57 protein-coding genes and 2 tRNA genes (2 of these 59 running past the window's edge) are annotated in these 56,230 nt (G+C 58.8%); 34 read left to right on the top strand and 25 right to left on the bottom strand.

The annotated features are described in order from the left end of the window. Positions 1-1,678, top strand: partial view of a phospho-sugar mutase gene (locus PH256_RS02495; RefSeq protein ID WP_087183282.1) — the 3' portion only. Its footprint begins 35 nt before the window's first position; the window shows 1,678 of its 1,713 coding nt (coding positions 36-1,713); the start codon falls outside the window, past its left edge; the stop codon is at positions 1,676-1,678. Positions 1,679-1,768: 90 nt separating this feature from the next. Here the strand turns inward: PH256_RS02495 and asnB (PH256_RS02490) are convergent, their stop codons facing one another. Together asnB (PH256_RS02490) and PH256_RS02485 are read right to left on the bottom strand one after the other, a co-directional pair. Then, the gene (asnB, locus tag PH256_RS02490; RefSeq protein ID WP_270912852.1) at positions 1,769-3,622 is read right to left on the bottom strand and encodes an asparagine synthase (glutamine-hydrolyzing); all 1,854 of its coding nucleotides are present in this window, start codon (positions 3,620-3,622) and stop codon (positions 1,769-1,771) included. A 21-nt stretch (positions 3,623-3,643) separates the two neighbouring features. Beyond that, the gene (locus PH256_RS02485; RefSeq protein ID WP_087183284.1) at positions 3,644-4,864 is read right to left on the bottom strand and encodes a carboxylate--amine ligase; all 1,221 of its coding nucleotides are present in this window, start codon (positions 4,862-4,864) and stop codon (positions 3,644-3,646) included. A 187-nt stretch (positions 4,865-5,051) separates the two neighbouring features. Between PH256_RS02485 and asnB (PH256_RS02480) the strand changes: the two genes are divergently transcribed. The 9 genes from asnB (PH256_RS02480) (at position 5,052) to PH256_RS02440 (ending at position 15,799) form a co-directional block, all read left to right on the top strand. Then, positions 5,052-6,884 (top strand): asparagine synthase (glutamine-hydrolyzing), encoded by a 1,833-nt coding sequence (gene asnB / locus PH256_RS02480; RefSeq protein ID WP_270912851.1) that lies wholly within the window; start codon positions 5,052-5,054, stop codon positions 6,882-6,884. Positions 6,885-7,014: 130 nt separating this feature from the next. Continuing rightward, entirely contained in the window at positions 7,015-8,493 is a 1,479-nt protein-coding gene (locus PH256_RS02475) for a UDP-N-acetylmuramoyl-L-alanyl-D-glutamate--2,6-diaminopimelate ligase (RefSeq protein ID WP_270912850.1), read from the top strand. A 91-nt stretch (positions 8,494-8,584) separates the two neighbouring features. After that, positions 8,585-10,342, top strand: a complete 1,758-nt coding sequence (locus tag PH256_RS02470; RefSeq protein ID WP_270912849.1) for an Hsp70 family protein — start codon at positions 8,585-8,587, stop codon at positions 10,340-10,342. Next, complete coding sequence (locus PH256_RS02465; RefSeq protein ID WP_270912848.1) at positions 10,339-11,307, top strand: hypothetical protein; 969 nt, start codon at positions 10,339-10,341, stop codon at positions 11,305-11,307. The genes PH256_RS02470 and PH256_RS02465 overlap by 4 nt, the downstream gene beginning before the upstream one ends. A gap of 95 nt (positions 11,308-11,402) precedes the next feature. Continuing rightward, complete coding sequence (locus tag PH256_RS02460; RefSeq protein ID WP_270912847.1) at positions 11,403-12,764, top strand: peptidoglycan D,D-transpeptidase FtsI family protein; 1,362 nt, start codon at positions 11,403-11,405, stop codon at positions 12,762-12,764. Beyond that, a complete protein-coding gene (locus PH256_RS02455; RefSeq protein ID WP_255396667.1) occupies positions 12,761-12,895 on the top strand; it encodes a hypothetical protein in 135 nt (44 codons plus the stop codon). The genes PH256_RS02460 and PH256_RS02455 overlap by 4 nt, the downstream gene beginning before the upstream one ends. Then, positions 12,892-14,400: a recombinase family protein gene (locus tag PH256_RS02450; protein WP_270912845.1), complete on the top strand. Its 1,509-nt coding sequence runs from the start codon at positions 12,892-12,894 to the stop codon at positions 14,398-14,400. The genes PH256_RS02455 and PH256_RS02450 overlap by 4 nt, the downstream gene beginning before the upstream one ends. A 107-nt stretch (positions 14,401-14,507) precedes the next feature. Further along, complete coding sequence (locus PH256_RS02445; protein WP_270912843.1) at positions 14,508-15,203, top strand: hypothetical protein; 696 nt, start codon at positions 14,508-14,510, stop codon at positions 15,201-15,203. Beyond that, positions 15,200-15,799 (top strand): hypothetical protein, encoded by a 600-nt coding sequence (locus tag PH256_RS02440; RefSeq protein ID WP_270912842.1) that lies wholly within the window; start codon positions 15,200-15,202, stop codon positions 15,797-15,799. Before PH256_RS02445 ends, PH256_RS02440 begins: the two co-directional genes overlap by 4 nt. 129 nt (positions 15,800-15,928) lie before the next feature. Here the strand turns inward: PH256_RS02440 and PH256_RS02435 are convergent, their stop codons facing one another. Further along, the gene (locus tag PH256_RS02435) at positions 15,929-16,276 is read right to left on the bottom strand and encodes a helix-turn-helix domain-containing protein (RefSeq protein ID WP_087183292.1); all 348 of its coding nucleotides are present in this window, start codon (positions 16,274-16,276) and stop codon (positions 15,929-15,931) included. A 172-nt stretch (positions 16,277-16,448) separates the two neighbouring features. Between PH256_RS02435 and PH256_RS02430 the strand changes: the two genes are divergently transcribed. The 15 genes from PH256_RS02430 to PH256_RS02360 all read left to right on the top strand — a co-directional run bounded on the left by PH256_RS02430 (position 16,449) and on the right by PH256_RS02360 (position 30,863). After that, entirely contained in the window at positions 16,449-17,450 is a 1,002-nt protein-coding gene (locus PH256_RS02430; protein WP_270912841.1) for a helix-turn-helix transcriptional regulator, read from the top strand. Between the two features lie 59 nt (positions 17,451-17,509). Further along, the gene (locus tag PH256_RS02425; RefSeq protein WP_270912840.1) at positions 17,510-18,250 is read left to right on the top strand and encodes a copper homeostasis protein CutC; all 741 of its coding nucleotides are present in this window, start codon (positions 17,510-17,512) and stop codon (positions 18,248-18,250) included. Between the two features lie 263 nt (positions 18,251-18,513). Then, positions 18,514-19,347 (top strand): PRD domain-containing protein, encoded by an 834-nt coding sequence (locus PH256_RS02420; RefSeq protein WP_087183295.1) that lies wholly within the window; start codon positions 18,514-18,516, stop codon positions 19,345-19,347. 81 nt (positions 19,348-19,428) lie between these two features. Beyond that, positions 19,429-19,923, top strand: coding sequence for a PTS sugar transporter subunit IIA (locus tag PH256_RS02415; protein ID WP_270912839.1), 495 nt, complete (start codon positions 19,429-19,431; stop codon positions 19,921-19,923). A 21-nt stretch (positions 19,924-19,944) separates the two neighbouring features. Next, positions 19,945-21,558 (top strand): phosphoenolpyruvate--protein phosphotransferase, encoded by a 1,614-nt coding sequence (gene ptsP / locus PH256_RS02410; RefSeq protein ID WP_270912838.1) that lies wholly within the window; start codon positions 19,945-19,947, stop codon positions 21,556-21,558. A 4-nt stretch (positions 21,559-21,562) separates the two neighbouring features. Further along, positions 21,563-21,820, top strand: a complete 258-nt coding sequence (locus PH256_RS02405) for an HPr family phosphocarrier protein (RefSeq protein WP_270912837.1) — start codon at positions 21,563-21,565, stop codon at positions 21,818-21,820. 106 nt (positions 21,821-21,926) lie between these two features. Beyond that, positions 21,927-23,369 (top strand): N-acetylglucosamine-specific PTS transporter subunit IIBC, encoded by a 1,443-nt coding sequence (gene nagE, locus PH256_RS02400; RefSeq protein ID WP_087183298.1) that lies wholly within the window; start codon positions 21,927-21,929, stop codon positions 23,367-23,369. A gap of 256 nt (positions 23,370-23,625) precedes the next feature. Further along, on the top strand, positions 23,626-23,832 hold the full coding sequence (locus PH256_RS02395; protein ID WP_270912836.1) for a 4Fe-4S binding protein: 207 nt from the start codon (positions 23,626-23,628) through the stop codon (positions 23,830-23,832). Further along, complete coding sequence (locus PH256_RS02390) at positions 23,829-24,479, top strand: 4Fe-4S binding protein (RefSeq protein ID WP_270912835.1); 651 nt, start codon at positions 23,829-23,831, stop codon at positions 24,477-24,479. Before PH256_RS02395 ends, PH256_RS02390 begins: the two co-directional genes overlap by 4 nt. 3 nt (positions 24,480-24,482) lie before the next feature. Further along, entirely contained in the window at positions 24,483-24,776 is a 294-nt protein-coding gene (locus PH256_RS02385) for an ArsR/SmtB family transcription factor (protein ID WP_087183300.1), read from the top strand. Between the two features lie 88 nt (positions 24,777-24,864). After that, positions 24,865-25,803 (top strand): penicillin-binding transpeptidase domain-containing protein, encoded by a 939-nt coding sequence (locus PH256_RS02380; protein ID WP_270912833.1) that lies wholly within the window; start codon positions 24,865-24,867, stop codon positions 25,801-25,803. A gap of 154 nt (positions 25,804-25,957) precedes the next feature. Then, positions 25,958-27,052, top strand: coding sequence for an FtsW/RodA/SpoVE family cell cycle protein (locus PH256_RS02375; protein WP_270912915.1), 1,095 nt, complete (start codon positions 25,958-25,960; stop codon positions 27,050-27,052). A gap of 111 nt (positions 27,053-27,163) precedes the next feature. Continuing rightward, positions 27,164-28,441 (top strand): UDP-N-acetylglucosamine 1-carboxyvinyltransferase, encoded by a 1,278-nt coding sequence (locus PH256_RS02370; protein WP_270912832.1) that lies wholly within the window; start codon positions 27,164-27,166, stop codon positions 28,439-28,441. A gap of 190 nt (positions 28,442-28,631) precedes the next feature. Further along, the gene (gene ftsZ / locus PH256_RS02365; protein WP_087183303.1) at positions 28,632-29,795 is read left to right on the top strand and encodes a cell division protein FtsZ; all 1,164 of its coding nucleotides are present in this window, start codon (positions 28,632-28,634) and stop codon (positions 29,793-29,795) included. A gap of 84 nt (positions 29,796-29,879) precedes the next feature. Then, the gene (locus PH256_RS02360; RefSeq protein ID WP_270912831.1) at positions 29,880-30,863 is read left to right on the top strand and encodes a hypothetical protein; all 984 of its coding nucleotides are present in this window, start codon (positions 29,880-29,882) and stop codon (positions 30,861-30,863) included. 77 nt (positions 30,864-30,940) lie between these two features. Here PH256_RS02360 and PH256_RS02355 read toward each other — a convergent pair whose 3' ends face one another. The 3 genes from PH256_RS02355 to PH256_RS02345 form a co-directional block, all read right to left on the bottom strand. After that, positions 30,941-31,519: a hydrolase gene (locus PH256_RS02355; protein ID WP_270912829.1), complete on the bottom strand. Its 579-nt coding sequence runs from the start codon at positions 31,517-31,519 to the stop codon at positions 30,941-30,943. Continuing rightward, positions 31,519-31,740 carry a YdbC family protein gene (locus PH256_RS02350; RefSeq protein WP_058967105.1) on the bottom strand — a complete coding sequence of 74 codons (222 nt, stop codon included), beginning with the start codon at positions 31,738-31,740 and terminating at the stop codon, positions 31,519-31,521. Before PH256_RS02350 ends, PH256_RS02355 begins: the two co-directional genes overlap by 1 nt. A gap of 141 nt (positions 31,741-31,881) precedes the next feature. Beyond that, a complete protein-coding gene (locus PH256_RS02345; RefSeq protein ID WP_270912828.1) occupies positions 31,882-32,112 on the bottom strand; it encodes a hypothetical protein in 231 nt (76 codons plus the stop codon). A 161-nt stretch (positions 32,113-32,273) separates the two neighbouring features. Here PH256_RS02345 and PH256_RS02340 point away from each other — a divergent pair, with 161 nt between their 5' ends. Genes PH256_RS02340 through PH256_RS02325 form a run of 4 tightly spaced genes read left to right on the top strand, consistent with a single transcriptional unit; the run spans position 32,274 to position 36,703 of the window. Further along, entirely contained in the window at positions 32,274-35,000 is a 2,727-nt protein-coding gene (locus tag PH256_RS02340; protein WP_270912827.1) for a molybdopterin-dependent oxidoreductase, read from the top strand. After that, positions 34,984-35,667, top strand: a complete 684-nt coding sequence (locus PH256_RS02335) for a cysteine hydrolase family protein (protein ID WP_270912826.1) — start codon at positions 34,984-34,986, stop codon at positions 35,665-35,667. Before PH256_RS02340 ends, PH256_RS02335 begins: the two co-directional genes overlap by 17 nt. After that, entirely contained in the window at positions 35,660-36,313 is a 654-nt protein-coding gene (locus PH256_RS02330; RefSeq protein ID WP_270912825.1) for a DUF3267 domain-containing protein, read from the top strand. The genes PH256_RS02335 and PH256_RS02330 overlap by 8 nt, the downstream gene beginning before the upstream one ends. 21 nt (positions 36,314-36,334) lie before the next feature. After that, entirely contained in the window at positions 36,335-36,703 is a 369-nt protein-coding gene (locus PH256_RS02325; RefSeq protein ID WP_270912824.1) for a nuclear transport factor 2 family protein, read from the top strand. 94 nt (positions 36,704-36,797) lie between these two features. Here the strand turns inward: PH256_RS02325 and PH256_RS02320 are convergent, their stop codons facing one another. From PH256_RS02320 to PH256_RS02290, 7 genes are all read right to left on the bottom strand, one after another. Next, positions 36,798-38,456, bottom strand: a complete 1,659-nt coding sequence (locus PH256_RS02320) for a recombinase family protein (protein ID WP_270912823.1) — start codon at positions 38,454-38,456, stop codon at positions 36,798-36,800. A 77-nt stretch (positions 38,457-38,533) separates the two neighbouring features. After that, positions 38,534-38,836 carry a hypothetical protein gene (locus PH256_RS02315; protein WP_270912822.1) on the bottom strand — a complete coding sequence of 101 codons (303 nt, stop codon included), beginning with the start codon at positions 38,834-38,836 and terminating at the stop codon, positions 38,534-38,536. A gap of 26 nt (positions 38,837-38,862) precedes the next feature. Then, complete coding sequence (gene mobQ, locus PH256_RS02310) at positions 38,863-40,338, bottom strand: MobQ family relaxase (RefSeq protein ID WP_270912914.1); 1,476 nt, start codon at positions 40,336-40,338, stop codon at positions 38,863-38,865. 3 nt (positions 40,339-40,341) lie between these two features. Further along, positions 40,342-40,659, bottom strand: a complete 318-nt coding sequence (locus PH256_RS02305; protein WP_270912821.1) for a DUF3847 domain-containing protein — start codon at positions 40,657-40,659, stop codon at positions 40,342-40,344. 297 nt (positions 40,660-40,956) lie between these two features. Continuing rightward, on the bottom strand, positions 40,957-42,219 hold the full coding sequence (locus PH256_RS02300) for a UvrD-helicase domain-containing protein (protein WP_270912820.1): 1,263 nt from the start codon (positions 42,217-42,219) through the stop codon (positions 40,957-40,959). Between the two features lie 90 nt (positions 42,220-42,309). After that, entirely contained in the window at positions 42,310-43,926 is a 1,617-nt protein-coding gene (locus tag PH256_RS02295) for a recombinase family protein (RefSeq protein ID WP_270912819.1), read from the bottom strand. Between the two features lie 104 nt (positions 43,927-44,030). After that, positions 44,031-44,222 (bottom strand): hypothetical protein, encoded by a 192-nt coding sequence (locus PH256_RS02290; protein ID WP_270912818.1) that lies wholly within the window; start codon positions 44,220-44,222, stop codon positions 44,031-44,033. 158 nt (positions 44,223-44,380) lie between these two features. Here PH256_RS02290 and PH256_RS02285 point away from each other — a divergent pair, with 158 nt between their 5' ends. Continuing rightward, positions 44,381-44,671 (top strand): hypothetical protein, encoded by a 291-nt coding sequence (locus PH256_RS02285; RefSeq protein WP_270912817.1) that lies wholly within the window; start codon positions 44,381-44,383, stop codon positions 44,669-44,671. A gap of 216 nt (positions 44,672-44,887) precedes the next feature. Here PH256_RS02285 and PH256_RS02280 read toward each other — a convergent pair whose 3' ends face one another. The 6 genes from PH256_RS02280 to PH256_RS02255 form a co-directional block, all read right to left on the bottom strand. After that, positions 44,888-45,679 (bottom strand): class I SAM-dependent methyltransferase, encoded by a 792-nt coding sequence (locus PH256_RS02280; protein WP_270912816.1) that lies wholly within the window; start codon positions 45,677-45,679, stop codon positions 44,888-44,890. A gap of 6 nt (positions 45,680-45,685) precedes the next feature. Next, positions 45,686-46,339 carry an ABC-2 transporter permease gene (locus tag PH256_RS02275; RefSeq protein ID WP_270912815.1) on the bottom strand — a complete coding sequence of 218 codons (654 nt, stop codon included), beginning with the start codon at positions 46,337-46,339 and terminating at the stop codon, positions 45,686-45,688. Further along, positions 46,336-47,055, bottom strand: a complete 720-nt coding sequence (locus PH256_RS02270) for an ABC transporter ATP-binding protein (RefSeq protein WP_270912814.1) — start codon at positions 47,053-47,055, stop codon at positions 46,336-46,338. The genes PH256_RS02275 and PH256_RS02270 overlap by 4 nt, the downstream gene beginning before the upstream one ends. Then, positions 47,056-47,232: an AbrB/MazE/SpoVT family DNA-binding domain-containing protein gene (locus PH256_RS02265; protein ID WP_442866644.1), complete on the bottom strand. Its 177-nt coding sequence runs from the start codon at positions 47,230-47,232 to the stop codon at positions 47,056-47,058. A gap of 678 nt (positions 47,233-47,910) precedes the next feature. Next, the gene (locus PH256_RS02260) at positions 47,911-49,098 is read right to left on the bottom strand and encodes a UvrD-helicase domain-containing protein (protein WP_270912813.1); all 1,188 of its coding nucleotides are present in this window, start codon (positions 49,096-49,098) and stop codon (positions 47,911-47,913) included. A gap of 88 nt (positions 49,099-49,186) precedes the next feature. Then, positions 49,187-49,363, bottom strand: a complete 177-nt coding sequence (locus tag PH256_RS02255; RefSeq protein WP_270912913.1) for an LLM class flavin-dependent oxidoreductase — start codon at positions 49,361-49,363, stop codon at positions 49,187-49,189. Positions 49,364-50,031: 668 nt separating this feature from the next. Between PH256_RS02255 and PH256_RS02250 the strand changes: the two genes are divergently transcribed. Continuing rightward, on the top strand, positions 50,032-50,874 hold the full coding sequence (locus PH256_RS02250) for a helix-turn-helix domain-containing protein (protein WP_270912812.1): 843 nt from the start codon (positions 50,032-50,034) through the stop codon (positions 50,872-50,874). A gap of 161 nt (positions 50,875-51,035) precedes the next feature. Here the strand turns inward: PH256_RS02250 and PH256_RS02245 are convergent, their stop codons facing one another. The 3 genes from PH256_RS02245 to PH256_RS02235 are packed head-to-tail and all read right to left on the bottom strand — an operon-like array spanning position 51,036 to position 53,080. Then, positions 51,036-52,079, bottom strand: coding sequence for a zinc-dependent alcohol dehydrogenase (locus PH256_RS02245; RefSeq protein ID WP_270912811.1), 1,044 nt, complete (start codon positions 52,077-52,079; stop codon positions 51,036-51,038). After that, positions 52,076-52,678, bottom strand: a complete 603-nt coding sequence (locus PH256_RS02240; protein ID WP_270912810.1) for a TetR/AcrR family transcriptional regulator — start codon at positions 52,676-52,678, stop codon at positions 52,076-52,078. The genes PH256_RS02245 and PH256_RS02240 overlap by 4 nt, the downstream gene beginning before the upstream one ends. A 48-nt stretch (positions 52,679-52,726) precedes the next feature. Then, the gene (locus PH256_RS02235) at positions 52,727-53,080 is read right to left on the bottom strand and encodes a dihydropteridine reductase (RefSeq protein ID WP_087183313.1); all 354 of its coding nucleotides are present in this window, start codon (positions 53,078-53,080) and stop codon (positions 52,727-52,729) included. A 174-nt stretch (positions 53,081-53,254) separates the two neighbouring features. On the opposite strand from PH256_RS02235, the gene PH256_RS02230 reads away from it, so the two are divergent. The 3 genes from PH256_RS02230 (at position 53,255) to PH256_RS02220 (ending at position 55,369) form a co-directional block, all read left to right on the top strand. Next, a complete protein-coding gene (locus tag PH256_RS02230) occupies positions 53,255-54,226 on the top strand; it encodes a helix-turn-helix transcriptional regulator (protein WP_270912809.1) in 972 nt (323 codons plus the stop codon). 138 nt (positions 54,227-54,364) lie between these two features. Next, positions 54,365-54,904 carry a hypothetical protein gene (locus PH256_RS02225; RefSeq protein WP_270912808.1) on the top strand — a complete coding sequence of 180 codons (540 nt, stop codon included), beginning with the start codon at positions 54,365-54,367 and terminating at the stop codon, positions 54,902-54,904. 48 nt (positions 54,905-54,952) lie between these two features. Then, entirely contained in the window at positions 54,953-55,369 is a 417-nt protein-coding gene (locus tag PH256_RS02220) for a tetratricopeptide repeat protein (RefSeq protein ID WP_270912807.1), read from the top strand. Between the two features lie 47 nt (positions 55,370-55,416). Here the strand turns inward: PH256_RS02220 and PH256_RS02215 are convergent. From PH256_RS02215 to PH256_RS02205, 3 genes are all read right to left on the bottom strand, one after another. Beyond that, positions 55,417-55,492: transfer RNA gene (locus PH256_RS02215), tRNA-Pro, on the bottom strand. A 40-nt stretch (positions 55,493-55,532) separates the two neighbouring features. After that, positions 55,533-55,606: transfer RNA gene (locus tag PH256_RS02210), tRNA-Gln, on the bottom strand. A 156-nt stretch (positions 55,607-55,762) separates the two neighbouring features. Further along, positions 55,763-56,230, bottom strand: the 3' portion of a protein-coding gene (locus PH256_RS02205; RefSeq protein ID WP_270912806.1) for an NAD(P)/FAD-dependent oxidoreductase. Its footprint extends 384 nt past the window's final position; the window shows 468 of its 852 coding nt (coding positions 385-852); its start codon lies off the right edge, out of view — the gene reads right to left on this strand; it ends in the stop codon at positions 55,763-55,765.

Below are 56,230 nucleotides of genomic sequence, written 5' to 3'. Positions count from 1 at the left end.
CGATCTGGACGATCCGGATCTGAAGCCCGAGCTGGAAAGCGTAAAGGATGACGACGAGGCCATCAAGGACCGGTTCGCCGTGTCGCTGAAGTTCGGTACCGCTGGTCTGCGCGGCGTGATCGGCGCTGGCACCAACCGGATGAACGTGTATGTGGTCCGTCAGGCCACCCAGGGCCTGGCCAACTGGGTCAAGACCCAGGGCGGCACCCAGACCGTAGCCATCAGCTACGACAGCCGCATCAAGAGCGATGTGTTTGCCAAGGCTGCCGCCGAAGTGCTGGCCGCCAACGGCGTGAAGGTACGCATCTACAAGGCATTGATGCCTGTTCCCGCACTCAGCTTTGCCACCCGTTATTATAACTGCAACGCGGGCATCATGGTCACCGCCAGCCACAACCCCGCCAAATACAACGGCTACAAGGCCTATGGCCCGGACGGCTGCCAGATGACCGACGAGGCCGCCGACGTGGTCTACGCCGAGATCCAGAAGACCGACGTGCTCAGCGGCGCCAAGACCATGTCCTTTGAGGAAGGCATGGCTGCCGGTCTGATCGAGTATGTGGGCGAGGATTGCTACGAGGCCCTGTACCAGGCCATCGAGAGCCGCAGCGTGCGTCCCGGCCTGTGCAAGACTGCCGGCCTGAAGCTGGTCTACAGCCCGCTGAACGGCAGCGGTCTGGTTCCCGTAACCCGCGTTCTGGGCGACATCGGCATCACCGATATCACCATCGTACCCGAGCAGAAGGACCCGGACGGCAACTTCCCCACCTGCCCCTATCCCAACCCGGAGATCTTCGAGGCTCTGCGTCTGGGTCTGGAGCTGGCCGAGAAGTCCGGCGCGGACCTGATGCTGGCCACCGACCCGGATGCCGACCGCGTGGGCATCGCTGTGCGCTGCAAGGACGGCAGCTATGAGCTGCTGAGCGGCAACGAAGTGGGCGTGCTGCTGCTGGACTACATCTGCAAAGCCCGCATCGAGAACGGCACCATGCCCAAGGACCCCGTCATGGTCAAGAGCATCGTGTCCACCCCGCTGGCGGACGTGGTTGCCGCTCACTACGGTGTGGAGTGCCGCAACGTGCTCACCGGCTTCAAGTGGATCGGCGATCAGATCGCCCGTCTGGAGGCCGCCGGTCAGGTGGAGCGCTTCATCTTCGGCTTCGAGGAGAGCTACGGCTACCTGGCAGGCAGCTACGTGCGGGATAAGGACGCCGTCATCGGCAGCATGCTGATCTGCGAGATGGCCGCCTACTACCGCAGCATCGGCTCCTCCATCAAGGAAGAGCTGGACCGCATCTACGCGGAATACGGCCGCTACCTGAACAAGGTGGACAGCTACGAGTTCCCGGGCCTGTCCGGTATGGACAAGATGGCCGGCATCATGCAGAAGCTGCGTCAGGAGCCTCCCACGGAGTTCGCAGGCTACAAGGTGGTCACCGTTTCCGACTACCAGGCCCGCACCCGCACCGAGCTGGCCACCGGCAAGACCGAGGCCATCGACCTGCCCGCCGCCAACGTGCTGATCTATGCCCTGGAAGGCGGCGCCACCGTGGTGGTTCGTCCCTCCGGCACCGAGCCCAAGATCAAGACCTACTTCACCACTCTGGGCAAGAATGTGGAAGAGGCCCAGGCCCAGAAGGATGCCCTGGCCGCCGCCCTCAAGCCCATCCTGGCCTGAGTGAAACAGCAGCCGTGCACGGCTAGTAAAACAACATAGAAAAATCCCCGGGGAGCTCCCCGGGGATTTTTTGTTTGATGGAAAGAAAAATCAGCGCAGCACGAAGAACTGCTCGTACCACAGGATGAAGCTGTAGAAGCTCCAGATCTGGGTCATGCCGCCGTTCTTGCCGCTCTTGTGCTCGTCCAGCAGGCGCAGCAGCTCGGGCACGTTGAAGAACTTTTCGGCAACCTCGCCCTCAAACTTCTCCCGCACCATCTGGTAGTACTTGTCCTGCCGCAGCCAGTCGTTCAGCGGCACCGGGAAGCCCAGCTTCTTGCGCTTGGCCACGCTCTCCGGCAGCTGCTTGAGGGCTGCACGGCGCAGCGCGATTTTGGTCTCAGTCTTGCTGGACCGGTACCGGGCGGGGATGGAGAGCGCCAGCTCCAGCATCTCCTTGTCCAGGAAAGGCACCCGCAGCTCCAGGCTGTTGGCCATGCTCATCCGGTCCGCCTTCAGCAGGATGTCATAAAGCATCCAGGTGTGGATGTCCACCCACTGCAGCTGGGTGGGCTCGTCCAGACCGGCCGAGGCGTCAAAGTAAGGCTTGAAGAACTCCTCGGGGGTCTTCTTGTGGTACTGCTTTTTCAGGTACTTGTCCCGCTCGGCGGGGGTGGCGAACACGTAATTAGCCCGCATGCACCGCTGCCAGGGCTCCTTGGCGCCACGCATCAGGAAGTTTTTGCCCTTGAAGTCCGGCAGAACACCGGCCAGCGCACCCGCGGCCTTGCGCACAAAGCGGGGAGTCTTGTGCTCGTACTCCTCAAAGTGATGGGCCGCGCAGTACAGCGGATAGCCGCCGAACAGCTCGTCGGCGCCCTCGCCGGACAGCACCACCTTCACATAACGGGCGGCGTTTTTGGTCAGGAAATACAGCGGCACCTCGCTGGGGTTGGGCATGGGCTCATCCAGATACCACTGGATGGTCTTGTTGGCCTCGAAAAACTCGTCGGCGCTCACCTTGTTGGCGATGCTGGGCACACCGATCTCCTTGCTGAAGGCCTGGGCGTAGGGCAGCTCGGAGTACTTTTCCTCCTCATAGCCCACGCTGAAGCTCTTCACCTTGGGGGTGCCCTTGGACACCTCGTTCACCACGAAGCTGGAATCCACGCCGGAGGACAAAAAGCAGCCCACCTCAACGTCGGCAATCTGGTGCACCTTCACGCTCTCGGCGAAGGTTTCGGTAATGGCCTTTTCCCAGTCCTCCAGGCTCTTGGTTTCGTCCACATGGTAGCGGATGTCATAGTACCGCTCCACCTTCAGCTCGCCCTTCTTCCAGGTGAACATGTGGGCGCCGGGCAGCTTGTATACGCCCTTGAACATGGTCTCCTCGTTGGGGATGTATTCGATGGACAGGTACTCGGGCAGGCGCTCCTCGTTCGGCTCCTTTTTGAAGCCGGGGTGGGGCAGAAAGCCCTTGATCTCGCTGCCGAAGATGAAGTGGCCGCCCTCGTTGTAATAGTAATAGGGCTTGATGCCGAAGATATCACGCGCGCCGAACAGGGTTTCGTTTGCCTTGTCCCACAGGATAAAGGCGAACATACCCCGCAGCTTTGCGGGCAGGCCGCTGCCCCATTCCTCATAGCCGTGGATCAGCACCTCGGTGTCGGAATGGGTGGCGAAGGTGTGCCCGGCGGCTTCCAGCTGGGCGCGCAGCTCCATGAAGTTGTAGATCTCGCCGTTGAACACGATGACGATGCTGCCGTCCTCGTTGAACATGGGCTGGCTGCCGCCCTCCAGGTCGATGATGGACAGCCGCCGGTGCCCCAGAGCCACCTGCTCGTCCACATAGAAGCCCTCGCCGTCCGGCCCGCGGTGGGCGATCAGATCCGCCATCTGCTTGATGGTCTTTTTTGCCTCTTCGGCGTTATGCTTTGCACTGGCAAAGCCCACAAATCCGCACATAGTGCCTCCCTTTCCGCCCGGTCAGTCCCGCAGGCTCTTGTTGCCGAAATAGCGCTTGTATTTGCGGTAGTTGTTCAGCTGGTTCTTGGCATACCAGATGGCCCGCTTGAGGGTGAAGTCCTCCTTGCAGAACAGCTGGTGGGTCACCTTGCCCTCCTTCATCAGCTTGCGTACCTCAGCCAGCAGCTCCTGGTCCTTCAGGTACTTCTTGATGATGCCGGCGGGGGCGATCATCCACAGATGACGGGTGTCGGCGATGGTCAGGCCCTGGGGCTTGTTCTCCACCACGTCCTCCACCAGCCACTTGGCTAGGTTGTAGCCGCTGGCGGTCACAAAGAAGCTGGACCGGCCCTGGCGGGGGTTCATCTCGAACAGCTTGTACTGGCCGTCGCGGGAATCGTATTTCATGTCGAAGTTGGAGAAGCCTTCCCAGCCCACGTCCTCCAGGAAGGCCTTCATCCGGCCCATCAGCTCCTCATCCTTGATGGACATAATGGCTGCATAGTTGCCGATGCCCTCAGGGGTCTGCTCCTCCAGCAGGGGGCGGCCCAGCGCCATCAGGTGGACCTTGTGGTCCCGGCCGGAATAGCAGTTCAGCACCCGCATGCAGTTGTCGTCGCCGGGGATGTATTCCTGCAGCACCAGGTTGTCCTGGTAACTGGAGGAATAGATGGCGGCGCAGATGGCCTCGTACTCCTCCCGGTTGTAGGCCACGAAGACCTTTTTCTTGTGGGGGAAGCGGCAGTTCCAGTAGGCCACACTGTTGCTGGCCTTGATGATGCAGGGGAACTCGAAGGGAATCTCCACGGTCTTCCAGTTCTGATTGGTGCAGCCGAAGGTCTTGGGATAGGCAAGGCCGTGGGCCTCGCAGGCCTGGTAGAAATACTCCTTGGTGTCCAGCTGCTCCACCAGCTCGGGGGTGGGGCAGGCAAATTTGTAAAGCCCCTCCAGGGCGGCGCGGTTGCGGGCCATCAGGCCGGTGTAGTTGTCGCCGCAGCTCACCAGCACCAGGGTGCGGCCGGTGTGGGCGGCGGCGAAGGCCTGCAGAGTCTTCACGAAGACTGCGTCGTCCTCCAGATTGGGCTCGACCACGGCCATCTGCACCAGTTTGGAGTTGGCGGTGGCAGCCAGCGCCCCCTTGCCGATGGCAAGGCTGGTCACGCCGTATTCCATATAAAAGCTGCGGGCCATGCCGTAAACGTTGGCGTCACTGCCCAGCAGCACGGGAAGGATCTGTTCCATAGGTTTTGTTTCACCTGAACTTTCCAAATTATTGGCTTATTTTGTATTGCTCATAAGCCCTTCTATTTTACTTCTTTTCTTTATGAATTGTCAAACAAAAGCAAAGCTTTTAAACCGTTCCCTAATGTAGTATAATAAGAAAATAATTGGGCTACTCTGCCCATATGAGGGAAAGGACTATCACATCATGTGTGGAATTGTTGGCTTTACCGGCATGCGTGCCGGGCGTGAAGCGATTTTGAAAGCAATGACCGACGCCATCGCCCACCGCGGGCCGGACGGCGAGGGCAGTTATTTCGGCAGCGGGGTGGCGCTGGGCCACCGGCGGCTGTCCATCATCGACCTGGCGGGCGGCGCCCAGCCCATGTTCAACGAGGATAAAAACCTGGCCGTGGTGTTCAACGGCGAGATCTACAACTTCATGGAGCTGCGCACTAAGCTGGTGGAGGCGGGCCACACCTTCTCCACCGACCATTCGGACACCGAGGTCCTGCTCCACGGCTACGAGGAGTGGGGCGAGGGTATGCTGGCCCAGCTGCGAGGTATGTTCTCCTTTGCCATCTGGAACGAGGCCGAGCAGACCCTGTTCTGCGCCCGGGACCACTTCGGCATCAAGCCCTTCTACTACTATCTCACCGACGAGGGCGAGCTGCTCTTCGGCAGCGAGATCAAGAGCTTTCTGGCCCATCCCGGCTTCAAAAAGGAGCTGAACAAGAGCCAGCTGGAGCTGTATCTCAGTTATCAGTATTCCCCGGGGGAGGACACCTTCTTTAAAGGCGTGAAAAAGCTGCTGCCCGCCCACAGTCTGCTGTGGAAGGCGGGCGAGGTGACCGTGAAGCGCTACTGGGAGCCCCGCTTTGAGCCCGAAGAGGGCAAGAGCCTGTCCGACTGGGAGAGCCGTGTGGAGGAGGTCATGCGCCAGAGCGTTGCCGCCCACAAGATCAGCGACGTGGAGGTTGGTTCCTTCCTGTCCTCCGGTGTGGACTCCAGCTACATGGCTTACCTTGCCCATGTGGACAAGACCTTCACCGTGGGCTTTGCCAACAAGCAGTACGACGAGACCGACTACGCCGCCGAGTTCAGCAAGTTCATGGGCGTGAAGAACTACGCCTACCGCATCGAGCCGGAGGAGTATTGGGAGAACCTGCCCCGCATCCAGTACCACATGGACGAGCCTCTGGCGGATGCCGCCAGCGTGGCCCTCTACTTCGTGAACCGGGAGGCTGCCAAACAGGTGAAGGTCTGCCTGTCCGGCGAGGGCGCGGACGAGTTCTTCGGCGGTTATAACATTTATAAGGAGCCCTTCACCGTCTCCTGGTACGATCACATCCCCCTGCCCATCCGGCGGGCCATCGGCGCGGTGGCGGAGCAGCTGCCCCCGGTGCACGGCGTGAATTTCCTGGTGCGGCGTTCCCGCCCGCTGGAGGAGCGCTACATCGGCAACACCAACCTGATGGGCGAGCGGCGCAAAAAACAGCTGCTGAAACACTATACTGGCAGCAAAAAGCCGACTGATCTTTCCAGAATATATTTTAAAAAGACCGCCGGGCAGGACCCGGTGACCCGGATGCAGTACACCGACCTGCACCTGTGGATGGTGGGGGACATCCTTTTGAAGGCGGACAAGATGAGCATGGCCAACAGCCTGGAGCTGCGGGTGCCTTTCCTGGACAAGGAGGTCTTCGAGGTGGCGCGGCACATCCCGGTGGAGTGTCGGGCGGACGCGGACCACACCAAGATGGCTCTGCGGGGCGCGGCGGCCCGGAGCATTCCGGAAAAGACCGCCGACAAGAAAAAGCTGGGCTTCCCGGTGCCGGTGCGTGCCTGGCTGCGGGAGGAAAAGTACGCAGCCATCGTGCGGGAAAAATTCCAGAGCGAATCCGCTGAAAAGTTTTTCAACACCCGTGAGCTGACCAAAATGCTGGACCAGCACATGAGCGAAAAGCGGGACAACTGGCGCCAGATCTGGTGCGTGTTCATGTTCCTGACCTGGTACGAGGAATACTTTGTGAAGCGCTGAGCCTCACACCGCCCCGGCGAAAAGCGGCAAGGCCGCGCCGCCGGGCGCATACATAAAAAGCAGGGGCCTGCCCGAGGTGGGCACGCCCGCTGCACATTGATCCCAAATCAAGCAGAGGGGGCATTTGACCATGAAATTACAAGAACTGCTCAATGGGCTGGACTACACGCTGGTGCAGGGCAGCCTGGACACCGAAGTGGTGGACATCGCCTACGATTCCCGCAAGGTACAGCCCGGCTGGGCCTTTGTGTGTATTGTGGGCACCAACCGGGACAGCCACGACTACGCCATGGATGTGGCGGAGCAGGGCGCTTCGGTGCTGGTGATCGAGCACAAGCTGGACGAGGTGCCCCAGGGCGTGACGGTGGTGCAGGTGGAAAGCAGCCGCCGGGCGCTGGCGCTGCTCTCCTGCAACTACTTCGGCCGGCCCGCCGAAAAGCTGATCACCATCGGCGTGACCGGCACCAAGGGCAAGACCACCACCGCCCACATGATCCATTCCGTGATGAACGCGGGTGGCCACAAGTGCGGCATCATCGGTACCAACGGCGTGGCCTACCCGGGCGTGAACCGGGCGCTGGTCAACACCACCCCGGAAAGCTACGAGCTGCAGAAGATGTTCAGCGAGATGCTGGCCGCCGGATGCGACAGCGTGGTGATGGAGGTCTCCAGCCAGGGCCTGATGATGGACCGGGTCACCGGCATCCATTTCAAGGTGGGCGTATTCACCAACCTGTACCCGGACCACATCGGCGGCCCCGGCGAGCACGCCAGCTTTGAGGAATACCGGGCCTGGAAGGGCCAGCTGTTCCGCCGGTGTGACGTGGGCGTGGTGAATGTGGACGACAAGAACTGCAGCACCCTGCTGGCGGGTCATACCTGCAAGCTGGTCACCTACGGCATGCACCACGAGGCCGACTTCCGGGCCAGCGAGCTGCACCTGCTGCGGGCAGAGAACTTCCTGGGCATCCGGTTCCATGTGTCCGGCCGGGAGGACATGGACGTGAAGGTGAACATGCCCGGCGAGTTCAGCGTTTACAACAGCCTGGCCGCCATCGCGGTGGGCCGTGTGCTGGGCGTTGCCCACGACGCCATCCACGACGGACTGATGAACATCTCGGTCAAGGGCCGGGTGGAGCTGGTGCCGGTGAGCAAGGACTTCACCGTGCTCATCGACTTTGCCCACAACGAGGCCGGTGCCGAGAGCCTGCTCACCACCCTGCGGGCCTATGAGCCGGGGCGGCTGGTGGTGCTGTTCGGCTGCGGCGGCGACCGCAGCCGTCTGCGCCGCTACGGCATGGGCGAGGTGGCCAGCCGCAAGGCGGACTTCCTGATCCTCACCGAGGACAACAACCGCTTTGAATCGGTGGACCAGATCATCAAGGACATCAAGATTGGCATCGCCCAGGGCAACCCGGATGTGCCCTATGTGGAGATTCCGGACCGTCTGGACGCGCTGCACTACGCGCTGGACCACGCTCAGAAGGGCGACCTGATCGCGGTGATCGGCAAGGGCCACGAGACCTACCGGGACCGGATGGGCAAAAAGACTCCCTTCCTGGAGCGGGAGCTGATTCTGGAATACGCAGCTCAGATCGGGCTGAAATGACCCCTGCCGCCCGGACGGGCGGCCACGCCGGGGCGGCTTTGCCAACAAGCAGCCCCGGCCATTCTATCGAAAGAAGGCAGGAAAACGACCTATGGCCATTCTTGGCATTGACCTTGGAACCACCAACAGTCTGGCCGCCGTCTGGAAGGACGGCCGCAGCCAGCTGATCCCCAACGCCTACGGCGAGACTCTGACCCCCAGCGCGGTGAGCATCGATGAGGACGGCACCGTGCTGGTGGGTGCGCCCGCCCGGGAGCGGCTGGTCAGCCACCCGGAGCGCAGCGCCACCGCGTTCAAGCGCAGCATGGGCACCGACCGGGTGTTCACCCTGGCCGGGCGGGAATACAGCCCGGAGGAGCTGTCCGCTCTGGTGCTGCGCCAGCTCAAGCAGGACGCCGAGGCTTTTCTGGGCGAGCCGGTCACCGAAGCGGTGGTCAGCGTGCCCGCCTACTTCAACCATGCCCAGCGCGCCGCCACCAAGCGGGCGGGCCAGCTGGCCGGCCTCACCGTGGACCGGCTCATCAACGAGCCCAGCGCCGCTGCCCTGGCCTGCTACGACCCGGAAAAGGGCGACGCGGCCTTTCTGGTCTATGACTTCGGCGGCGGTACGCTGGACGTCTCGGTGGTGGACTGCTTTGAAAACGTGGTGAACATTCTGGCTGTCAGCGGCGACAACGCCCTGGGCGGCAACGACTTCGACGCAGCCATCGCCCATATGTACTGCCAGAAAAACGGCATCGACTACCAGGCGCTGCAGCCCCGCCAGCGGGCCATTCTGCTGCGGCAGGCCGAGCAGTGCAAGCAGACCCTGACTCAGTCTCCCGTGGCCATGATGGTGCTGGAGCTGGAGGGCCTGAAGGGCTCCATGGCCCTCACCGGCCAGATGCTCATTCAGCAGGCCCAGACCCTGTTCAGCCGCATGCGCACTCCGCTGCTGCGGGCGCTGAAGGACAGCGGCCTTTCCCCCAGCGAGCTGCAGGCGGTGGTGCCGGTGGGCGGCAGCTGCAAGATGCCGGTGGTACGCCAGTACTTAAACCACCTGCTGGGCCAGAAGCTGGCCAATCCCGGCAGCCCGGATACCGTGGTGGCTCTGGGCGCGGGCATGTACGCCGCCATGAAGGAGCGCCGCACCGAGTTGAAGGAGCTGGTCCTTACCGACATCTGCCCCTTCACCCTGGGCGTGGGCGTGTACAATCCGGCGGATGAGGACAACCTGCTCATGAGCCCAATCATCGAGCGCAACAGCGCCCTGCCCACCAGCAAGGTGGAGCGGTACTACACCACCAGCGACGGCCAGACCCGGCTGCGCATCCAGGTGTTCCAGGGCGAGGAGATGTACTGCCGCGAGAACCAGAAGCTGGGCGAGCTGGACCTGCCGGTGCCCGCCGCACCCGCCGGAAAAGAGGGCGCGGACGTGCGCTTTACCTACGACATCAACGGCATTCTGGAGGTGGAGGCCACCACCCTGACCACCGGCCGGACCATCAGCACCGTGCTGGTGGGGCAGGGCAGCGGCCTGACCGAGGAGCAGGCCCGCCGCCGTCTGAAGGAGCTGAAGGGGCTGAAGATCCATCCCCGGGACCAGCAGGAGAACCGCCTGCTGCTGGCCAAGGGCGAGCGGTTGTGGCAGGAGGCCCTGGGCGAGGAGCGTCAGATCATCGGCCAGGCGGTGCAGCTGTTCGGCGAGGCGCTGGCCAGCCAGGAAAACGGACGCATCCTGCGGGCCCGGGCCCGCATCAAGGACCTGCTGGACCGGCTGGAGGCCGGCCTCTCGCTGGAGGGGCTGGATTTTTCCGGCTTTGACGATCCGGACGATGATTCGGATGAGGATGAGGACGAAACGCTATGAGCATCTGGGAGGTTTTGGGCATTGCGCCCACCACCGATAAGGCGGCTATCCGGCACGCCTACGCGCAGAAAACACGCACCTGCCACCCGGAAGAGGACCCGGAGGGCTTTGATGCGCTGCACAAGGCCTTCACCGCTGCCATGCGGGCCGCCCGCCAGGGCGTGAGCATGGCGGTGATGGAGCAGGAGAGTCCGGCCGCGCCTGCGGCGCCCGCCGTTTCCTTGCAGCAGAACAGCGCCGAGGCCCGCCGCGCTGCCGCCAAGGCTGCCCGTGCCGCCCGCCGTGCTGCCGAGCAGCAGGCGGTGGAGCAGTATGCCAGCCGGGCCCAGCGCCGGGCAGGCAAGATCATCCAGCTTGGCCAGGGTGAGCAGGAGGAGGGCCAGCAGTTCGACTTCGCGGCGGTGGATGCCGCCCCGGTGCAGGCTGCGCCGGAGCAGAAGGCCGAGCCGGACCGTCCCCTCACCTATGAGGAGCAGGCCTGGCGCAACGGCCCTGCCCCCGCTCCTCAGCCGCCGGAGCAGCCAAAGCCGCTGGAGCGGCAGCCCATCTACCAGCAGCAGTCGCCCGAATACCGGCCGACGAAGGCCTCCTCCAGGCCGCAGCGCGGCAGAGGCTGGCGTGTGGCTTCGCTGGTTCTGGTGGTGGGGATTCTGCTCCAGCTGGTGCGGGGCGGCTATGTGAGCGCCACCCTGCTGCTCATCGCGCTTTGCTGGTGCGGCATGCAGGGCGTGAGGGTGGACTGGACCCAGCTCCAGCCCGGCAGACGGATCACGGGCCTGTGGGCCGTGAGCGTGGTGCTGCTCCCTGTGTTCTGGTTTTTCGTTATGGCAATCGCCTGGGGCCTGCACGGTGCGCCGGATGCCACGCTGGACTACGCGGTGGGCGCCATCTTTTTAAGCATCCTGGCGGCCCCCTTCGGCCTTTGCTCCACTCTGGTGGCAAGGCAGCGGGCCAACCGCCGGTAAAAACACATCACAGCCCCCCTTCGGCTCATATAAATGAGCGAAGGGGGGCGATTTTTTTGCAGAAACAAACACCACAGGCCGCACAGGACCGGGGAATGAAGCTTCGCACCCGGCTGGCGGCCGGTTTTTTTGTGGCCGTGTGCTTTTCCACTCTGGTGGGCCGGCTCTGGTATTTGCAGATTCATGAATACGATTTCTATGCCCAGCGGGCCGCAGGCCAGCAACTGCGGGACAGCGTGGTTCCCGCGCCCAGGGGTGACATCCTGGACGTAAACGGAACCCCACTGGCGGTGTCCGCCAGCTGCTGGACCATCCGTGCAGTACCCCGGGAGATGGCGGACGGGGATGTGGCCGAAGCGGCCGCCACGCTGGCGCAGATTCTGGAGCTGGACGAGGCGGAGGTGCTGGAAAAGCTGAGCCAGCGCAAAAGCAACGACGCGCTGCTCAAGCGCCGGGTGGACCAGCAAACCGCCGACGCGGTGCGCGCTGCCTGCCTGGAAAACGACTGGCAGGGCATCCTGATTTTGCAGGACACCAAGCGCTGGTATCCGGAGGGGGATTTCGCCGCCAGCCTGCTGGGCTTTACCAATGTGGACAACGAGGGCGTGGCCGGGCTGGAGCTGGAGTACAACAGCTTGCTTACCGGGCAGGACGGCCGGGTGCTCAGCGCCAAGAACGCCTGGGGCTACGACATGCCCACCGACTACGACACCTATGTGGAACCGGTGCAGGGCAACAGCCTGAAGCTCACGGTGGATGTGAACATCCAGCATTATCTGGAAAACTACCTTTCCACAGCGGTGAAGGAATACAATGTTTCCGCCCGCGGGGTGGGCATCGTGATGGAGGTGGACACCGGCCGCATTCTGGCCATCTCCACAAAGCCCGACTACGACCCCAACGAGCCCCGGGTGATTCAGGACGAAACGGTGCGCGCCCAGGTGGATGCCCTCACCGGTGACGAGCGGGCCCAGGCCCTCACCCTGGCCCAGCAGACCCAATGGCGGAACAAGGCGGTGAGCGATCTGTACGAGCCGGGCTCGGTGTTCAAGCTCATCACCGCTGCCGCCGCGCTGGACGCGGGCGTGGTCACCACCAGCGACAGCTTCTTCTGCGGCGAGTCCTACGGGGTGGCGGGGGTGAGCTTTCACTGTGCCAACCGGAATCAGCACGGGCCCCAGAATCTGGCCCAGGCGCTGCAGAACAGCTGCAACCAAAGCTTTATTCAGATCGGCCAGCGGCTGGGAAAGGAGGCCTTCTGCGATTACTTCGCGGCCTTCGGTCTGCGGGAGGCCACCGGCATCGACCTGCCTGCCGAACCTGCCAAAAGCGAGTTTTACACCGCCGACCGGATGGGTCCGGCGAACGGTTTGACCAAAACGCCGCATGCCCGGTTTTTTCAAAGCATAGAATGGCTGCAAAGACAGCGAAGCCGGAAAGGAGGAGAGGCGGTATGAAGCGGCAGCCGGAGGCGGAGCTGATTTTTGAGGAAAACGGCCCGGCGCTGGAGGAGCTGGTCCGGCAGATCCTTTGCCGGAGCGCTGTGCTCTGGCAGGAGGAGTGGGAACAGGAGGAGGGAAAGCGATGAGCGAACCCATTGCCCTTTACCTGCGCCTGAGCGCGGCGGACGGCGAGGGCGGCGAGAGCGGGTCCATTGCCAACCAGCGGGCCTTTCTGCACCGGTGGGCCGCCGAGAACGGGTATCGGGTGGTGGCGGAATTCCAGGACGACGGTTACACCGGCACCGACTTTGACCGGCCGGGCTTCCAGCGACTGATGGCACAGCTGCAAAGCGGCCGCATCCGCTGCTTTGCCACCACCGACCTCTCCCGTCTTGGGCGCAACTGCGGTCAGGCGCTCACCCTGGTGGAGGAGACCTTTCAGCGGCTGGGGGTGCGCTACATTGCGGTGAACGACGGTTATGATACCCAGACCGCCAGCCGGGAAAGCCTGGACCCCAGCGTCTTCAAATTCCTGCTCAATGAGCTGTATGCCAAGGACTGCAGCGCTAAGGTGCTGCGGGCCAAGCGCACGCTGCAGAGGGAGGGCAAGTTTCTGGGCGGGCAGGCCCCTTACGGCTACCGCATCGATCCGGCGGACAAATACCACCTGCTGCCGGAGGAGGACACCGCCCCGGTGGTGCAGCGCATCTACCGGCTGTTTCTGGCCGGGGAAACGCTGGGGCGAATCGCCCGGCGGCTGGAGGATGAGGGCATTCCGCCCCCGGCGGCCCGGCGGGCGGGGCGGGAAGGGGGCCGGTGGAGCACCGCCACCCTGCGGCGCATCCTGACCCTGCCCACCTACCGGGGCGCGCTGACCCAGCATGTGACCGAGATGACCAGCTACAAGGTCCACACCCGGCGAGCCGTGCCGCCCGAACAGTGGGTGGTGTGTGAAAATGCCCACCCGCCCCTGGTGAGCGGGGAGGAGTTCCGGCAGGTGCAAAACCTGCTGGGCAGCCGGCGGTACGTAGGGCAAAAAGCGGAGCATCCGCTCAGTGGTCTTGTCTTCTGCGCCGGGTGTGGAGCGAGGATGTACCCCCACCGGGTGGGGCGCTATTGCTATTTCATCTGCGGTACATACGCCAGAGACCCGGCCCGCTGCACTGCCCACCGACTGCGGGAGGATTTACTGGAGCGGCTGGTGGCCGGTCAGCTGCGGACTTTGCTGCAAGCAGCGGCGGACCCGGCCCGGCTGGCAGCCTGTTTGCAGCATCAGCTGTGCCCCGACCGGCCGGACCCGGCCCGCCTGCAGGCCAGGATGGACCGGCTGGAGGTCCAGCGCCGCCAGGCCTATGCCGACCGGCTGGAGGGGCTGATCGGCGCGGGAGAGTATGCAGCGGCCGCCGCCCGGCTGCAAAGAAAAGAGGAGGAGCTGCGGCGCCGGTGGCAGACTGCGGGCCAGGCGCCGTCGGGGCCATCCTTGGACTGGCTGACCCGGCGGGTGGAGCGTCTGCTGGCGCTGGAGCAGCCGGACCGTCCACTGCTGGGCCAGCTGCTCCGGGGGATTTTTGTGGGGGAGAACGGCCGAGTGGAGCTGCGCCTGGCCTTTTCCGGCCCAAAAGGAGAAACAGAAAACAGCATCACTTTTTGAACGAAAAACAGAGACGAAATTTTTGAAAAAATGGAAGAATATGGACAGGGCCCTGTCCATCGCTGCCGCTATACTGGTACAGTGATCAAAACAAGGGGGGAAAGCCCATGTGTGATATTTGGACCGGGCAGCGAAACCGGCCGATGCGGCTGCTGACTGTGGGAATGGACGAGCGGGGAGAATGGATCGCCCGGAATGCCTGCGGTCAGGGTGAGGAAGACATTTTCAGCCTGGCACAGTCCGGTGCTGTTCGGGATGCCGGTGCGGAGCTGCTCTATCTCACTGCCGGGGCCGGAGAATATCAGAAGGTGGCTGCCCTGGCGGAGCGCGCACGCCGCCAGGGGGCGCTGGTGCTGTGGAATCCGGGCGGACTGAAAAATGCCCGGCTGCTGCCTGCCCGGGGCTGTGTGACCCTGCAGAGCGCATTGAAACCGGAAGAGGAGCTGAAGGCGCTGCAGGAGCTGTTCTGCACGCCAAGTCTGTCCACCACGCTGGACCGGAAGGCATTGATGCAGCGGCTTCGGGGAGCCTCCCGCGGGCGGCTGGCGATGACACAGGCCAGCGGCAGCGAAAAGAATCGAAGCATCGCCGCCGGTCTGGCCGCACAGGGCTGGCGGATGCCCCGGGAAGGAACGCTGGTGGTGAGCATCGGGGCCAGTGTGGATTGCAGGCTGGAAGAGGTGGTGGAACTATGGCATGGAACAGTAAAGCAGACCCGGGGTATGGAGGTGCTGTGGGGAAGTGCGTTCGGCCTGGAACAGCCGGACAGCCTGCGTCTGGTGCTTATGGCGGTGGAGCCGTGAGCCACACACCGCTCGGAGCGTTTGCCGCCTGGCTGGAGTGCACCGGTATGACCGGAGCGGAGAAGGAAGAATGTCTTCGCCTGGTCCGGCGGGGGTTCAGCCAACCGGCGGATCTGCTTCTGCTGGGTGGGCCGGGCGCGGAGGAGCGCTTGCTGCTGCGGGCTCTGGGAGTGCATCGGAATCGAAGCAGTGTGCCGCAGCAGCTGGGCAACTGGCGGCTGTGGCCCTGCCCGGCGGGCCGTGAACAGCGGGCATGCCTGGTTCGTTTTCTGCAAACCGGAGGCACATCCGGCCGAAAAAAGCTGGTGATTCTGTTTTCGGCTCCCGGCCGGGGCGGCAGGCTTCGGGCCCGGCGGGTCTGGCGCAGGGCCTGCGCGGAGGCGGAGCAGCCTTTGGAACAATTCCCGGCGCTGGCGGTGCAGGCCGGATGGGCGGGCAGGCCGAACCCGCGCCGGTTCCGCCATCAGGAAAACAGCGAATGGCGCTTGCAGCAGGCGGCGGTGGACTGCCTGGGACGGCAGGTCCCGGTGCTCACAGTGACCGCCGGCCGCGGCAGAGAGCAGCTGTGGTATCAGTTGGCGAAAAGCCTTGCCTGACAACAAAAACGCGCGGATGCATACCGCTGGGCTGCATCCGCGCGTTTTTTTCATGGTTTCGGTAAAATTACTCTGGAGTGGACACACGTTTGTCCATATAAAAGCGTAGCATATAGAAAACACCGGTGCTCAGGGGTCCAGAAGTTCCAGAGCATCGTCCACCAGGCGGGCTACTGCCTGAGCCTGACGGGGGCTGAGCTGCCGCATCCGGTCAGTCACATGCTGAATGGCGGCGGCACAGTCTGTTTCCTGGTCCGGCCCGGCCAGGAACAGCTCGGCCAGGCTGACGCCCAGCCCGCCGCAGACCCGAGCCAGGGTATATACGGTGGGGCAGCGCAGACCGCGCTCCACATGACCCAGGAAGGCAGGATTCATGCCGCATTCCAGCGCCAGCTTTTCCAGGCTCATGCCCCGTTCCGTGCGCAGCTGACGGATGCGCGCGCCCACCTGCTGTGCGATCGCTTTGCTTTCTGCCATGTCTCTCTCCCTTGTGTGTATGTTTTGATTGTGTTTTCTTTACTTTAGTGTATTTGAAAGCTGTGTTCAAATTAGTATTGATATTATGAACTATATTGAAAAGTATTAAGTCAGCGGGTATACTGAAAGAGCAAATAATAACAATTTTTGTTTTATCATAGGAGGGAATGGCGTGAACGATACCGGCGTGGCCCACAAACAGCACCGGCTTCTGAGCCTGCAGCAGGAGCTTTTAGCGGGGCGGGTGATCAATAAAAAGGAGTATGCCGCCAGTTTTGGGGTGACCGAAAAGAGTATCCAGCGGGATCTGGACGACCTGAAGGCCTTTTTCGCCGAAGGCCGTGACGGCCGGGAGGTGGTATACGATCCCCAGGTGAAGGGCTACCGGCTCACCCGGCAGGAGCCCACCAGCCTGACCAACAGTGAAGTGCTGGCCGTGTGCAAGATTCTGCTGGAGAGCCGCTCCATGGTCAAGGAGGAAATGTTCCCCATTCTGGATAAGCTCATCCAGGGCTGCACTCCCGCTGCGCAGCTGCAGCAGGTGGTGGCCCTGATCCAGAACGAGCGGTTTCACTATGTGGAGCCCCATCATGGCCGCCGGTTCATCGAATCGCTCTGGCAGCTGGGTACTGCCGTGAAAGAGCAGCGGGTACTGCGCTTCTGCTACAGCAAGATGGACGGCACTTCCTGCGAGCGGGTGGTGGAGCCGGTGGGCATTCTGTTCAGCGAATATTATTTTTATCTGGCGGCGTTTATCCGGGGCATCGACCGGCAGGAGCATTTCGATAATCCCCAGGATAAAAGCCCGACCATCTACCGGATCGACCGGATCAGCGGCCTGCAGGTGACCGACGAGCATTTCCGGGTGCCCTACAAGGACCGGTTCCAGGAGGGCGAGATGCGCAAGCGCATCCAGTTCATGTACGGCGGCAAGCTGGAAAAGGTGCGCTTTATTTACACCGGGCCCAATCTGGAGGCAGTGCTGGACCGGCTGCCCACCAGCCGGGTGGTCGGGCACGACAGCCGCGGCTACCCCATCGCGGAGGCGGAGGTGTTCAGCGGCAACGGGCTGGATATGTGGCTGAAAAGCCAGGGAGACTGGGTGGAGCTGGAAAAAAATGAAGCGGAGAATGCCGCTCCCGCTTGCCCTGATCCGGCGCATGGTGTACAATAACCCAAAATGGCCGTCCCGGAACCTGCCGGACCGGGGCCAAGCAAAAAGGAGTTACTACCATGGAACATCTGCTGGAGATTTGCGTGGATTCGCTGGAATCCGCCCTGGCCGCCCAGGCGGGCGGCGCCGACCGGCTGGAGCTGTGCGGCAATCTGATCATCGGGGGCACCAGCCCCTCCATCGCGCTGGTGCGCCAGGTCATGGACCAGGTGCACATTCCGGTGAACGTGCTGCTGCGGCCCCGCTTCGGGGATTTCTGCTTCACCCCCGCCGAACAGGAGGCTACCCTGTGGGAGATTGAGCAGTGCCGCGCCCTGGGCGTGAACGGCGTGGTGCTGGGGGCCCTGCTGCCGAACGGCGCGCTGGATAAGGATTTCCTGGCCCGCTGCTCGGCTGCTGCGGGCGGGCTGCACCGCACCCTGCACCGGGCCTTTGACGTCTGCCGGGACCCCTTCGAGGCACTGGAGGACGCGGTGGAGCTGGGCTTTGATACCATCCTCACCTCCGGCCAGCAGGCCAAGGCGGAGCAGGGCATTCCGCTGCTGGCTCAGCTGGTGGAGCGGGGCGATGGCCGGGTGAACATCCTGGCGGGCAGCGGCGTAAATCCCGGCAACATGGAGAAGCTGGCCGCCGCCGGCGTGCGCCAGTTCCATTTTTCTGCAAAAAAAGCGGTGGAAAGCCCCATGACCTTCCGTCGCCAGGGTGTGCCCATGGGCCTGCCTGTGGCGGACGAATATCTGCGGGAATACACCGATCCTGCCCTGGTGCGGCAGGCAAAAGAGCTGCTGGCAAACCTGTAAGGCCATAAATCAAACCAAATTTCAAGGCATGAATTGCACAAATTAGCGAAAAAATGTTTGTGTAAACAATAGAAAAGAATTCGATTCTCTGGAAAAATATTGACAGTCTGTGAACGGATTGGTAAGATTTAGCTGACAAGAACAGTGGGTTGTTACTGTACGGCAGGCAAGACCATATTCAAACGCATCTCTTCCGCAAACGCGGAGGAGGGTTTTGAATATGGTTTTTTTATTGCTTTGACCGGGGCGAGAGGAACGTGCGAATGAAGGTATTGAAATCCATCAACAATAACGTTGTGTCCTGCCTGGACGAAAATGGCCAGGAAGTGATCGCCATGGGCCGCGGGCTGGGGTTTTCTCTTCGCAGCGGCGATGAGCTGGATGAAGCCAAGGCGGAAAAGCTGTTCCGCATGCAGACGCCGGACGAAGCCCGCCGCCTGACCGATTTGTTTTCCACCCTGCCGCCCCAGCAGATCGAGCTGTGCAGCCGCATTGTGGACCGGGCCACCGAGGATCTGGGCCGCAGGCTCTGCCCCAGCGTCTATCTGACCCTCACCGACCACATCTGTTTTGCCATCGAGCGCCTGCGCCAGGGCACCGTGTTCCAGAACACGCTGCTGGCTGAGGTTCGAACCTTCTACCCGCGGGAGTATGCGCTGGGCAAATACGGCCTGGAGCTGCTCTGGCAGGAGCTGGGCATCCGTTTTCCGGATGACGAGGCCGCCAACATTGCGCTGCATCTGGTGAATGCGGAGTATGAGAACTCCATTCAGGATACCCTGCGCATCACCCAGACCCTGCACGATGTGCTCACCAGTCTGGCGGGCTGGCCCCGGCTGAACCTGGACCAGGAAAGCGGCTTTTACGACGAGTTCACCGTGCATCTGAAATTTCTGGTATTCCGGGCGTTTTCCGGCCAGGAGCAGACCCAGAGGGACCCGCAGTTTGTGGAGGCGGTGCGCCGGTGCTACCCGGAGGAATTCCACTGTGCCCAGCAGATCGTGGAAGGTCTGGGCCGGCGCAGCGGCACCAAGCTGCCCGCCGAGGAAGCGGCCTATCTGGCCGCCAGCCTGCACCGCACCTGCAGGAAAGTTTGAGCGCTGCGGCGCGTAACAATAATTAAGCTACCCCGAAGAAATTCGATTCTGTATAACATTTAGAAGGAAGGAACCATTATCATGGGCATTTTCGACAAACTGTTTGGCAAGAAATCCAGCGACATCACCCTGGGCGCGCCGGTGGCCGGCGAGGCCGTTCCCCTGAACCAGGTGAGCGACCCCACCTTCGGTGAGGAGATCCTGGGCAAGGGCGTTGCGGTGAAGCCCACCGGCAACCGTGTAGTCGCTCCCTGCGACGCCACTGTAGACCTGATGTTCGACACCGGCCACGCAGTGAGCCTGAAGGCAGACTGCGGCGCTGAGGTGCTGATCCACGTGGGTCTGGAGACCGTCTCCCTGAAGGGCGAGCATTTCACCACCCATGCCAAGACCGGCGACCACGTAACCGCAGGCCAGCTGCTGATCGAGTTCGACCGGGAGGCTGTGGCCGCTGCCGGTTTCGACACCATCACCCCGATGGTAATCTGCAACACCGCAGACTACAAGGAAGTGAATGCCCACACCGGCGCTGCCGTGAGCGAGGGCGACCCCATTCTGACCCTGGTCAAGGAATAATAAGAGAGGAGTACAAACGCAATGCGTGAGGGTACCGGTAGACCCGTATTTTCCGGCGTGGCCATCGGCCGTGCCTATGTGTACCGCCATCAGCAGGCGGAGCTGCCCGGCTCCTGCGGCGACGCCGCCACCGAGCAGAAGAAATTCGACGAGGCCCGCGAGACGGCCCGTGCTCAGCTGACCGAGCTGTTTGAAAAGACCAAGCGGGAGATCGGCGAGGAGCAGGCCATGATCCTGGACGTTCAGATGATGATGCTGGACGACCTGGATTATCTGGAGGGCGTGCAGGACATGATCGCCGGCGGCGCAAGCGCTGCCCAGGCGGCTCACGAGACCGGCGATGCCTTCAGCGCAGCCTTTGCCGCCATGGACGACGCCTACATGCAGGCCCGCTCGGTGGACGTGAAGGACATGGCCACCCGCCTGGTGAACATCCTGTGCGGCGGCAAGACCGGCTTCTCCATGGAGGAGCCCGGCATCCTGGTGGCCGAGGACCTGACCCCCAGCGAGACCGTGCAGCTGCCCAAGGATAAGATCCTGGCCTTTGTGACCCGCCAGGGCTCTTCCAACAGCCACACCGCCATTCTGGCCCGCATCATGAACATTCCCTCTCTGGTGCAGGCTCAGATCACTCTGGACGACGAGCTGGACGGCAAGATGATGATTGTGGACGGCTTCGAGGGCCGTTACTACATCGAGCCGGACGAGGCAACCCAGGCTGCCATGGAGAAAAAGCGGGATGAGGCCCAGGCCTACCGCCAGCAGCTGGAGGCCTATCGTGGCAAGCCCACCGTTTCCAAGAGCGGCCGCAAGCTGAAGCTGTTTGCCAACATCGGCAACCCGGACGACGTGAAGTACGTGCTGGAGGGCGACGCCGAGGGCGTGGGCCTGCTGCGCAGCGAGTTCCTCTATCTGGGCCGCGACAATTTCCCCACAGAGGAAGAGCTGTTTGAGGCCTACCGCAAGGTGGTGGAAAGCCTGCAGGGCCGCCCGGTGGTCATCCGCACTCTGGACATCGGCGCCGACAAGCAGGTGGACTACTTCGGCCTGGAGCACGAGGAAAACCCCGCCCTGGGCTACCGGGGCATCCGCATCTGCCTCACCCGGGAGGACATCTTCCGGCCGCAGCTGCGGGCCATCTACCGGGCCAGCGCCTTCGGCCCCGTGTGCATCATGTTCCCCATGATCATCTCGGTGGACGAGGTTCGCCGCATCAAGGCCTTCTGCGAGACCATCAAGGCCGAGCTGGCCGCCGAGGGCATCGCCTTCGGTGAGGTGGAGCTGGGCATTATGATCGAGACTCCCGCCGCCGCGGTGCTCAGCCGTGAGCTGGCCAAGGAGGTCCAGTTCTTCAGCGTGGGCACCAACGACCTGACCCAGTACACCCTGGCCATCGACCGGCAGAACGCCAAGCTGGATGAGTTCTACGATCCCCATCATCCTGCGGTGCTGACACTGCTGCGCATGATCGCCGAGAACGCTCATGCCGAGGGCATCTGGTGCGGTATCTGCGGCGAGCTGGGCGCGGATCTCTCCCTGACGGAAACCTTCCTGGAAATGGGCTACGACGAGCTGTCGGTATCGCCCGGCCGGGTTTTGGAATTGAGAAAGAAAGTTTGCGAAAGCGAGGTATAATCTGATGAAAGAAATCAAACATGTGATCGCCGATCCCCTGGGCCTGCATGCCCGTCCCGCCGGCCTGCTGGTGAAAGAGGCCGCCAAGAATGCCTGCAACGTGACCGTTGCGGTGAACGGCGCCTCCGTGGATGCCAAGCGCATCATGGGTGTGATGAAGCTGGCTGCCAAGCAGGGCATGGAGCTGACCCTGACCTTCGACGGCGCCGATGAGGAGGCTGCGGCTGCCTCCATGGCCGAGTTCCTGAAGGCCAACCTGTAAGTTTGGGCAAAGAGGGGCGGCTGTGGGCCGGCCGTCCCTGTGCTGATAATTCGGTGCCCCGGCGTTGCGGCCGGGCACCGGGATCTGTGTTAGGAGGATATTACTTATGATGCGATTTTTGCAACGCTTGGGCAAGTCTTTGATGCTGCCCGTTGCCTGCCTGCCGATCGGCGGTATCCTGATGGGTATTGGTTACTGGATCGATCCCTCCGGATGGGGCGCCAACAGCCTGCTGGCTCTGCTGCTCATTAAGGCTGGCGGCATCCTGATCGACAACATGGCCATTCTGTTCGCTCTGGGCGTAGCCATCGGCATGTCCAAGGATCAGGAAGGTACTTCCGCACTGGCTGCCATCATCTCCTGGCTGACCGTGCAGACCATGCTCGGCACCGGTGTGGTGCAGCTGATCCTGGGCGCTGACGCCACCGTTCCCGCGGCGTTCAGCAAGATCAACAACCAGTTCATCGGTATCCTGTGCGGCCTGATTGCTGCCGGATGCTACAACAAGTTCTACAAGACCAACATGCCCGACTTCCTGGGCTTCTTCGCGGGCCGTCGTTTCGTGCCCATCATGACCGTGCTCACCACTCTGGTGGTCTGCATCCCCCTGTACTTCGTATGGCCTGTTGTGTACGGCTTCCTGGTATGGGTTGGCGAGAGCGTTCTGGGCATGGGCGCTGTGGGCGCCGGCATCTACGGTTTCCTGAACCGTCTGCTGATCCCCATCGGCATGCACCACGCTCTGAACAGCGTGTTCTGGTTTGACGTTGCCGGCATCAACGATATCGGCAAGTTCTGGGGCACCATGGAAGGCGGCGTTCTGGGTCAGACCGGTATGTACCAGGCTGGCTTCTTCCCCGTCATGATGTTCGGTCTGCCCGGTGCTGCCCTGGCCATGTATCACACCGCCAAGGACAAGAAGAAGAAGGTTACCGCCGGCATCCTGCTGTCCGTTGCCCTGTGCTCCTTCCTGACTGGTGTTACCGAGCCCATGGAGTTCTCCTTCATGTTCCTGGCTCCCGCTCTGTACGTTGTTCACGCTCTGCTGACCGGTCTGTCTGTTGGCATCGTGGCCGCCCTGCCCATCCGTGCGGGCTTCAACTTCAGCGCCGGTTTTGTTGACTGGTTCCTGAGCTTCAAGGCTCCCTTCGCCATGAACTCCTGGCTGCTGATCCCCATCGGCCTGGTATTCTTCGTTCTGTACTACGTGATCTTCCGCGTGCTGATCACCAAGCTGGATCTGAAGACCCCCGGCCGTGAGGACGACGACACTGCCGCCGAGATGAACATCGAGCTGGGCAGCAGCAACTACGCTGCTATGGCCGCTGCCATCCTGGAAGGCGTTGGCGGCGCTGAGAACGTGACCAGCGTTGACAACTGCATCACCCGCCTGCGTCTGGAGGTCAAGGACCGCCTGCTGGTGGATGAGAAGAAGATCAAGGCTTCCGGCGCTGCGGGCGTGGTTCGCCCGGGCAAGACCAGCGTTCAGGTCATCATCGGACCCAAGGTCCAGTTCGTGGCTGACGAGTTCAAGAAACTGGTCAAGTAAGCATCAATTTTTTGAACTCGGGGCGTTTGAGCCGCGGCTGCCTGGGCCCACAAGGCAGGCCGCATCCGCCCGTCCCAACTTCATACAAGCGGTCAAGGCCGCATCCCTGCCAGGCAGCGGATGCGGCCTTGGCCGTTTTTTTGCCCAGGGCTTGACAGAACCGGCGAAGTTTATTATATTAGTATTTGCTTAAATACTTAAATAACGAGCGCGACCCGGTCAACCCTGGCCCGGTGTGCGCGGCAAGGGGGAACATATGCCGTCAAAACGTTATGCCCGGGTGGACCGGGATCACTGTGTGGCCTGTGGCTGCTGTGTGAAGGTGTGCCCGATGGAGGCCATCGCCGTGTGGCACGGAGTGGAGGCTCGGGTGGATGAAGCCCGCTGCGTGGGCTGTGGCCGCTGTGCCAAGGAATGCCCGGCAGGGGCCATTGAACTGAAGGAAAGGGGGATGCAGCCGTGAAGAAGCAGCAAAAGCACTGGTACGACTACCTGTGGATTGTCACGCCCATCTATCTGGCGCTGGGCTTTTTCAACATTCTGTTTGCCTGGCTGGGCATGATCTTCTTCTGCCTGCCGCTGTTCATCGCCATCTTTGGCGGCAGCAAGCTTTACTGCAACCGCTACTGCGACCGGGGGCAGTTCCTCTCGCTGCTGGGCGGCAAGCTGAAGCTCAGCGCCAACCGCCCCACCCCGAACTGGATGCGCTCCAAGTGGTTCCGGTATGGGTTCCTCATTTTCTTCTTCGCCATGTTCTTCCAGATGCTCTGGGTCACTTACCTGGTGGGCTCCGGGGCGCAGAATCTGAGCGAGACGGTCAAGCTGTTCTGGACCTTCCGCCTGCCCTGGGACTGGGCCTACAACGGGGAGGCGGCGCCCTGGGTGGCCCAGTTCGCCTTCGGGTTCTACAGCCTGATGCTCACCTCCAACCTGATCGGCTGGATCGTGATGGCGCTCTTCAAGCCCCGCAGCTGGTGTGTGTTCTGCCCCATGGGTACCATGACCCAGCTGATCTGTAAGCTGCGCGCCCCCCGGGAGGACAAAGTGCAGTCTGCCTGCTCTGCCAACGGGTGCGCGGGCTGTGCCGGGTGCGGCAAAAAGGAGGCGTGAGCCATGCGGGAACAGGCACGGCAGATTGCAGAACTGATGGGTCAGCTGGCCAATGAGAACCGGCTGCTGATCCTGTGCGCCCTGCTGGAAAAGCCCATGACGGTGGGCGAACTGGCCGGGGCGGTGCCGGGCATCAGCGGGCCGGCGCTTTCACAGCATCTGCAAAAGCTGCGGGCAGGCCAGCTGGTCCAGGCCGAAAAACAGGGCCAGTTCGTGCGCTATTCCATCAAGGATGAGCGGCTGTATGCGCTGATGGCGCTGCTGAAAAAGGAGTATTGCAGCGAAACCGGTCTATAAATACATTATTAATAACATTAAAGCGGCGGGAAGCGGAAAACTGCTTCCCGCCGCTTTTTTAGTCAAACGGAACCACCGGACGGGTCCGGTGGAGCTGGCAAGCTGTGCCTTCGGTCAGTCCAGCAAGATTACGCCCATCCAGGTGATCACGGCAGTGAGCGCCATTGTGAACGGGGGTAAGCTGATGCAGCCCTACGTGGTGGAACAGGTGGTGAGCCCCCAGGGGGATGTGATTCAGCAGACCGAGCCCACCGTGAAGCGGCAGGTCATCAGCGAGGAGGCCAGCGCCACCATGCGCCAGCTGATGCAAAGCGTGGTGCTGGAGGGCGGCGGCAGGAACGCCTATGTGGCGGGCTACGCAGTGGGCGGCAAATCCGGCACCAGTCAGAAGCTGGACTCGGAGGATGAAAAAGCCCGGGTGGCCAGCTTCATCGGGGTGGCCCCCATCGAGGACCCACGCATCGCGGTGCTCATTGTGTTGGACGAACCTCACACCTACACCACCAGCGGCGGTACGCTGGCGGGCCCGGTGGTGGCCCGGGTGATCGCGGACACCCTGGAATATTACGACACCCCCCGCCATTATACCCAGGCGGAGAAGGAGCGGATGGAGGCGGTTATACCGAATACCACCGGCAAGAATGCGGAGCACGCGGTAGCCCAGCTGCAGGAAAGCGGCTTTGCGGCCAAGGTGCTGGGCAGTGGGGATTCGGTGGTGGAGCAATACCCGGCCGCTGGGCAGACCATGCCCCGGGGCAGCACGGTGCTGTTGTACACCGAGGAGGGCATGGAATTGCTGGCTACCCAGGTGCCCGCCATCGACGGCCAGAGCCTGACCCAGGTGCAGGCCAGCCTGCAGGGCGCGGGCTTGAACCTGGTGGCTGTGGGGGCGGTGCAGAGCGAAGAGGCGGTGGCGGTGAGCCAGAGTCTGCAGGCCGGAGAGAGCGCGGTCATGGGCACGGCGGTCACGGTGGAGTTCCGGGACCCCACCACCCCGCCGGACGGCGACGACGTGCAGCCGGAATAGCAGGCGGCGCGCCGGTCCATACTGCCACAAAACGAGCCGAAAAAAGGAGGAATGCTCCATGGAGCAGATCCGGCAACACCGGGGCGGGCAGCAGGCCGCTCCCGGGCCGACCAAACGTTTTTTTCGGGAGCTGCTGGGTTACCGGCTCCCGCCCATGGACCTGCCCTTTCTGGTGCTGGTCCTCACCCTGGTGGCCTTCGGGCTGGTGATGCTGTACAGTGCCAGCTATGCAGTGGCTCTCTACCGCCGGAATGATGCCTTCGCCTACATCCGGCCGCAGCTGCTGTTCGCGGCGGTGGGACTGATCGCGCTGTATCTGGCCAGCCGGGTGGACTACCACATCTACCACAAGCTGGCCTGGCCCATGCTGGGCCTTTCGCTGGTGCTGCTGGTGGTGGTGCTCTTCATGCCGGAATACAACGGCTGCAAGCGGTGGATTGTGCTGCCCGGCCTGGGGACTTTGCAGCCCAGTGAAATTGCAAAATTTTCCGTGATCCTCACCTTCAGCCACATCATCTCGCTGAACCACCAGCGGATGAAGCGGTTCTCGGTGGGCGTGCTGCCCTTCGCCGCCATTCTGGGAGTGCTGGCGGTGCTCATGCTGCTGGAGCCCCACCTTTCCGGCACGCTGCTGCTGTTCGGCATCGGGGCGGTGCTCATGTTCGTGGGCGGCACCGGCATGCGCTGGTTTGCCCTGGCAGGCGGGCTGGGGGCGGCGGCCATTGCCAGTGCGGTGATCCTTCTGCCGGATCTGGTACCCTACGCGGCGGACCGGCTGTCCAGCTGGATTGATCCCTTTTCCGACCCATTGGGCGACGGTCACCAGACCATCCAGAGCCTGTATGCCATCGGCAGCGGGGGAGCCACCGGTCTGGGACTGGGCAACAGCCGCCAGAAGTACCTGTATGTGCCCGAACCCCAGAATGATTTTATCTTCTCCATCCTCTGCGAGGAGCTGGGCTTTATCGGGGCCTGCCTGGTCATCCTGTTGTTCGTGCTGCTGCTGTTGCGGGGGGCGGTGATTGCCCTGCGCGCGCCCGATAAATTCGGTGCCCTGCTCACGGTGGGCTTTGTGGTCCAGGTGGTGATGCAGGCGGTGCTGAATATGGCGGTGGTCACCAATACCATCCCCAACACCGGCATCAGCCTGCCCTTTTTCTCCTCCGGCGGCACCAGTCTGATGATGCTGCTGGGCGAGATGGGCATTGTGCTCTCGGTGAGCAGGCAGGGACTGCAGGAAAAATATTAGTTTGTTGTTTTTCATTCCGTCAAAAAGTTTCTCCGCTTTTTTCACATCAAAACCCCCGGTCACATACAGTGGGCTAAACGATTGAAAATCCAGCAAAAAGGGGCGATTGATGTGGGGGAGTATCTGAAGATTACGGGCGGGCGGCCGCTGTTCGGGCAGGCTGTGGTGCCCGCCGCAAAAAACAGCGTTCTGCCGCTGATTGCAGCCAGCATGCTGTGCCGGGGCGAAACGATGCTGCGGCAGGCGCCGGCACTGGCGGATGTGGAGCAAAGCCTTGCCATTTACACCGCCCTGGGCGGGCAGGTGCAGCGTCAGGGCCAGGCGGTTCGCCTGCGGGCGGACGGCGCGCAGGGCAGGGGCATTCTGCCGGACGGCCCGGCCCGGTCCATGCGCAGCTCGGTGTTTTATCTGGCCCCGGCTCTGCACCGCTTCGGCCGGGTGCAGATGCCCATGCCTGGCGGCTGCAAACTGGGGCCACGGCCTATTGACATCCATCTGGAGGGCCTGAGCCGGATGGGCGCCCAGACCCAGTGGGAGGACGGCCAGCTGGTGCTCACCGCGCCCCGGGGCCTGCATGGGGTGGACTACGCCCTGCGGCTGCCCAGCGTGGGAGCCACCGAGACGCTGCTCATGGCGGCGGTGCTGGCTAAGGGGGAAACGGTGCTGCGGGGCGCGGCCCGGGAACCGGAGATCGTGGACCTGGCGGAGTATCTGTGTGCCTGCGGGGCCTCGGTACAGGGGGCGGGCAGCCCGGTAATTCGGGTGCAGGGTAAGCCGGAGCTGCAGGGCACCGCATACACCCCCATCCCGGACCGGATCTATGCCGCCACTCTGGCGGCGGCTGTGGCCAGCGCGGGCGGTCAGGTGCGCATCCAGGGCTGCCCGGCGGAATTTCTGGAGCCGGTGCTGGCGGTGCTGGAGCTGGCGGGCTGCGGGGTGCAGCGGCTGGACCGGGCCTTCCTGGTGGAGCGCAGCCGGACCCTGAAAGGGGTGGGCCGGGTGTACACCGGGGTGTATCCGGCCTTCTGCACCGATGCTGCTCCTGTGGTGGCCGCGGCTCTGCTGTGCGCCGCGGGCCGCAGCGCCGTGGAGGATACGGTGTTTGAAAACCGCTTTGCCTGCGCCGCGGGCTTTGCGGCCATGGGGGCACAGGCCTGCCGGGCGGGCCGGGCCGTGGAGATCACCGGGGTGCGGCGGCTCACCGGCGCAAAGGTGCAGGGAAGTGACCTGCGGGGCACCGCCGCCCTTGTGGTGGCGGCGCTGGCGGCGAGCGGAGAGAGCCAGGTGTTCGGCCTGGAACATCTGCGCCGGGGGTATCTGGGCCTGCCCGCCACCCTGCAAAGTCTGGGGGCGAAGGTGCAGCTGGCGCTACAGGAGGACGAGGAGTGACAACATCTCCCCGAATCTGCGGAAAAAACTGTGAAATGGCCGCATTCTTGCACTTGAATTTGTTCGCATTATCTGGTACTCTATTAATAGCTGTATTGATAATTATAGTGGCCCATGTATGCCCGGCGTTCTCTGCGCTGGGGCACGGCCTGATCAAATAGACGGAATAATACTTTAGGGGGAAGTTTCAATGGCATTCGTTCTCGATGAAGAGATGCAGAATATCACAAACATCAAGGTAATCGGCGTGGGTGGTGGCGGCGGCAACGCCGTGAACCGCATGGTGGAGGCCGGTCTTCAGGGCGTGGAGTTCATCGCCATGAACACCGACCAGCAGGCCCTGCTCAAGAGCCACGCTACCCAGAAGGTGCAGCTGGGCGCAAAGCTGACCAAGGGCCGCGGCGCGGGCGCTGATCCCGAGATCGGCCAGCGTGCCGCCGAGGAAAGCAAGGATGAGATCGCCAGCGCGCTGAAGGGCGCTCAGATGGCCTTCATCACCGCCGGTATGGGCGGCGGCACCGGCACCGGCGCTGCTCCCGTGGTGGCTGAGGTTGCCCACGAGCTGGGCATCCTGACCGTTGGCATCGTGACCAAGCCCTTCGCCTTTGAGGGCCGCCGCAAGATGAGCCTGGCCGAACAGGGCATCACCGCGCTGCTCATGCATGTGGACAGCCTGATCGTGATCCCCAACGAGCGCCTGAAGCTGATCAGCCAGGAGAAGATCACCCTGATGAACGCCTTCGAGGCGGCCGACAACGTGCTGCGTCAGGGCGTGGAGAGCATCTCCAGCCTGATCAACATTCCCGCCTTCATCAACCTGGACTTTGCCGACGTGCGCAGCATCATGAAGGATGCCGGCTACGCCCACATGGGCGTGGGCAGCGCCAAGGGTGCGGGCAAGGCGGAGAACGCGGCCAAGGCGGCCATTTCCAGCCCGCTGCTGGAGACCAGCATCTCCGGCGCCCGGGGCGTTATCATCAACATCACCTCTTCTCCGGACATCGGCCTGGAGGAGGTGGAGCAGGCTTCCAGCCTGATCACCCAGTCCGCTCATCCGGATGCAAACATCATCTGGGGTACCGCGTTCGACGAGAGCATGTCCGACGAGATGCGCGTGACCGTGGTGGCCACCGGCTTCGAGAACGTGGGCAGCAACGTGCCGGTGCCCGAGCGTCCGGCAGCCTCCAGCTCCACCGGTATGCCTTCCGCGGTGTTCAGCAGTGATTCCAGCGCTTCCAGTGTGAGCAGCTCCACTGCTTCCGGCAGCACCGGTGCTAGCACCAGCAGCACGGAGGATGACGATGACCGGGATTATTTCGATCAGATCATGGGCCTTTTGAACAAGCGCAAATAAACATCGAAGTTTCGGGCCCCGCGGCATTTTTGTGCCGCGGGGCCAGTGTTTCTTGCGGAAATAACAGCGAGGAGGGGCTGCCCTATGGCAGAGCAGCAAAAGCCGGGCGAATTCAAAACAGCAGTGGTGGGAGGCTTCAAAAAAGCCGATGTACTGGCCTATATTGAGCAGCTTACCGCCCAGAACCAGGCGGAAAAACAGGCGCAGCAGCAGGCGGCGGACAAACTGCGCCAGGAAGTGGAGCAGCTGAAAAAGGACAAGCAACTCCTGGTGGACAAGACCCGGGAGGTGTGCGACAAGCTGGCCGCCCAGGAAAAGCTTACCGCACAGGAGACCGAGCGGGCCAGCAGTCTGGCAAGCCAACTGCTCAGCGCTCGGGAAAACGCCGATACGTATCAGAAGCGCCTCTGCGCCAAGGAGCAGGAGGCGGTGGTGCTGCGGGCCGACCTGCAGAACCTGCAGCAGCTGCTGGCCAGCCGCCAGCAGGAGGTGGAGCAGGCCCGCCAGGCGGTGGAAGAGGAAAAGCAGGCCTGCGCCCGTCAGCTGGATCAGCAGCAGGCATGTTTCCGGGAAAAGAGCGAGCAGCAGGCCGCCGAGCTGATGAAAAACGTGGAGGAGCGGGGCCGCAGTCTGGACCGGCGCTTCCAGGAACTGGAGGAGAAAAAGCTGGCCCAGCGCCAGCAGCTGGCCGCCGAGCGTCAACGTCAGTTGGACTACGCCCGTACCGAGCAGGCACGCCTGGCCGAGAGCAGCCGCCGAGTGGCCGACAGCATCCGGGAGCTGCGTCAGCAGCTGGCCCAGGTGGATGCCCAGATCAATCAGGCAGCCCAGCAGCTGCAGCAGGCCACCGGCAGCATCTACGACGCACTGGGTGAGACGCAGCAGAGCCTGGACCGGCTGGAAAGCCAGGCGGCCCGGTATCCCCAGTCCGCTCCGGCAGGCAAGCCCCGGCATGCGGCGGCAGCGCCCAAGGCGCACAAAAATCCCGAGCAGCCGCCCAAGCCCCCGAAGGCGCCCTCCCGCAGTCAGAATCTTCTGGACCTGCTGGACAAGCTGCTGCAAAATTAAAGGATAGAAAGAAAAAAGCATGGAGCGGAAAATCCGTTCCATGCTTTTTGTGTTTTGAGGGAAGAAGCGGCGGCCGGTCAGTGGCGGCCGGTGCCCTTTTCCATCAGATAGGTGGCGCTCAGATCCGCCATATGCAGCTTCACCGCCATCGGGTAGGCGTCGTAGGCCTGGCTGATGGCCCAGCTGCCGCCCCGGGCCGCGTCGTCAAAGCCGCCCATGTGCCAGCGGATGGCCACCGCCTCGGCGGGCTTGAGCCGCACAAAGCGCTCGATGAGAAACACGCTCTTCTCGCCGTGGCCGTAGGGGAACTGGTCCTCCACGTTGAAGGTGGGAACCTTTTCCCACTGACCGGTGGCTTCGTTCTTCACGTTGCGGGTGCCCGCCTTGTAGTAGTTGGCCTTGCACAGATCGTGGAGCAGGGTGCACAGGGTCACACTCTCCAGATTATCCACGCCTTCCTCATAAAAGCGGTCCATATAGGCCTGATAGACGTTCAGGCTGTGCATCACCAGGCCCTGCTCACAGGCCCCGTGAAACCGGGTGGAAGCAGGTGCGCGGAAGAAGTCGGTACCGGCCAGCCATTCCAGCAGCTTGTCCACGCCGTGGCGCTGCACCTGGCTGGAAAGCAGGCTGCAAAAATCCTCCTGGTAGCCCATTACAGCTCCAGCTCTTCCAGGATGCCCTTCAGGATGGCCATCTCGTCGTGGCTCAGGCTGATGCCCTTGCCCATCTTGGTGCCGTCCGGGGACCAGTCGCGGATGTCGTATTTGGGCTCGCGGTCGTTCCAGCTCACCATGTTCAGCTGGCGCTCCCAGCCGTTGGCGCTCTGGGACAGCACAGCGATGCGTTCGGTGATCTCATATTTGAATTCTGCCATGGAAAAATATCCTTCCTTCATCCATAGTTTGAAGAGGCAAAACGCCCCCCTTGGGTGTTTATCAGACCTTATTGTAATGGATGAAGGGCAAGAATGCAAGCCCTAACTGGTAAAATCAGGGCGGAGAAGCCGGGCGAAACCTCAGCCCCGGGGGAACTCTTCCTTGCTTCTCTGCTTGCTGCGCACTGTGGCGCCGCTTTCCACCCAGCCCTCGGGGCCGGGGGCAGCCTGCTGACTGGTGTAGGCCAGGTCCGGCTGCAGAGCTCCCTCGGCCCGGGCTTGCTGTGCGTTGCGGGATGGCCCGATGCTGCCGGAGAAGCCGGTTTGGCGGCGGTGCGGTTTGGGGGATGAAGCGGTTTGTTTGCGTGACATTGCGGTCACCTCCTTGCCCTTAGCCTGCCCCGGCAGACACTTTGTTATGCCATTGGCAATCCCGGTGGGCCGTGCTATAATAACACCAGGAAAAACGGCGTACCGCAAGGCATGCCGGACAAAGGGCCGGAGAGCCCTTTGCGGAGGGAGGAAGAGAAAGGATGACCCAGGTTCGATTTGAATTGAACGGCAGCCCGGTCACCGCCCGGGACGAGGGCCAGAGCCTGCTGCAGTACCTGCGGGGCACGGCCTGCCTGAACGGAGCCAAGAACGGCTGTGGTACCGGCCAGTGCGGGGCCTGCACGGTTTTGTTGGACGGGCGGCCGGTGCGCTCCTGCGTGACGCCGCTGGCCCGTGTGGAGGGCAAAGCAGTGCTCACCATCGAGGGCCTCAAGGGGCCGGACGGCGGCCTGCATCCCATCCAGAAGGCCTTTCTGGATGTGGGTGCGGTGCAGTGCGGCTTTTGTACTCCTGGCATGGTGCTGGCCACCAAGGCCCTGCTGGATCGGGTACCGGACCCCACTGAGGAGCAGATCTGCCAGGCGCTGGCGGCCAACTACTGCCGCTGCACCGGCTATGTGAAGATCATCGAGGCGGTGCGCCTGGCGGCTGCCCGGCTGCGGGGCGAGGAGCCCGGCGCGGACTGGGCCCGCACCAAGGAGCGCACCACCCTGATCGGGGCCGAGGGGGAGAAGCAGCCCGCTCCCGGCCGGGTGCTGGGGCACGCTTTGTGGGACGTGGACGGCCCGGCAAAGGCGGACGGCTCCCTGCAATACTGCAACGATATGACCCGTCCGGACATGCTGTTTGGCGCCTTTGTGTGGGCGCCTGCCCCGGCGGGACGGCTGCGGGCGCTGGAGCTAGACCAGGCCCGGACCATGCCCGGTGTGTACGATATCCTCACCGGCGAACGGGTCCCCGGCGATAATCACCTGGGCACCTTTGAGCGGGAGCAGCCGGTTTTCTGCACCGAGCGCTTTGCCTTCCTGGGCGACATGCTGGCCCTTGTGCTGGCGGACACCGAGGACCATGCCCGCGCTGCCGCAAAGGCAGTCCAGGTGGAGTGGGACCAGGTGCCGGGGGTGTACACCATCCGTCAGGGCCTGGAAGAGGGGGCCATTCTGGCCCAGAACGGCCGAGCGGTGGGCGACCTGGACCAGGCCCGGACCCGCAGCGCCGCCTCGGTGGGTGCAAACTACCGGCTGGAGCGGGTGGAGCACGGCTGCCTGGAGCCGGAGTGCGCCCTGGCCTGCTACGAGCAGGGCCTGCTCACCGTATATGCCACCACCCAGTCGCCCTTTGAAATCCGCCGGATGCTGGCGGCCATCCTGGCCCTGCCCGAGGAGCAGGTGCGGGTGGTAGGCACCCAGCTGGGCGGAGCCTTTGGCAGCAAGTGCGACGCCCACGTGGAGGCAGCTGCCGCCGTGGCTTGTGCGGTCACCGGCCGCCCGGTGAAGGTGGCGCTGGACCGGCGGGAATCCCTGCTGCTGTCCACCAAGCGTCACGCCTTCGAGACCAGCTACCGGGTGGATGTGGACAGCGAAGGCCACATCCTGGGCCTGGATGCCCAGCTGTGCAGCGACGCGGGCCCCTACGACAACCTGAGCACCGGCGTGCTGATGCAGGCCTGCATCTTTGCGGGCGGACCCTACCAGATCCCCAACCTGCGGGTGGAGGGCAAAGCGGTGCGCACCAACAATGTGCTGGGCGGCGCCTTCCGGGGCTTCGGCATCAACCAGGGTGCCATCTGCATCGAGACCATGCTGGACGAGGCGGCCCGCGAGCTGGGCATGGACCCCTTTGAGATCCGCCGCCGCAATGCGCTACAGCCTGGTGCATCCACCGTGGGCGGCGAGGTGCTGCGCCACAGCGTGGGCCTGCTGGAAACCATCGACGCCTGCGAGCGGCTTACCAAGCAGGCGCTGGAGGAATACCGGCCCCGCTATCCCCAGGGCAGCAAGGTGCTGGGCGTGGGCGTGGCCAGCGGCTTCAAGAACGTGGGCGTGGGCAAGGGCGTGCCGGACGACGGCGGCTGCATCCTGACCATCTGCGAGGACGGACGGCTGCGCATGCAGGTTTCCGGCATCGACATGGGCCAGGGCTTTCGCACTGCCATGCTGCAGCTGTGCGCCGAGGCCACCGGCTTTGACCCGGACCAGATCGACGTGTTCTGCGGCGATACCTCCGCCACCTTGCCCCACGGCCAGGCGGTGAGCGAGCGTCAAACCCTGAACTCCGGCCGGGCGGTGGTGGAAGCGGCCGCCCGCTTAAAGGAGGTCTGTGAAAAAGACCCCTGGCAGCCGGGCCAGCGGCGCAGTGCCCAGTACCGGTTTGTGGCCCCGCCCACCTACAAGCTGGAGGATGAGCGAGCCCGCCGGGAGGAGGGCGAGAACTATCGCAACTACCCGGCCTATGCCTATACCACGCAGGCAGCCCTGGTGGAGGTGGACAAGGCCACCGGCCAGGTGCGGGTGCTGAAAGTAATTGCCGCCCACGATGTGGGCCGGGCCATCAACCCCCATATCATTGAGGGCCAGATCCAGGGCAGCTGCTCCATGGGCATCGGCTATGCGCTGCAGGAGCAGTTCCCCAGCGAGAAGGGCGTGCCCCTGAAGCTGCGGTATGACCAGCTGGGTCTGCCGCGGGCGGGCGAGACCCCGGACTATGAGATCGCTCTGGTGGAAGACCCGGAGCCGCTGGGACCCTTTGGAGCCAAGGGCATCTCCGAGGTGGCCACCGTGCCAATGACCCCGGCGGTGCTCAATGCCATTTACGACGCGGTGGGCGTGCGCATTCGCACCCTGCCCGCCACACCGCAGCGTATTCTGGAAGCGCTGGCACAACAAGAGAAAACCGAGGAGGCAGTTTGCAATGAACGCTTATTTTAACGGAGTGGAAAAACCGGTGAACGAGCAGCTGGCGGCGGAATTCCTGGACCCCGCCCACACTGCTGTCATCACCATTGATATGCACGACGGCCACCTTTCCCAGGACCCGGACTGCCCTTGTCCGTCCCCCCGCGGGCGGCAGATTATCCAGCCGCTGAATGATTTTCTGGCCCGCTGCCGGGCGCTGGGCCTGCCGGTGATCCATGTGCGCAGCACCCTCCGGGCGGACGGCGCGGATGAGCGGCTGTATCCCTCGGCCTGGCGGATGGTCTTTCCCATCACGGTGGGCGAGATCCCGAACATCGCCCAGCACGCGCTGGAGGGCACCCGCTGGAACAAAATGAGCATCGAGACCGAGCCCACCGATTATCGGGTGAACGGCAAAAAGCGGCTTTCCGCCTTTTACGCCACCGATCTGGAGCTGCTGCTGCGGAACCTGGGCATCCGGCGGATTGTACTCACCGGCTGCATGACCGATTGCTGTGTGCTCAACACCGCCTTTGACGGTGCCAACCGGGACTTCCGGGTGGTGGTGCCCGGTGATCTGACCCGTGGCACCGAGGAGCTGGAGCAGCCCGCGCTGCAGATGATTTCGCTTCATCTGGGCCTGGTGGTGGATTCCAAAGCTCTTCTGCAGCACTGGGAAAGTGAGGCGGCCCATGGCTGAGCAGCCCGGCCGCAAGCTTACACCCCGGGAACAGGCCCGCCGTGAGGCGTTTCAGGCTCTGCGCGAACGGATGAGGGCGCAGGGCTACCAGGAGGTGGACCTGATGGTGGATGTGGTGCAGGCCAACGGGATGGCCGTGGTGGTCATGCTGCCCTTTCTGGTTGCGGCGGCAGTGCTCTTTTTCGCCGTGAACCCGGTAAAGGAACTGCACATTCCTCTTTCCGGAATGGTACTCTGGCTGCTGGCATTTTTGATGCTGATGGTGCTGCACGAAGCCATTCATGGCCTGACCTGGGGGCTGATGGCACCCCATGGGTTCAAAGCCATCGCCTTCGGGGTGATCTGGCAGATGCTTACCCCCTACTGCACCTGCACTGACGGGCTGAAGCGCTGGCAGTATCTGCTGGGCGGCCTGATGCCCACCCTGATTCTGGGCTTCGGCCTGGCAGGGCTTGCCACTGTGCAGGGCAGTCTGTGGCTGTTTTCGCTGGCAGAGGTGATGATTTTAGGAGGCGGCGGAGATTTTTTGATCATGTTCAAGATGCTGCGCCATCCCCAAAAATCCGGTGCGGTGTACTATGACCACCCTTACGAATGCGGGTTGGTGGTTTTTGAACCGGCAAATGGCGATGCGCCTGCCGCCTGAGGAAAGGGAGGAATAAGCAGCATGGATGTGGAGCGCTACTGGCGCGCCGCGCTGGCGCAAAATGCACAAGAGATGCGGCCCTTCTTCCGAAAGGATGCGGTGGTCCGCTGGCCCAACACCAACGAGCAGTTCACGGTGGAGGAGTTTCTCCGGGCCAACTGTGAATATCCCGGCAGCTGGGACGGCCAGATCGAACGGCTTGAACAGACCGGCAGCTTGCTCATCACAGCGGTGCATGTGTATTCCCGGGACAAAACGGTCTCCTGCCATGTGACCTCCTTTTTTCAAATTGAGGAGGACCGGATCGTCGTGCTAGAGGAATACTGGGGCGACGACGGTCCGCCGCCCCGCTGGCGGCAGGAAATGGGCATCGGAAGGCCCATCCGGTAAAGCGGCGCAACGTAAGAAAAGAAAAAGCTCCCCGGCCATGGTCGGGGGTCATAAGAAAGCAAAATTAGTTTTCGCAGGAACGGCATGGCTTCGGTCATGCCGTTTCCTGTTTTATCAGCTCGTCCACGGGAATAAAGCCCACAAGGTCATAGGAGATACGGATGTTCTGTCGCCGTTTGCCGCTGCTCTTGTCCGGCGCTTCGATGTAGATCGCCTTTACAAGCTCCCGCAGAGCGTAAGGGGTCAATTCCTGTAAATCCGTGTACTTGTGTACCCGCTGGATGAACTGATCCAAGTTTTCAATCTGTCGTTCCTGTACTTCAATGTCCTGCTGTAAGGTCTGGATTACCACCTTGAGCTGTGCCTGCTCGTCCTCATAAGACTGGCTCATCATGGAAAACCGCTCATCCGTAATCTTCCCGGCTACATTGTCCTCATAGATGCGGATGAACAGCCGGTCAAGCTCGCCCATACGCCGCTGCGCCTGTTCCAGACGCTTGATGCTGGCGCAGATTTTTTCCTCGCTGGACAGCCGAAGCCGGTGTTCCATTGCGGCCCGGAAATGCTTCTCATACCGGGTCACATAGAAGATGACCGTTTTCATGTGCATCCAGACCAAATCTTCCAGCACAACCGCCCGGATGAAGTGCGCCGAACAGCTTCCCGTGTTGCTGCGGTAGTTGGCGCAGACAAAGTGATCCTGCCGCTTCTCAAAGTAGTTGGTGGTGCAGTACCGCATCTTTGCGCCGCAGTCGGCACAGTAGACCATGCCGGAAAACAGGCTGCTCTTGCCGGTTTTCGTCCGGCGGTGGCGCTGCTGGCGGATTTCCTGAACCTTATCAAAGATTTCCTGCTCGATGATCGCCGGATGGGTGTTGTAGAATACCGCCTGTTTTTCAAGGGGCGTGTCCCGCTGCTTCTTATCCCAGATGGAGTTGGTGTAGGTCTTGAAGTTGACCGTACAGCCGGTATATTCCCGGCGCTCTAAAATGTGGACAACGGTGTTGGTGTTCCAGTGATAGGGATCGGAAGTCTCCGGGCTGGGGGTCTTGATGCCCACCCTGCGCTTGTAGGCGGTGGGGTTGAGAACCTTTTCCTCCTGCAAGAGCTTGGCGATCTGCATCGGCCCGCGCCCTTCCATGCAAAGGTGGAAAATACGCTTGACCACCTGAGCTGCCGCCTCATCCACAATCCACTTTGTCTTGTCGTTCGGGTCTTTGAGATACCCAAACGGGACATTGGTGGTCAGCGGTACGCCGCGCTCGCCTTTTGCTTTCTGTACCGCCCGGATTTTGCGGCTGGTATCCTTCGCAAAAAACTCGTTGAACCAGTTCTTTATACCTGCCACATCGTTGTCGGTGCTGTTGGGGTCGATGGTGTCAAAGTGGTCGTTGATGGCAATATACCGTACTCCATACTTCGGAAACGTGAAGTTGATATACAGCCCGGTCAGCGATGAATTTCTACCCAGTCTGGATAGGTCTTTGGTGCAGCAGACGGCCACATTCCCAGCCTCAATTTCGGACAGCATGGCCTGAAAGCCGGGGCGGTCGTAGTTGGTGCCGCTGTACCCATCGTCCACAAAGAAAGTCGGGTTGGGGAAACGATGCTCTTTTGCGTACTGGAGCAGGATCATTTTTTGATTCTGGATGGAATTCGATACATCCCCCTTGCCGCCGTTCTTGTCATCCTTCATATCTTCCACGGATAGACGGCAATAGAGAGCCGTAATTTTTTCAGTTGCCCGCTGCATTTCTGCGTCCTCCTTCAATGGGGCAACTGCCAGTACAGGATTGGCTGTTTCTATTGTACCAAGATTTCGGGTGTTTGTCATTCGCTATCCTCCGTCTTTTCTGTAAACTTTTCGGCCATGATGCGCTCCATCTTCCGGTTCAGTGGCTCCGTGCCGTCATAGCTGCCAGTGACGGTGTAAACCGTGCCGCCGATCTCCTTCTGCAAGGTGAATTCCGGCAACCAAAATGCCGAGAGATTTTTGACACGGATATGCCCGCATTCATCGATCCAGAAATTGCGCTTCGGTGGGTCGGTGGGGCCGGGATTGGAAAAATGATATTCTTCGGGTGTGTCCAGGCCGTCTATGATTTCGGGTGGGATTTTCAATTTGCTGTCCATAACTGCCTCCTGAAAATGTGTAAGGTTTAGTGTTCGATTTCGTGTTTTTTCTGCTGTGTAATGGCGTTCTGGCGCTCCTGCTCATGCTGCACCTGATAGATGCTGTAATGGATGGCCCAGAGCTTTTTTGTGTCGGCGTACAGCGGCGTAATCTTTTGCTGCAACGCCTGATATTCGGTTTCCAGCTTGGATTTCTCCTTCCGCCACGCATAGACGGGGAGTTTCCCGTCTACCCACTGATTTTTCAGCTTGCGATCGGCCATGTAAAATGTCCGCAGCACATTCTCATGTTCGGCCTTGTATTTCTGGCGGAAGGTATCAAAACGGATGGTTTTCAGCTTGTCGGCAACGGGTTTGCCCTGCTGGTAATAGTCCGCCATGCGGAGCAGCTCGTCCAGCTTCTTGATACGGGTCTGTTTCCCGGATGCGGATTCTTTCAGAGAGTTAATCTGTTCCTGCATAGCGTTCAGCAGCGCGTCCAAATCCTCGGTGGTGCGGAGCTGCTTGGATTCCAGATAGCTGACGGTTTCCGAAAACTTTTTCAGATTTCCGAGCTTGGCTTTGCCGCTGTATGCACCCTTATTGCGGGTGTCATAGTAGGCGGACAGCAGTTCCACCAGCGTAGGCGGCTGGGGCACGGAAAGCTCGGCTTTGACATCTTTCAGCCAGCCGATCAGGGATGCGATTTTTTGCTTTGCCTCCCGCAGCATGGCGTTAGTTTTCCTAATCCAGCGGTTGAGGTCGCCTTTGTCGGTACGGATACCCTTTTGCTCCATCGCCTTGACGGTAGGGCCTTCGTGGACGGTGGGTAACTGCTCCACACCCTGACGCTCATAGCTGCGATGGTCGATGCGGCAATCCAAACCTTTCTCCGCGAATTTGGCGTTGCACAGCTCCGCCCATGCCTGCCGCCAATGTTCCAAGGTGTCGGGGCTGCCCCAGTCGGTGGTGGGCACAGCGTTGAACACATAATCTCCAGCCTCGTCCCGGATGCGCTCGCCGTGTTCGTCCAGCACATATTCCCGGCGCTGCTTGCTGCCCCACCGGCCGTCCGGCAAGATGGGCCGGATGGGGCACAGCACATGGAAGTGCGGGTTCTGGATGCCGCCGTCATCTCTGTCTGGCTGGTGTACGGCGAAATCCACCACCATGCCCCGGCTCACAAACTGATCCAATAAAAACTGCCTTGCAAGGGCAATGTTCTCCTGCGTGGAGAATTCATTCTGCAAGGCAATGTCAAAACTGTATGCAAGCTGGGCTTTCTTCCCGTGCTCGGCCTTCTCTACGGCGTTCCAGAGGGTTTCCCGGTCTGCATATTCTTGCGGGGCGTGGGGCGGCAGCAGGATTTCAGAACAGACCACGCCGCCCTTGCGGGTGTAGTCGCTGTCCTCGCCGTAATATTCACTGTGCAGCTTCTCGCCGGAACGGTAGGCGGCGGACGCCACAACTGACTGCCCGGCGCTGCGTTTGATCTGTGTCACGTGAAAATGATATAGCGCGATCGATTATCCCTTCCCTTTCTGCTCGGCGGCGTTGTGGGCGCTGACGGCGGACATGAGCAAACTCTTGACTTCCGGCAACGAGAGAGCCTTTTCCGCAAAGGTGTAAAACTCGGTTTCAGTCAAAACCTTTACCAGCGGCTCTACGCTTTCGATGGCCGCGCCGCGAGTGATGAGGCGGTGTGCCCGCTTGCGGCGGTCGCCTTTTTCGTAGTAGCTGCGGCGGTTTTCAAGTTGCTGCTGTCTGTGTTGGAGCTGGGCAAGCTGTCGTTCCTTGGCGGAAATTTCAGTGTCCAGCTCCGAGATGATTTTCTGTTTGGGCATGGTGCACGACCTCCTAAAAAATTGGTGTGTAAAAACAAAAAGACCGCCTACCGAAAAACGATAAACGGTCTGGGGAACATATTCAAAACTTTGCGGGCGGTGCTGTTTGCGTCAGCAAATTGCACCGCCCACAAAGTGCGCAGGGATAGCCGCATAGCGGCGCAAGGGGTGCAGCCCCTTGTTCGGAACGAAGTGACGCAAAACAGCCCGGACATTTGCTGTCCGGGCTGTTCGCCTCGCAGAGCGCACGATACAGGGCTTGCCTCTGTATAGAAGTGCGCCCTTGTTACCAAGGGACTACTTGTCTGCTTTTTGAGCCTTACGCTTGCTAATATTTCTTATATAGCGACATCCCTTAGTTTTATAATTTGAACATCCGAAAAAGTCACCATAGGGACCGCTTCTGCGAACAAGGCGACCGCCGCACAAAGGGCAAGTATATTGTTCTTTGCGCATATCATCTCCATGAACTTCATCAACTTCTTTTATGAAAACCGACTCGTTCCCTTTGAGTGTGACAAGCCAGACCTTCTTTTTTGCTCTCGTTATCGCAACATAGAACAGCCGGCGTTCTTCTGCAAACGGATAATGATCACAGTTATCAAGAAGAAGCTGCAAAATAGGAGCATCAGCAATTTGGCTTGGGAAGCCCATGCCGTGTGCCTTATTATTCAGTAAGAACACATAATCAGCTTGTAGCCCCTTTGAGCTATGTATTGTCATGAAAGAAATTTGCAAGTCAGGGCGTCTAGCAAAAGTAACTTCTGTTCTCCCAAGCGCAGTGCTATACTGATATGAAAACTGGCGCTGCCCATCCAGAATTTTTATATCAAATCGGTATCTCCCAAGGAATAATACTGAACTTCCCTTTGGCAATTCTTTGAGCCTTTCAGCAAGGAACTCAACAGAATACGCATCTGTATATCCCGTGAGTTTCTCCATTGAGAAACTGTGATCCGCTACGGCACTTTTTAATCGCTTCCTTTTTTGCTCGGGGTTCTTCATAATGAAACTACTGCTAACAGAGATCAAACTTTGAGGGAAACGGTAGGTTGTTTCGATACGACTTATTTCCGAAGCACCCCAATATTTTTCAAAATGGAGAATAAATCCAATATCACTGCCACTAAACCGGTAAATGCTTTGCCAGTCATCGCCCACGCAGAACAGGTGGTAATCTTTTTGCTGGCGCATTTCAGCAAGCAGACGATAGCGAGCCTGAGAAATATCCTGATATTCATCGACGATAACATAATTGTATGAGTGGATAAATTGCCCTCGCTGAACATAGTCAGAAGCCAAATTGATCATATCATTAAAATCAATTTCGTTGCGGGCCTGAAGCATGGTTTGATAATTGTTATAGATCGGCTCAATTAAATCTATAACAGCATCAATACTAGGGAAATTCCTAAGACTATGATTTCTACTGCGCACTTCGTCGAGTGAACAATTATTGCTTTTAGTCAAAGTAATGACTGTTCCAAACAATTCTGCGACTCGGTCAAGTTTTTGGTTTTCTGTGCCGCTGATTTCCGACCACATATCTTTGGGAGACATTGGTGTAAATACAACACCCGCCTTTTTAAGTCGTTCCTCTAATCTGGGCAAAAGCTGTTCTTAGTTCACTTCGCATAAAGCATGACAAGTTCAAACTTCGATGTAGCCAACGAAATTGTAGTAGATGTGGATGTCTCGTTCCTCATGGTCGTCTACCGTATATTTCTCACTGATCTCAATTTTCTGAATCAGCCGCACGAGGGTGGGGCGGTCAAGCTCCTGCAAATCGTAGTAATCCTGCACCATGTCCAGCCATGCGTCTACGGACTGCTCGTTTTCGCGGCTGGCGGCAAGCTGCTCCGTCAACTCCCGGCGGCGCTCCTGCTTAGCCTTGCGCTCGGCCTCGTAGCCATTGAGAAGCTGCACACAGAGATTCTCCGGGATTTTCCCCAGCACCTTGTCCTCGTAGGCGGACTGCACCAGCCGGTCAAGCTCCGGCAGCCGCCGTTCGATGGCGCTCAGTTCCGCTTGGAGTGTCTTGAGCTTTTCCCGTCCGGCAGATTCCTTCTGCGCGAGGATTTTTTCACGCAGTTTATCCCGGCTGTTCTGCGCCCACATCGCCTTGCAGCGGATGTCCGTCAGCACAATTTGCGTTAATACCTTCTGGTTGATGTAGTGGGATGAACAGGCGTTTTTGCCGCCCGAAGCGTACCGGTTACAGACATACGCCTTGTACTCCGGTTCCTTGTCCGACACCTTTTTACGGTAATCCCGCATATACCGCATGGAAGAATCGCAATCCATGCACCGCAGCAGACCGCCGAACAGAGAAACGGTGCCGCTCTTGCCGCTGCGCCCTCTGGCGGGGTGGTTGTCCATCCGCTGCACTGCGTCCCATACCTCCTGCGAAATCAGCGGCTCGTGTGTATTCTCCACCCGAATCCACTCGCTCTCCGGCTTGCTGACCTGCTTGTGGTTTTTGTAGGAGACGGTTCCCGTCTTGTTCTGTACCATGTGGCCGAGATAGACCTCGTTGCGGAGGATGGTTTTCACCGTCACATCGTTCCAGAATGGCATTTCGCCCCGATGATTCTCCCGGCCCTCCGCCATATAGTAAAAGGTTCTGGGGGCAGGGACTTTTTCGGCATTGAGAATCAGGGCAATTTTGCGGAAACCGTTGCCCTGCAACCGCAGGTCGAAGATGTGCCGCACCACTGGAGCGGTCACCGGGTCGATCTCCAAAATATGTTTGTCCGCAGCGCTTTTTCGGTAGCCGAGGGGCGCATAGCAGCCAACATATTTCCCGGCCTTGAAGGTGGACAGCTTCACCGCCTTGATTTTGTTGCTGGTGTCCCGGGCATAGAGGTCATTCATGACATTTTTCAGAATGACCAGCATTTCATTGTTCTTGCGGATGGTGTCTACCCCATCATTGAGGGCGATGAAGCGGCAGCCAAGAGACGGAAAAATGAAGTCGGTATATTTGCCTGCTTCAATGTAATCACGGCCGAGCCTGCTGAGGTCTTTGGTCAGGACCAAGTTGATTTTCCGGTCGGTCACGTCCTGCACCAGCCGGTTGAACCCCGGACGGTCGAAGGTCGTCCCGGAGACCCCATCATCGCAGTAGTAATCGTAGAGCGTCCAGCCCTGTTCCCGCACATACCGGGCGAGCATTTCTTTTTGATTTTCGATTGACACAGACTCACCGGCGCGCTCATCGTCCCGGCTCAGTCTGGCGTAGATTCCAACACTGTATTGTTCCTGCATTTTCTTCTTTAACCTCCCGAAATGCAGTGCGTATCACAATCAGAAATCCTGATTGTATTATACCACCGCGCCGCTGTTGATTCCACTGGGCAAAGTGCCGGGATTCACTGTGCCCTTTCCAACTTTTCCATCGTCAGGGCATCCAGCACATCGCCCATCATCAAATCCCCGGTAAAGAAGCTACGGACATGGTAGATGGTGCCGTCCTCCATGTAGAGGTCGATCTGGTCGGGAATCCGTAATTTCCTGGGTTCTTTCGGGCAGATATTATCCATGCGGCTGTATTGATTTTTCATATTCCGATTTCCTCCGTATTTGTCGTGTGTAGCACAGCAGCCCGCCGCAGTCAAGGAACCGGCTTCGCCTCGCTGCGCGTCCTTGACAGCGGCGTTCTGCCGTGCAGATAAGCAACCAAGGCGGCAAAGCCGCCCTTTGCCAAAGGCTTTGACCGGTTATGATTCTGCTTACATGGCACGCTCCTTCCCACTGGCGGGAGAGCGGACGGAGGAAAAGAAAAGAGCCGCATGACGGTAAAAAATCTTCCCATACCGACATCACAGAAACCCGTGCGGATTTCTGCGTTCATGCGGCATTAGGAAGACTTCGCTTCGTCAGCGGCTCCACAGCACAGCTACTTTATTTGGTTGATTTCAGTATATCAGGAACATGTGTTCGAGTCAAGATTCCAAGCGAAAAAAGTGTTCGTGTTCGCGCAAAATTCACAGAGGAACGGGTTTGGGACTGAGATTGAAGAGTAAGAGCAAGCACAGCAAGTGTATGTACACTTGCAGAAAAGCGGTGCTTGCCATACCGGAGTGACTTGCTGATTAGCAAGCACATCCGGTGTGGCCACACACCGGAAAAATGGGCGTTCCGAGCTTTCAGCCGGAGCTCCATTTTTCTATTTTGAGAGTGTCCCAAACCCACCAAGCGGAGAGGAAGAAACCCCATATGAAAATCATCAATATCCGTATTGATATTCATACAATCTATAAAGTTTCTTTGCGAATTTCCCGGCAAACAGGGTTTTGAAAAAGAAGCCCTCAAATCCCTTCAGCTCTGCTACAAGCTCCGACGGTGTCATGGAATGCTCCCGAACATAGCGGATCCCGCTTGTGCCAAGCGGTACCGCAGGATCGTCTATTCCATAGGCCTTTGTTACCCCAACTTCGTGAATGGGGTTTTTGAATCTGGTCAGATTTGCGCCAAGCCCCGTATACACATCCATCAGAAGGCACAAAGAGGGAAACCGCTCTTCCAGCATCTCGAACAGGCCTGCGAGTTCTTTGGGCGCAAGGTACATGCTAACGCCTTCCATCACAATCACTGCTGCTTCGCCGGCAGGAATTTGTGTCAGCCACATAGGATCTGCGGCGTTTCCGGAAAGCATACGGTAATGGGCTGTTTCAGCATAGAATTTTTTTCGTTCTGTGATTACCTCCGGAAAGTCCATATCATACCACATGGTATTTACTGGGCCGATGCGGCTGACCCGGCTGTCCAGTCCGCAGCCAATATGGATCACGATGGCATCTGAATTTTCGGAAAGCATATGCCTGACCCAGTCGTCAAATACCCTCGCCCGCATCGCCATAAAGTACGCAAGCCATTTGGATTTCGACTTTCTTCCCAGTGATACAGCGTTTTCATCCCATATTGTTTCGGCGGTCTTATCATTCAGGATAATCCCCATTTTACTGACCTTCGCCTTACCGTATAGAGGAATGTATAAAGTTTTGTTTATCTCATTCATTTCGTATCACAAGTCAATCCTTTCAAAATTTCGCATTGCCCGGTGTTTGGATAACACCGTCAATCCTGAAAACAGAAGGATCCCCAGTGCAAGGATGCCCAACTGCAACCCCATATGCGCAAAACCAAACGCGTTCAACGCAGCGAGCCCCGGGATGTGAAAAAGCGTTTCGCCCAGCCCCACGACCGCAAAGGCGGCAATAATAAATTTTACAAAGGGTTTGGCAAATTTGTAGGCAGTCTGAAAAAATCCGCCGACAAATATTGCGTTGAACAGCCCCAGGATCAGCAGTACAAAGGCGAGATAGACAAGATTTGCATTCATCAGAACATTATTTCTGTAGACCGCAGCGTTGGACAGCAAAGTCATACGGATCAGCGTCACGGCCCCGGTCAATGTAAAATAGCAAATCTCGATAAAACAGCAAAAGGCATATTTTGCCCGGACAACATCGCGCTTCGCGACCGGAAGGAGAGCCGTATAGGTCAGATCGTTCGCCTCTCTCGCTGTCTGAAAGGACTGGAACAGCCCAAGGCAGACGAAAAAGGAGCCGACCAGAATTGGGTATCCGGGAACGAACGCCATCAGGCCAAACCCGATGAAGAAGTAGGAAAGAGGCGATGCTGCCAGTTGTATCTCTTTTCTCAGCAGCTTGATCATGCCCTGACACCCCTTTCCATGCGCAGAATGGCATCTTCCAGACTTTCACCATCTCCGCAGCAATTCTTGCGGAAATCGTCCATGGAACAGTTAGCAACGAGCTTTCCATCCCGGATATACAGAATGTCATCGGCGCATTTCTCGATATCTGAGGTGATGTGTGTGGAAAACAGCACAGCCACGCCCCGCCTTTTGAGTTCCGCGAATAGATCCAGCAGCTCATCACGCGAAAACGGATCAAGGCCGCTGGTTGGTTCATCCAAAATCAGCATCTCCGCTCTGTGAGACAGCGCAAGCAGGAGATTAAATTTTACCTTCATGCCCTCGGAAAGCTCCGATGGTGTTTTGTCCTCGTCCAGAGCGAAGAGCGAAAGGTATTCGCGGTAAGCTCCATCATCCCATGCAGAGAAAAAAGTTTTCGTCACAGATACGATATTCCGTATCTTCTTCTTGGGATAGTAGTTGACAGCTCCTGTGGAATACCCAATCCTCTGCTTGATCTCTTCCTCATACCCCCAAAAGGGCAAGCCAAAATAGCACACCTCGCCGCCGTCGGGGTGGATCAGCCCCAGCATGGATTTGATCGTTGTCGTTTTCCCGGCCCCGTTTCTGCCGATGAACCCGACGATTTGACCAGCGTTCAGCTGGAAGGACAGGTCGGTTAGGGTAAAGGACGGATATGTCTTTCGCAGATTTTTGATTTCGCACAGTGGCATTTACTCGTCCTCCTGTTCCGTTTCAAATACCGCGGCGGCAAACTGAGAGAACATCGCTTTGGGAGGGATCGCAATCCCTCTTTTCACATCGCCCAAAAGCACCAGCGTATCACCCGGCTGGATATCAAATAGTTCCCTTGCCTGTTTGGGAATGACGATCTGTCCTTTTTCGCCCACCGTTGCAGTCCATGCATATTTTCCCTTTGGCCTTCCCATCGCAGTAATACCTCATATAGTATGATTTGTATAACAAATTATACTCCATATGCTTTGCGCTGTCAATAGGGTTAGCGTCCATAGAGACTCCAAGGATAGGAGCGACCGTTAAAATCGACATTTTTCTGACAGTAGTCCTGTCCATCCAATCCAAACGGAGAACCATTGCAAATTTGGGTAATAGTCTGGTCTTATCAAGATTGATAGAATTGATATTTAATTAGATTGTTATTTGATTCTTTGGTATTTCTTTATTTAGTATTTTATTGTGCGGGATTTTCCGTATACGGATTTCCCGTGTACGGGTTTTCCAGATGCGGATTATCCGTGTATGGATTTTCCCTGTGCGGATATTGCCATACGGAGACGGCAGAAAATTAATCCTTATGGCCTCTGAGAGCTGTTCGCAGAGGTATGAATACCGAGATATGGCAAGCCGTTCAAAAGCCGCTTACAGCGAAAGAAAACGCCCAAAATCGACCTTTATCCTGACAGTAAATCGTCCCTATCTATCCATCATTCAAGGCAAAGAAAACCGCCTGTCCCACAGACCGATTAGCTCAGCCAAAGGGACAGGCGGTTTGAATTTTCTGATTGCTGACGCACTGCTGATTTTGTGTCATTCTTTATTCGAGGTTGTCATTCAAATTTTTCATAGGCGTAGACTTCGATCATTCGCGTACCATTTTTTCGATGTAACTCGCGTTTCCATTTGATCCCCTCCTGATATGCTTGAGCTGCTGACATTCCGTTTTTCCCAGAGAAATAGGCTGGAACCTCTCCTTGACGGTTAATACCGAAATATTCTATATATACGTCAAAGTTAGGAAGATAAAAATCAGGGTAGTATTGCCCAAACTCAGAAGTTCTCGTATCAATCGGGTATTCCTGCTCATACACATAAGTAATTCCATTTTGCGTCAGGAAATTGGCAATATCCAACTCGCCATAGCTTTTCACTGTTTCTTTTTTTAGTGTTATTGGTGGATTATATTTCAGATAAGAGCGGTATTCTTCCTCCGTTTCAAAATCAAACTCGGACTTCTGCTCTACTCCATTATAAGTCAGATACACGCACAATTTTCTCAAATAGCCCAAGTCTTGTGTCAGCATATCCAACTGCTTTCTGACAAATTGACGAATGTCAGAGGAATAAATTTTGGGCTTTTTCCCTTGCACAGACGCAATAATATCTAACCCCAATTTATGGAATGTCTGTGCATGAATCGGTCTGCCAATTTCTTTGTTTAATCGTTCACTCATTTCTGCGGCAGATGCGTTGGTAAATGACAGAACTAAAATGTCGTCCGGCATACAGATTTTCTTTTTCAGAAGATATTTGACATAGCCGATGATGGTAGTGGTTTTTCCAGTCCCTGCCCCGGCAAGAACAAGATGATTGTGGACTTCCTTTGTGATACATCGAAGTTGTTGTTCGTCAAGCATTTTCCCCTCTACGGGTAAAATCAGTTTCGCTGCATCCGCCGCTTTTTGACTTGCCAACTGGTTGTTATGTGCTTGCAATTTGGATGGGAGCTGCTCATAAATTTCAATAAACCGAGGAGCAACATTGCGAATTTTGCGGCCAGATAAACCAATAGAGAATAATAAGCCATGTGTTTTCTTTTCCGCAGTACAATATGCCGAATACCATTTTTCCTGAAAATTTTTAACTACGCAAGGATCTAGGAATTGTTGCTGCGAATGCCATAAACTCTTTTCTTCTTGCAGAGCCTCGTCCATTTGCATAAGAAGTGCGTCATCATCCAAATCTTTTGGAAGAACTGCATCTGCAATATTTGATAGCATCTTACTCCAAAAGTCCACGACAACGCCTCCTTCAATTTCTCTATTTTAAAAATAATTATATCACTTAAGAGCGAATATTTCTACCGATTATAATTTGTGGAAGCAATTATCTCCCATCCTTTCCGCGCTTTTCCCAAACAATATTATACCCCAGTACATCGGCCAGCTCCACCGCCTCGCCGTAGCGCAAGCTGCCGCGCTTCAGTTTGTCGGACAGATTCGGGACGCTGCTGCTCCAAACGTATTCATCGGCCAAAATTTCCACGGCCTCGCTCATGGTCATGCCCGCCCGGATGATGTACGATTTGATTTCGTTTCGGTAAATCTCTTTGCTTTTCACAGTTTTGCCCTCCTTTTTTCGTTTGCCCAATGATGAAGCCGGTGCGCTGATGAGCGTACTGGGTTCATCGCTGGGCAATGGATAATGGTATGCGACTAACTGTTTCCTCTGCCGTATGCGAAGCCCTGTTCACAACTGTCAGGCTTCGGTTTCACTGTTCCGCATGGATTTTCGCGGAGTAGGAAAGTTGTACGCCGAACAGCGTACTCGCATCGCTGCCTGGCGTATCGTTCTTTGATGGCGTTATCAATGTGAAAACGCCAGATTTTTCGCTGTTTTCACTTCATTTGAAAATATCGCTGCATTTTCGCCGTCCTTCCCGAATGCCGTTCCTGCCCCTGCCTTCTCAGCGGCGTATTCCGGCATTGGCACGCTCCCCCGTGCTTTCAAACACATGGGGTCATGGCGCTGCTTCCCCTGCCGGGGGTATCCCATTCGGACGGTCATATAATTTTCAAGGTACTGTTGTCTCCCGACAAGTACAGTTTAACGAAAAATCGGGCCTGTTCCCGTATATCCAAGAGGTTGGAAAATAGGTGCGAAAAGCGGAAATTTCCACGCTTATAGAAATCTGTGCTATAATGGGAAGCAGAACGAGAGGGGGCGTGGATATGAACATCAAGCTGACAATCCCGGAGCGGCTTAAAGATTTGCGGACAGAGCGCGGTCTAACGCTGGAGCAACTGTCCGAGGCAACGGGGATTTCCCGTGCTGCCCTCGGCAAATATGAGACAGACGATTTTAAGGACATTAGTCCGTTCAGCATCGCGGCGCTGGCAAAGTTCTATGGGGTATCCGCCGATTACTTAATGGGATTGACGGAAACAAAAAATCACCCAAACACAGAGCTGGAAGCCCTGCATTTGGGTGATGGTGCGATTGAGGTGTTGAAGAATGGACAGTTTAACCACCGGCTGCTGTCGGAGCTGATCTGCCACAAAGATTTTCAGCGTTTGATGCTGGATGCGGAAATCTATGTTGACCGCATTGCAGATATGCGGATCAACGACATGAACGCCGTGCTGGAAGCCGTGCGTCAAATGGTGCTGGCAAAGCGAGAGGATAGTGCGAACGATCTCTATCTCCGCACACTGGAATTGTCGCAGGTGTCGGAGGAAGAATACTTCGGTCATGTGGTTGCAGATAGCCTGACAGGGATACTCCGCGATATTCGGGAAGCCCACAAAACCGACAGCACAACAGCAGACGAGCCATCCGCCGCTGCACAAGCCCAGCAGCAGTTGCAGATCGCCATGAACTTTGAAGGCAGCAGCGACGAAAAGAAGGCGCGGGCGTTTCTGGCGACTTTCGGCATTGACTATGATGCCATCACAAAGGAGCAGTTTATCACGCTGATTGAGATACTGCGGTTATCAAAGCACATGAAAAGCCCCATAAGCCAGCGTGGCAGGGCCAGCATGACACACGGGAAAGGAAAAAGAAAGCGTAAATAGGCAAGAAAATACGCCGTATCCAGCAAAATCTGCTGAATACGGCGTATTTCTTCGTTGCCCAATCCTGCCTGACAGATGCCATAATCGTAATTCTTTCAAATCACTTTCTTATGAGCACCTGTCCCATTGCCGGGGAGCTTTTTTGGCAGAGAGCAGAAGAGTCAGGGCTCGGGGAGCATGCGGATCACCACATTGCCGGCGTGTTCCACATCGGCGGCGGTGCGGATGGCGGTTTCCAGCTGATCCAGCGGGAACTCGTGGGTGATGATGGATTCCATGTTCCAGCGGCCGCAGGTCATGATGCGCTGCACATCCCATACGTCCTGCGGCATGTATCCGCCGGAGCCGATGATGCTCTGCTGGGCGTAGGTCATGTGAAGCAGGTCGATGGTGCGCGGCGCGTTGTTCACGCCTACGCTCACAAACCGGCTTTCGATCTTGCCCAGGCGGAGAAAATCCTCCAGAATGGACGGAGCGCCCGCTGCGTCCAGCCAGCAGTCGATGTTCGCGGTCGGCCCGGCCAGCGAGGGCGCAGAGCCGAAATACTCCAGCGCACGGGCTCGGAAATCCTCCCGCGCGGGATTGCAGACGGCGAAGCCCAGATCTTTGGCCAGGTTCAGCCGGAAGTCGGAAAAATCGCAGAGCATGACCCGGGCCATTCCAAAATAGGAGAAGGCGGCGGCCGCTGCAATGCCGATGGTGCCGCACCCGAACACCACCGCCGATTGGCCGGACAGATACCGGCCCTCACCGGCGGGGATCATGCCGCGCCGGGCCGCCCGGCAGCCCACAGTGAAGGGCTCGATCAGGCTTGCCAGCCGGTCCGGGATGCGGTCATCCACCGGATACAGCCCCACATTGCGCCGGGCCTGCGGCACGAGGATGTGTTCGGAAAATCCCCCCAGTGTTCCCGCGCGGGAGGGATCGTTCTTTGCACACAGCGGGTAGGGATATACCCGTTCTCCAACGGTGAAATCCGTGACCAGGCGGCCGGTTTTGACCACCCGGGAAACCGTTTCGTGGCCGAATTCGCCACCCACGGTCACCTTGTGCCCGGTGCCCGGTCCGCCGAAGAAGACGGCAGTATCGGTACCGCAGACGCTGGAGTAAATGTTTTGAATCAATACGTCATGTTCGCCCACCTCGGGGAGGGGGAGCTCTTTCAATTCGATCTGCTCTTTTCCTGCATAGATTGCTGCTTTCATAGTGGTTCTCCCTTGTGGCCCGGCCGGGCCACACACTGCTGCATGATGGCGCTGATTTTTTGGATGGAATCCGCGCAGTCATTCTGCAGCCACTGGTCCACAATGGCCATCAGACCGTGAATGTAAAAGGCCATCAGATACATCCGGTTCTCCTCCGGAACCTGAAACTGCTCCAGTATGGGGGAAAACACATGGCGGAACATCCGCTGGTATACCCGGTCCAGCCGCAGAACGGCAGATTGCTCCATGGCTGTGCGGAACAGCCGCTTGTTCTGTGCGATGTAGCTCAGATAGGGCTCCAGGTATTCCGGTGTGATGAAATAGGCACGCCCGGCGGAAAGAGGCGTATCGCTGGCCGCAAAGGGCTCGGTGCGCTGGCGCATATGGTCCAGAAAGCGTTCGGTCATATATTGCACGCTCTCGGCCAGCAGATCGCCAATGGTCTCGTAATGCAGATAAAAGGTGGACCGGTTGACCCCGGCCTGCTGGCAGATTTCCTTCACGGTGATATAGGGCAGATCCTTCTTTTCCAGCAAAGCCAGGAAGGCCTCGTCCATCCGTGCTGCGGTGCTGAAATATTTGCTTTCCGTCTTGTTCAAGAAACTGCATCTCCTTTTGTCTGCGGGCAAGGCCCGGCCGGTTTTTGTTTATGCTTCGCTGATCTCTTTTGCCAGCTCCATAATTTCAAAGGCGTATTTCTGCTTGCCCTTGGCCAGCAGATGCTTGTAAAGCGGGTAGTTCAGCCCCATTCCGGCCAGCCCGACGATGCCGACCAGCACGCCCAGCACGAACATGGGGGTGCTGCCGCTGCCGATGATCCGCATGGAAAGGCACATGCCCACGCCGGTAATCAGTGCAGTGCAGATGCCCAGGGAATAGGTGAAAACGGTTGCGGGCAGCTTTGCCCGGGCGTCCAGTTTGCGCAGTGCGATCACCTTGGAGTGATTCTTCGGTGCGTATTCGTTTGCCAGTTGTTCCGCGTAAATTTTGTCAGTATTCATAGCACATTGGCCTCCTTTGTTGTGATGGCCTTATTGTACCAGCCCCGCGCAAAAGGCGGAACAACACGAATCGGCTGCCGTGTTGGGCTGCGTTCGGAAGAAACCGCAAATCCAATCAAGCAAAATCCAGTGCTGGCGGGTATAATGAAAGCAGAAACGCAGGAGGAAAACGATATGAGTGAACAATGGCAGAGAAAAATCCAGCACATTGTGGACCGGATCGATGCCTGCATCCGGGACAAAAACGACGAGGCGCTGACCCTGAAGCTGCTGGCGCAGGAGTTTGGGTATTCGGAATTTCATTTTTCAAGAAAATTCCGGGAAATCTCCGGCATGCAGTTTCGGGATTATCTTCGCTGCCGGAGACTGGCCTTCTCGCTCAGGAAGCTTCGCGATACAGAAGAAAGCGTGCTGAAGATCGCGCTGGACCATGGCTTTTTCTCTCATGAAGCCTTTACCCGCGCATTCCGGGAGGTCTATGGACTTACCCCCAGCGAGTACCGCAGGCATCCGGTGCCGGTGGCGCTGCGTACGATCCTGCGTCCCTTTGACTGCTATCTGCTGGAGAATGGAGGAACCGGTATGCCCGGCATACAGAGCAAGGTGAAAACCTATTTCGTCACCATCCCTGCCCACAAGTTCCTGCACATCAAAAACTACGAGAGTATTGGCTATTGGGATTTCTGGCAAAAGCAGAGTCGCATCCCCGGGCAGGACTGCGAAACAATCTGCAGCCTGCTGGATGGCATTCCCGATAAACTGGATGATCTGGGCGGCAGGGAAGCGAACAGCAGCAGCGGGCAGATCATGGCATTTATGAATGATCCAGCGGGCCGGATTTGCAGCTGGGGGATACCGCTGGCCGAGTGCTATGGCGTGCGCCTGCCGCTGGATTACAATGGGCCGGTGCCGCCGCAGATGCTTTTGACGGTGGTGCCCGAAGGGGACTACATCGTGTTTGAACATGGGCCTTTCGATTTTGAAACTGAGAACAGCGCGGTGGAAGAGGCCATGGAGCAGGCGATGCGGGAATTTGACTATTCTGCTTCGGGTTATCAGTTAGACCTCACACCGGGCAGAATGTTCTACTTTTACCACGATTGCAGCCGTTTCTGGAAATATATCCGCCCGGTTCGGAAGGCGTAAGTCTATAGTGATAAAAGGTTTGTCCCTCATTTCGATGATATCATAAAACAAAGCGTTTCTGCGAGAGGAAAAGATTTTTCGGTTCCCATATCCGCTGATCGACGTTTTGTGATATGCTGAGAGAAAGGAGGGAGCACCATGCGGATGTTTGGCTTATTCAGAAAAAAAGAGATGGACCACAGTCAGAAGGTGGAGGCGGCTTACCGGCGCTGCAATGCAGATGAAAGAAAGGGCCTTTTCCCGGAAGGGGTGCATCAGGCCGATATTATCATCTGTTCGTTGGCGAAAATTTATGGAGTTTCGCTGGATGAACTTGACGAAAACGGTTATTGTGAGATATTGACCAGTTATACGGAAGCCATTATCCGCAAGGCACTCCCCGGAAGCGATGATGAGGTGATCGTGCGCGGCTTTCAGGTGCGGCACGGCAGTTTGGCGCGCACGATTGAAATGGCGCGCAGAGCGTTCACTTATACGATGCTTAACCGGATGGATCACTCCTTTGCCGTCGAGAGCGAAGAGGATATGCTGTTTTTGTGTAAAGCGGCCCAATCGGAGCATGAGAAGACCTCCCCAAAGCAGGGAAGCATGTTTGTGGGTGAGTATTGCTTTGAAGGGCCTTTGGAGCATGCCATATACGGGAAATTGTATGGTACGGATGATGGGTTTATATGCTAGAATTCCGGCAACCAGTACCGTGAGCAGTACAGGAAAGGATTCCAGCTTGTGGAAGAGGGAAAATACGAAGAAGCAATCGAAGCATACCGGGCCAGCCTGGAGTTTAATCCCATCGGAATCAGCGCGAGATTTGAAATTTGCGAATGTTTTATCCGATTGAAAGACTTTTACTCCGCGAAAGAAACGCTGTATGCCATGACACCGTATCTGTTGGAACCGAAGCATCTGGCAAAATTCTATCGAAGACTCGGCTACATCGGGGTGGAGCAGGGGAATGATCTGTGTGCCGCGGGTTGCTTTGTTTATAGCAAGAACTTTGAGCAAAACCCCGGAACAGAGCAGGAACTGCAAAATATCTTCGCAAAAACAGGCGTGCAGCCGAGTCAAATTGTCGGTGATCCGACGATTTATTTAGAGCGGTATCATATTCCGGTATTGAAAGAGCGGAAACTGAGTGAACTTTGAACAGGAAAATCAAAAAGACCGCTGACTTTTGTCAGCGGTCTTTTTGATGGTCGGAGTGACGGGACTTGAACCCACGGCTTCCTGGTCCCGAACCAGGCGCGCTACCAACTGCGCTACACCCCGATGTAAAAAATAGCAGCAGCGGTTGGGCTGCTGCTATTTCTGGTTGGAGAAGAAGGATTCGAACCCTCACAAACAGAGTCAGAGTCTGTCGTGCTACCCTTACACAATTCTCCAATATTTCTGCTCTCTTGGGCCGTGCCCTGAGTGCTTTATTATTATACCGTCGAGGTTTGCAAATGTCAACCCCTTTTTTCAAAAATTACCGGAAAAATAAATGCGCGGGCTGCGGAGTGATTTGCAGCCCGCGCGAAAGCGTTTTGAAAAAGAAAATCAGGCGGGGTTTTTGTCCAGATAGTCCGCCGCGCTCAGCCCGGCAATCAGGCCTTCGCCCACCGCCTTGGCCACCTGCAGCGGTGCGCCGGTCACGTCGCCTGCCGCAAACACACCGGGAAGGTTGGTGGCCATATTGCGGTCCACCGGCACCGAGCCATTCTCAATGGCCAGGCCGGGCAGCAGGGTGTCCGGCGCAATGGCGCTGCGCAGGATGAACACGCCGTCAAAGGCCTCCTGCTTTGGGCCGATCTGTGCCCACTGCACCACAGCATCGCCGCCAACTGCCTTCAGGTTGCCGGGGATGAAGCGTACGCTTTCCCGCAGCTCCGGCGGCTGCTTGGCGGCCACAAAGCTTACCTGGCAGCCGATGGAATCCAGGAAGTTGGCCTCGTGGGCGGCCTCCGGCGAAAGCCCCCAGACCAGCAGCTTTTTGCCCCGGTAGAGCATACCGTCGCAGGTGGCGCA

Origin of the sequence: Allofournierella sp. CML151 (assembly GCF_027853465.1) — a bacterium.
Lineage (GTDB): Bacteria > Bacillota > Clostridia > Oscillospirales > Ruminococcaceae > Allofournierella.
The sequence above is the reverse complement of the archived record's forward strand: the minus strand, read 5'-3'. Positions and strand labels throughout refer to the sequence as shown.

Excerpts from the sequence above, each read along its gene's own strand:
- asnB (WP_270912852.1), bottom strand. The coding sequence starts at position 3,622 with ATGTGCGGATTTGTGGGCTTTGCCAGTGCAAAGCATAACGCCGAAGAG.
- PH256_RS02485 (WP_087183284.1), bottom strand. The coding sequence starts at position 4,864 with ATGGAACAGATCCTTCCCGTGCTGCTGGGCAGTGACGCCAACGTTTAC.
- asnB (WP_270912851.1), top strand. The coding sequence starts at position 5,052 with ATGTGTGGAATTGTTGGCTTTACCGGCATGCGTGCCGGGCGTGAAGCG.
- PH256_RS02475 (WP_270912850.1), top strand. The coding sequence starts at position 7,015 with ATGAAATTACAAGAACTGCTCAATGGGCTGGACTACACGCTGGTGCAG.
- PH256_RS02470 (WP_270912849.1), top strand. The coding sequence starts at position 8,585 with ATGGCCATTCTTGGCATTGACCTTGGAACCACCAACAGTCTGGCCGCC.
- PH256_RS02465 (WP_270912848.1), top strand. The coding sequence starts at position 10,339 with ATGAGCATCTGGGAGGTTTTGGGCATTGCGCCCACCACCGATAAGGCG.
- PH256_RS02460 (WP_270912847.1), top strand. The coding sequence starts at position 11,403 with ATGAAGCTTCGCACCCGGCTGGCGGCCGGTTTTTTTGTGGCCGTGTGC.
- PH256_RS02455 (WP_255396667.1), top strand. The coding sequence starts at position 12,761 with ATGAAGCGGCAGCCGGAGGCGGAGCTGATTTTTGAGGAAAACGGCCCG.
- PH256_RS02450 (WP_270912845.1), top strand. The coding sequence starts at position 12,892 with ATGAGCGAACCCATTGCCCTTTACCTGCGCCTGAGCGCGGCGGACGGC.
- PH256_RS02445 (WP_270912843.1), top strand. The coding sequence starts at position 14,508 with ATGTGTGATATTTGGACCGGGCAGCGAAACCGGCCGATGCGGCTGCTG.
- PH256_RS02435 (WP_087183292.1), bottom strand. The coding sequence starts at position 16,276 with ATGGCAGAAAGCAAAGCGATCGCACAGCAGGTGGGCGCGCGCATCCGT.
- PH256_RS02425 (WP_270912840.1), top strand. The coding sequence starts at position 17,510 with ATGGAACATCTGCTGGAGATTTGCGTGGATTCGCTGGAATCCGCCCTG.
- PH256_RS02420 (WP_087183295.1), top strand. The coding sequence starts at position 18,514 with ATGAAGGTATTGAAATCCATCAACAATAACGTTGTGTCCTGCCTGGAC.
- PH256_RS02415 (WP_270912839.1), top strand. The coding sequence starts at position 19,429 with ATGGGCATTTTCGACAAACTGTTTGGCAAGAAATCCAGCGACATCACC.
- ptsP (WP_270912838.1), top strand. The coding sequence starts at position 19,945 with ATGCGTGAGGGTACCGGTAGACCCGTATTTTCCGGCGTGGCCATCGGC.
- PH256_RS02405 (WP_270912837.1), top strand. The coding sequence starts at position 21,563 with ATGAAAGAAATCAAACATGTGATCGCCGATCCCCTGGGCCTGCATGCC.
- nagE (WP_087183298.1), top strand. The coding sequence starts at position 21,927 with ATGATGCGATTTTTGCAACGCTTGGGCAAGTCTTTGATGCTGCCCGTT.
- PH256_RS02395 (WP_270912836.1), top strand. The coding sequence starts at position 23,626 with ATGCCGTCAAAACGTTATGCCCGGGTGGACCGGGATCACTGTGTGGCC.
- PH256_RS02385 (WP_087183300.1), top strand. The coding sequence starts at position 24,483 with ATGCGGGAACAGGCACGGCAGATTGCAGAACTGATGGGTCAGCTGGCC.
- PH256_RS02375 (WP_270912915.1), top strand. The coding sequence starts at position 25,958 with ATGGACCTGCCCTTTCTGGTGCTGGTCCTCACCCTGGTGGCCTTCGGG.
- ftsZ (WP_087183303.1), top strand. The coding sequence starts at position 28,632 with ATGGCATTCGTTCTCGATGAAGAGATGCAGAATATCACAAACATCAAG.
- PH256_RS02360 (WP_270912831.1), top strand. The coding sequence starts at position 29,880 with ATGGCAGAGCAGCAAAAGCCGGGCGAATTCAAAACAGCAGTGGTGGGA.
- PH256_RS02355 (WP_270912829.1), bottom strand. The coding sequence starts at position 31,519 with ATGGGCTACCAGGAGGATTTTTGCAGCCTGCTTTCCAGCCAGGTGCAG.
- PH256_RS02350 (WP_058967105.1), bottom strand. The coding sequence starts at position 31,740 with ATGGCAGAATTCAAATATGAGATCACCGAACGCATCGCTGTGCTGTCC.
- PH256_RS02345 (WP_270912828.1), bottom strand. The coding sequence starts at position 32,112 with ATGTCACGCAAACAAACCGCTTCATCCCCCAAACCGCACCGCCGCCAA.
- PH256_RS02340 (WP_270912827.1), top strand. The coding sequence starts at position 32,274 with ATGACCCAGGTTCGATTTGAATTGAACGGCAGCCCGGTCACCGCCCGG.
- PH256_RS02335 (WP_270912826.1), top strand. The coding sequence starts at position 34,984 with ATGAACGCTTATTTTAACGGAGTGGAAAAACCGGTGAACGAGCAGCTG.
- PH256_RS02330 (WP_270912825.1), top strand. The coding sequence starts at position 35,660 with ATGGCTGAGCAGCCCGGCCGCAAGCTTACACCCCGGGAACAGGCCCGC.
- PH256_RS02325 (WP_270912824.1), top strand. The coding sequence starts at position 36,335 with ATGGATGTGGAGCGCTACTGGCGCGCCGCGCTGGCGCAAAATGCACAA.
- PH256_RS02320 (WP_270912823.1), bottom strand. The coding sequence starts at position 38,456 with ATGCAGCGGGCAACTGAAAAAATTACGGCTCTCTATTGCCGTCTATCC.
- PH256_RS02315 (WP_270912822.1), bottom strand. The coding sequence starts at position 38,836 with ATGGACAGCAAATTGAAAATCCCACCCGAAATCATAGACGGCCTGGAC.
- PH256_RS02305 (WP_270912821.1), bottom strand. The coding sequence starts at position 40,659 with ATGCCCAAACAGAAAATCATCTCGGAGCTGGACACTGAAATTTCCGCC.
- PH256_RS02300 (WP_270912820.1), bottom strand. The coding sequence starts at position 42,219 with ATGTCTCCCAAAGATATGTGGTCGGAAATCAGCGGCACAGAAAACCAA.
- PH256_RS02295 (WP_270912819.1), bottom strand. The coding sequence starts at position 43,926 with ATGCAGGAACAATACAGTGTTGGAATCTACGCCAGACTGAGCCGGGAC.
- PH256_RS02290 (WP_270912818.1), bottom strand. The coding sequence starts at position 44,222 with ATGAAAAATCAATACAGCCGCATGGATAATATCTGCCCGAAAGAACCC.
- PH256_RS02285 (WP_270912817.1), top strand. The coding sequence starts at position 44,381 with ATGATTCTGCTTACATGGCACGCTCCTTCCCACTGGCGGGAGAGCGGA.
- PH256_RS02280 (WP_270912816.1), bottom strand. The coding sequence starts at position 45,679 with ATGAATGAGATAAACAAAACTTTATACATTCCTCTATACGGTAAGGCG.
- PH256_RS02275 (WP_270912815.1), bottom strand. The coding sequence starts at position 46,339 with ATGATCAAGCTGCTGAGAAAAGAGATACAACTGGCAGCATCGCCTCTT.
- PH256_RS02270 (WP_270912814.1), bottom strand. The coding sequence starts at position 47,055 with ATGCCACTGTGCGAAATCAAAAATCTGCGAAAGACATATCCGTCCTTT.
- PH256_RS02255 (WP_270912913.1), bottom strand. The coding sequence starts at position 49,363 with ATGACCATGAGCGAGGCCGTGGAAATTTTGGCCGATGAATACGTTTGG.
- PH256_RS02250 (WP_270912812.1), top strand. The coding sequence starts at position 50,032 with ATGAACATCAAGCTGACAATCCCGGAGCGGCTTAAAGATTTGCGGACA.
- PH256_RS02245 (WP_270912811.1), bottom strand. The coding sequence starts at position 52,079 with ATGAAAGCAGCAATCTATGCAGGAAAAGAGCAGATCGAATTGAAAGAG.
- PH256_RS02235 (WP_087183313.1), bottom strand. The coding sequence starts at position 53,080 with ATGAATACTGACAAAATTTACGCGGAACAACTGGCAAACGAATACGCA.
- PH256_RS02230 (WP_270912809.1), top strand. The coding sequence starts at position 53,255 with ATGAGTGAACAATGGCAGAGAAAAATCCAGCACATTGTGGACCGGATC.
- PH256_RS02225 (WP_270912808.1), top strand. The coding sequence starts at position 54,365 with ATGCGGATGTTTGGCTTATTCAGAAAAAAAGAGATGGACCACAGTCAG.